The organism is Robertmurraya mangrovi, from assembly GCF_034427655.1.
Lineage (GTDB): Bacteria > Bacillota > Bacilli > Bacillales > Cytobacillaceae > Robertmurraya_A > Robertmurraya_A mangrovi.
In genome coordinates, this window is the sequence record NZ_JAXOFX010000011.1 from 1 (window position 1) to 57,671 (window position 57,671).

Genomic DNA, 57,671 nt, shown 5'->3' on the forward strand with positions numbered 1-57,671 from the left:
TATCCTTCATAATAACTAGCTCCTTCCGTAATGTAGCTCTGATTTGGTTTGTTTTATCAATAAACATTCTTACCAAATTAACCTACGAATTTACGAGTAAGGAGCTAGTTTCGTTCATGATAACTCGCCGTCTGTGGGGTCTCGACCTTTCCTCTATTTCCCGCTGGAGTCAAGTGCCTTCCGCTACAATCCACTCAGTAGTAAAAATGTTGGTATTATAGTAAGAATTTTTCAAAAAAAGAGCAAAAGAGGACTATTCCTACAGGAAAAGCCCTCTCTAATATATTATTAAAACTAGATTACAACCGGCTCTTTTTTAGATGGTTGAGTAGATTTCTCAACGATATCACGAGCGATCCAAACTCCGCATGCCCCGGCTTGGGCAAGGCCACGTGTGATTCCAGCTCCGTCTCCACCTACATATAACCCACTGATTTCCGTTTCGAAGCGGTCATTAATTTTTGGTCGAGCAGAATAGAACTTAGCTTCTACTCCATAGAAAAGTGTATGTTCTGAAGCTAAACCAGGAGAAACGTGGTTTAAGGCCTCTGTCATTTCAATTAAACTCTTCATTGTATTATATGGAAGAACTAATCCTAGATCACCAGGTACAGCTTCCTTTAAAGTAGGTTCTAAAAATCCTTCTTTAATTCTCTTCTCTGTTGATCTTCTTCCTTTTAATATATCACCGTAACTTTGAACAATGATTCCACCATTTGAAAGACTATTCGCTAGACGTGAAACCTCATGAGCATATTCATTTGGCTTATCAAATGGATCAGAAAATGTATGTGATACAAGTAAGGCAAAGTTCGTATTTGGGCTTCCTAGTTTTGGATCCTTATAGGCATGACCATTTGCCAGCATAATACCAGAGTGATTTTCAACAACCACATGCCCCGAAGGATTACTACAGAATGTACGTACTCTTGTTCCAACTGAAGTGTTAAAAACAAACTTACCTTCGTATAAATGTTCATTGATTTCTTCCATTACAATATTAGATGTTTCAACGCGTACACCAATATCTACTTGATTATTAATCATCTTCAATCGACGAGACTTTAACAATTTTGCCAACCATACTGAACCATCACGACCAGGTGCAATGACAACTTTGTCTGCCGTAATTGAATCACCAGATTTTAGTTTAATCCCTCTAACAACATGACCATCAGGAGTTTTCTCTGTAATTAGATCTTCCACTTCTGTTTTAAATACCATATCAATTTTGTCTTTAAGGTATTCAAAAATACTCATTAAAATTTCTAGATTTTGTTCTGTCCCTAAATGTCTTACTTGTGCACGTAACAGCTTTAGTCCCGCTGCATAACCTCTTCGCTCAATTTCTCTTACTTTATCAGTCAGCGGATCAGTAATGCTTTCCGTTGCTCCATGCTGTAAGTTAATTTCATCAACATACTTAATCAAATCAATCACTTGCGAATCTGGTAAGTAATCGGTCATCCAGCCTCCAAATTCGCTTGTAATGTTGAATTTACCATCTGAATAAGCACCTGCACCACCAAAACCATTCGTAATAGAACAAGCAGGTAAACAGCCAGCAAAATCCTTTCTTCCAGCTGCTGGTGGACACTTTTCAATTTTCTTCTGTAAGATTGGACAATTTCTTTTATATATATCATGGCCTTTATCAATTAATAAAATCTTTGCTTCAGGCATTTTAAGATTCAATTCATAACAAGTAAATATTCCGGCAGGACCCGCACCGACAACGATTACATCATAGTTCGTTTTCATGGTTTTATTCCCCCAACGCTGCATCATTTTATTTATATTTCGTTAATTTCTTAACCCTTGGATAATATATCAAACAAAAAGAACTGAGTCAACCAATTTTTACGAACTTTATTTATAAATGCATAAATTAATGTTCGTAAATAGAGTATTTTATGTAATATTAGAACAATTTAATTAATTTACTAATCTAAACACAAGAAAAAGAGACTGATTATTCAGCCTCTGCTTCTATAAACACTATTTCTTCTTTTAGCAGTGTTTTCCTCCACCATAGAAACTTGCACCAATAATGATTAGTAAGATGAATAGTACTACGATTAAAGCAAAGCCACCGCCGTATCCTCCACCGTATCCTACTCCTGCAACTACTGGAGCAGCTGCTTGAGGGTATGCATATCCTGGGTAACAAGGGTCACATCCATATCCACTATGTCCGTACATTGAGTATACCTCCTTGAATTTCAAAAACTAATAAATCTTACATTTACAAGGTATGTAGTAGGTACTTGACCCGCATGTGCATTCGCCCAATTTATTTAAAAAGTTAGATGTGAACTTTTTCCATTAATAAAAAAAGCCACAAATTGTTCACTGTGGCTTTCTCTTCTTACTTATCTTCTTCAATAAAAATCTTTAAATATTCACCATAACCTTCTTCTTGTAGTTTCTCTTTTGGGATAAATTTTAGCGCAGCAGAGTTAATACAATAGCGCAAACCGTCAGGACCAGGTCCGTCATCAAAAACATGACCTAAATGGGAGTCTGCTGTTTTACTTCTCACTTCTGTGCGAATCATAAAGTGGCTGAAATCCTTCTTTTCAACCATCTCTTCGTCTGTTAATGGTTTTGAAAAACTTGGCCAGCCACACCCAGCATCGAATTTATCCTTAGAACTGAACAAAGGCTTTCCTGAAACTATGTCTACATAGATTCCTTCATTAAACTCATCCCAATATTCGTTTCGGAATGGTGGTTCTGTCCCATTATTTTGAGTTACCTCATATTGTATAGGAGTTAATTTTTCGATAACTTCTTTTTTATCTTTTTGACTCATGATTTTTCACCCCAGTGCTGTTCAATGAATGTATCTCTGCCAGAGCCTCTACGATAGGAGTTATATCTTAGCGGATCTTTTTGATAAAAATCTTGATGATAGTCTTCTGCTGCATAAAATTCTTTGGCAGGGAGGATTTGCGTTACAATCGGTTTAGCAAATCGTCCACTTTCTTGAAGCTCTTTTTTTGATCCTTCTGCCAATACTCGTTGTTCCTCATTATGATAGAAAATCACCGTTTGATAAGATTGACCTCGATCATAAAATTGTCCGCCTGGATCGGTTGGGTCAATTTGTTGCCAAAAGGTTTCAAGTAGTTTTTTATAAGAAAAAATAGTTGGGTCAAAAATTATTTGTACCGCTTCATAATGCCCAGTTGTTTCTGAACACACCTCTTTATAAGTAGGGTTTACAACGTGTCCACCCGTATACCCTGATACGACCTTCATAATGCCTGGCTGAGTATCAAACGGCTTCACCATACACCAAAAACAGCCTCCAGCAAATGTAGCAAGTTCAACATTTTTATTTTCCATGAAACCACCTCAGTTCCAAATATGTAATGTCTTTAACACTTAGTAATAGATTAAAGAAAATGAACGGGATATGCAAACTTAGAGGTTCTTTACCAACAGAAAACCTCTTCATATGAAGAGGTTTTCTATTATTTCCTATGTTTAACATGCTTCGTGATATTTTTCCACTTTTTCTTTTCTTCTGCTTGCGCTCGTTTGTCCATTTTTCGATCTAAAAAGGCAAGCTCCTTTAATAACTTTTTATAGCTAATTAGCCTATCTTGGTCAAACTGACCTTCCTCAATTGCCGTTCTGACTGCACAACCAGGTTCATCATCATGTTTACAATCTCTAAATCTACAATCTTCTGCAAGAATCTCAATGTCTGAAAAGCTCTCAGCTAGTCCGGATTCGCTTTCCCATAATTGAATCTCTCTCATACCCGGAGTATCAATAAGGATAGCACCAGATGGAGTGAGAATTAATTCTCGATGTGTTGTGGTATGGCGACCTTTATCATCATCTTCACGAATACCTTGAACCTTTTGCTTTTCTTCTCCTACAAAGTAGTTAGTTAACGTTGACTTTCCTACCCCAGAAGAACCTAGAAGCGCTATTGTTTCTCCTGGTTTTAAGAAAGTTTGTAGTTGTTCAAGCCCAATTCCGTTCACAACACTAACTGAGATTACAGGCACCCCTAATGCTACAGATTCAACTTCGGCCATTTTCTCTGCAACATCATTAGATAAATCAGCCTTGGTTAATACAATGACTGGGTTTGCTCCACTTTCCCATGTAAGAAGGAGATATCTTTCCAGTCTTCGTAGATTCAAGTCATCATTTAGAGAGTTAACTAGGAAGACGGTATCTACATTCGTTGCTACAATTTGTTCATCTGTTGTTTGTCCAGCGACTTTTCTTGAAAATTTACTTTTACGAGGTAGTACGGCTAAAATGGTACCTTTTTGTTCATATACACGCGCTTTAATGACAACCCAGTCTCCAACTGCAGGGTAATCTTCCCTTGAAGAAGCCTCATAAGAGAATTTTCCTGAAACTTCACATAATAGTTCCCCTTCATCGGTCCACACTCTATATAAACGTTTATGCTCAAGAGCCACTCTTCCTACTAATACATCTTGACTCTCAAATTTTTCAAACTCATTTTTTACATATTCATTAAATCCCAATGACATAACATTCATCTTTGTTCCTCCAAATTGTTATAAGAATATCTTCTCCTGTTGTCATTCCAACAAAAGAAGTCAACAAAAAAACCATAGGCAATCACAGCCCATGGTTTACGTTAAAAGGAAACAAAGGTTACCTCATTAGTTACGTTACCTGAACATTAGATGGGCTGTGAAGTTAAACATATCGACATTTTTAGTTACAATTAATAAGTTTGTCATTTTACTTCACCCACCTTTCAAAAATTAGCTATCTCCTAAAAAAACGAAGATGCTTAACGAATTAATTTCATTATATTTGATAAAAACGTAATTGTAAACAGAAATGTTAATTAAAGGTGTAAAAAATATTATATTCCTTTTTCAATATCCGTCCTGTGCACCAACCTAGTTCCCTCCGCATATCTTATTGACGTGAACTTATTAAGATCGGAGTGAGAGGTATGTCTGAAAAGAGAAATCATCATGATTATTTTCAAAAAGCCATGATGTATGATTTGTTATCAAAATATTATAAATATATGGATCCGGTCATGCACGTAAACTATTATCAAAAGCATTTGAAATATTTGAATAAAGGTGTACAAAGCATGCGAAATGGCATGATGCAACAAATGAACCAACCTCAACCTAGTAGAGTAAGAGTCATTCATGCGTCACCTGATGCACCGAATGTGGATGTATATGTTAATGGGAATCGAATTTTAAGAGATGTTCCTTATAAACAAGTAAGCAACTATATGTCGTTACCAGAGGGTAGATACCAAATTGACATTTATCCTGCAGGAGAGATGGTTTCAACCGTCATTAGTAGAAAAGTGAATGTTGAATCAGGAAAAAACTACACACTAGTAGCTGCAGGGCCAGCCAACAACTTAAGATTACTAACATTCGAAGACCAACCAAGAGTTCCAATGGGGGAAACGAAAGTCCGCTTCATTCATCTATCGCCTGATGCACCAGCAGTAGATATAGCTGTAACGAAAGGAGATGTTATTTTCCCAAATGTGTCCTTCCGTCAGGCAACTAATTATTTGCCATTGTCTCCTATGACAGTTGATTTAGAAGCTAGAGTGGCAGGAACAAAGAATGTAGCACTACCTCTTCCAGGGGTTCAACTGTCACCAAATGAGGTCTATACTGTGCTTGCTGTTGGTTTAGTTTCCGGAGAACCAGGTCTAGAGGCTATTATTATAAAAGATTAAGGCAAAAAAGGTGGCTATTTGAGCATAGCCACCTTTTATCTTTGTGTTGGTACCATAAGTGTAAACTTGATTAAATCACTTTTTAAGTTAAACTCATCTACCTTCACTTTTATATCACTTTTTAATTTCATTTTCTGAAGGGATACATAAATCATCTCATCATTAGGCTGGATTATAACCCAACGAGGAAAATCATATTTGTCTCTAATAAATTTTAATACATAGGAAACGGGCAATTGAAGTTGACCGATTGAAATTGATTTTTGTTTCAAAAGTAAATCTCCATTCGGTAAAGCTTCTGGCTCAAAAGTTAGTTTCATTTCAATATCTTGCGTAAAAACTTTAATCGTCCCATACAATTCAACTTCATCTGTTAACAAAACGTTATATTTAAAAGGACTTTTCGGACCTTCCGTTTCTATATAGTGATTAATTAGCTTATTTAAATCCTTTTTATTCGATTGAATATTGAATTTTACTAATTGCTCATCATCATAATCTTGTAAGTCTAAATCCTCGTCAGCCGGGACATATAATAAAAACGCTAAAACAGCTAACACGGCTATATTAATACCTAACAATATAAAAAAGAGTCTTTTCCAATACATCTTCATACTAGTTACCTACTTTTTGGGCTGCGTATTTTCTCTCCGAAAGTGTACTCATAACCTTACTTTTTATAATGGAGTAAACCTCTCCAGCCATTAACTCATAACCTCTGTCATTAGGGTGGAAATAATCAGTATAAAGGAGATTTTCCTCCGAACCTTTAAAAATGTCAGCTATATCAACAAAATACGTGTGTGGATGCTCCGCTAAAACAGACTGGCTTGTTTGGTTCCAATCTTCCATCACCAGATTTAATTCTTCAACATTTGAGAACCACTTCATAAATGGGTTGTATAATCCAATTAATATAATAATACTTTCTTTATTTTCCTGTCTAATAACCTCTACAATTGACCTTAAGTTTTTCTCAAAGTGAAGTTTTTCTTTTTCAAAATGCCTCATTTCTAGGTTCGAAAAATTTTCCCTGACTACTTTCATCAGATCATTCCCACCAATGGTTAGCATGACCACATCTGCTTTTTGCACGGCTTCTTTAACCTCAGTTGTTTTCAATCTAGTAAGAAGTTGTGAGGATCTATTTCCACGAATACCAAAATTTTGTATTTCGGTACTTTTTATTCCCCTTTCCTCTCCTAATAGCTGTTCTAAGTAATGTAGGTAGCCTCCCTTGTTCAGACTATCCCCTACTCCCTGGGTTAAAGAATCACCCGCTGCTACAAAATGATAAGTTTCAGGAATAAAGTCTACTGGAACTTTTTCCTTCAAAAAAGTTTTCGTCTCCCGTAAGTCGTTAAGATTACCATTGTATGCAACTGGAGTAGAACTACATGAAGCTAGAACAAATGAACAAAGAAAAAGTGAGGTGAATATCTTTTTCAAATTAGTCACCTTCCTTTTAAAAATTATTAAAGATAAATACAATTCACTCTATTGTATTTTTAAGTATAGATATTATAACACGATATCTAGTATCCAAAACATTTCTACTTTATAGATCATACATCTCTCTACAAAAAAAGACCTATTCAGGTCTTTCTAATAAAACATACTATTGTAATGCTTCTATATCATTTAGGATTTCTTTAAAAGGAATTTCGTTTAATCCATTATAATATTTAACAATGGTTCCTTCTTTGTTAACTAAATAAAAATCAACTCCGTGAATGACTTGATCTTCATTTGCCGGCTTCTTAACCAGTGCTTTGAAGTTCTTTTGAGCAAAAGTTTCAATAAATGTTTGCTCATAGCCTGTTAAAAAGTGAAAGTTGCTGTAATCAACATTGAACTTATTACCAAATTCCTTTAAAGTTTCAGGTTTGTCTACTTCTGGGTCAATAGAAAAAGAAACAAATTCAACATTTTCATAGCCCTTTTCCTTAACCATTTGTTGTAACCTGACCATATTGGATGTCATCGGTAAGCAAACATCTTCACAATTCGTAAAAATGAAATCAGCAACCCAAATCTTCCCTTTTAAATCTTCTAAACCAAAGGATTGCCCCTCATGATTGATAAACGTAAAATCTTCTACCGGCCAGTCTTTTGCATTCTTTATTCCCTTTTGTCCACATGCAGCTAGTAACAATACAGTGGCTAACAAAATTATTTTAAATAATTTAAGATTCATCTTATGTCTCACCTTCAAATTTTCTTACTTTCTCAATTGATAATTCTAGCAAAAGTTAGTGAATTAAGAAAGAAGAAGGTATGGACAAATTGTGAACAACCTTAATCAATGACACCCGTTCTAACTATTTTATTATTAATTCTTATATCGAACTCCGCTGTTTTAAGCATTTCTCTCCATTCCTCTTGCTTAAAATTCTTTCCTCTCACTCTTGAATTGTAAAAATTTCCAAATCCAACCGGATCAATACCTAGGTTTTGAAAATGAGCAATTAAATTTGACATTTCCTTTTTGATTTCTTTTTCAGTTATTTTCTTTAATATTTTTACTACCTCAGGATTTCCTAAGTCAACATTTTCTGAAATCTCTAAAACTCTTGTCTCTAAGTTTACTTCCACTGAGAATTTTGGCTTTTCTTTATCAAGTAGCTTAATCTTTCTATTTGAATTAATATTGTCTACTGTTAAAATTAGTTTTTCTTTATCACTAACATCATCTTTAATAAATTTTTTTAATTCATCAATTGGTAATTCTAACTCTAGTGCACCTGCTTTATATTGGTCAATTAGTACTTTTAAAAAAAAGAGCTTATTAAGTTTAAGTTCTTCAATATACTGATCGTCCTTAAATAACCCTGCTCCTGATATGACGATATCCCCAGCATCTAATTTTAAAATAGGTATAACCGGGTCCTTTCCTTCATCATAGAAGCTATGGTTATACTCATATAATGTAGGGGAGATGACAAGCTCCTCTTCAACATTTTGCTTAATTAATTGATACAGGTACGTTCCTAAGTTCTGACTTGCTTCAATTTTATTTTTCTTTAATAGGTCTTCTGCTGTTCCCTTTGCTACACTTATATATAGCATATTTCCGATAGTAGCATCACGGTTTAAGGTATCCACTAGACGGCCAGTCCCATCTTTTGCAACTTCCTCACCAAAAACAACGACACGCAACTGACCAGATACTAATTTATTATTTGACTTTAGATTCTCGTTTTCTCTAATTCCCTTACTCGTCTTTCCTTCATCACTTATAATGTTTGAGATATTTTTCATTTGAGGGTCAAACGTCTGCAATACTGCAGTACCCTTTATAACATCCTTTTTATCAGAGTAATCAAAGCCGACAGCAGTAATAAGACCTAGTTGCTCCAATTGGTTTTTTTCAACACAACCAGTTACAGGGATTAAAAGAATAATTATAGTAAGAATGTTAACTACTCGTTTCATTCTTTTTACCCCCCTTGAAGAGTTTCTTTTTGACTAGTACAATCGCTGCCAATAAAACGGGATAGATAAATGCTGTCCCATAGCTAATTCTTCCAACCCAATCTGTAACCATATTCATTTGATATCGTGCTCTAATAAAAAAACACAGTCCCCAAATAATACTTGCAGCTATGAATATATATCGTCTTTGATTTTTTCCAAACACCCTTTTTATTCCCTTCGTTGCAGCCCATAAATAGATACAAATATTGGGTAAGACAATTAACATCCAAAAAGAGATAGCAATAAATTCAAACCGTTCAAGGTTAGGAAATTGGATTATCTTAAACATAGATAAAACAGGCCAAATGGTTCGGGTCAGACTCACCTCTGAAAAGAATCCTATTGAAACTAATGTAACAACTGTAAATAAAAGAGTGGTGTAGGCATTACCCATTTGCGCATAAAAGTTTGCCCTCTTTTTATTTTCAATATAGGGGAAAACAAATAACAAAAGCTCGAAGCCAATAATAGAAAGGGCGGTTTTTGAAATACCCTTTATGATGTCCAATGTCTTCGTTTCCCATATTGGAAGCAAATGAGTAACATCTAAATGTCCGAGTGGTGCGCTAAGCATAAAAGCTAACCAAATAGTTAAAATGACAGACATAAAGCATATTCCCACTACAACTCTAATTCCCCCTAGTACTCCATAGACACCAAGCAATAATAAAATAAGGGATAGGACCCATGTTTGTAGATCTGGGAAAACCCACGCTTGGACAATTTCCACATAATTCATCACGATGATAAAGCAAGCTGACAAAAGGTAAAGGACATAAATTAAACTTAGGAGAGCACCTATATATTTACCGAATATATCATAGTGAATTCCATATAAATCAGCACTTTCATACTGATTTAACATAAATAGAATGATATAGATTACCCCAGCAGTGAGGACACCTGCAAAGAACACAGAGATCCACGCATCATGTTTCGCCGTAAGAAATACAATCCTAGGAAGACCTGCAATTCCTACACCTGCTTGTGCAGCATGGATAATGAATGCTACGAGAAAAGTATTAAATAAATAGGCCTTTTTTGGATAAAGATTTACTTTCATATTTTACGCCCCTATTCATCCACATCCTTAATAGTCTTCGCCTTTTTCAAAGGATAGCGTCTTTTATCGGTTGGTTCATTCGTTTCTGGTCTGCCCCCTAGATATTGGAGTGGCAGTCTAAAGATACTGTATCTTAAATCATGGAATGAAAATGGATAGATGGGAGTTAAATATGGTCTTCCGAGTGTTGACAATTTGAGTAGATGAATCAGTAGGATACAAAATCCAATCATGATTCCTACACCACCCCAAATTCCAGCTAAAACTATAATAGGAAAGCGAACAATTCTAATAGCAGAACCCATGATATAACTAGGAGCTGTAAAGGAACCTAATGCACTAATAGCGATAATAATAATTAAGATGTTACTAGTAAAGCCAGCTTCAACCGAGGCCTGACCGATAACGATACCGCCAACAATACCCATCGTTTGACCTACTTTTGTTGGTAACCTTGCCCCTGCTTCTCTTAGCATCTCTATGATAAACTCCAACAACAAAGCTTCAAATATAGGTGGAAAAGGTACATTTGACCGTGACTGTCCGAGTGAAACTAAGAGTGGTGAAGGTATAACTTCATAATGATAAGTTAACACCGCCACATATGCAGGAGTTAGTAGAACCGAAAGAAAGATAGCCACCAGTCGTAGCATTCTAATAAAAGAACCCATGTTCCATCTCATATAGACATCTTCCGTTGATTCAAAGAAACTAAAGAACGTTGTCGGACCATAGATGGCAGCTGGACTTCGATCTAGTAGTACTCCTACTTTTCCTTTAATAAGAGCAAGGCAAAAACGGTCTGGCAACTCTGTTGTAATTAGTTGAGGAAATACAGTCCAACTGTTGTCCTCTATATATTGAGCTAATACAGAACTATCTTGGATATGATCAACATCTAAATCGTTTATTCTCTGACGCAAAGTATTTACATTCTCTTCCTCTGCAATGTCACTTATATACACTAATTTTCCATTTACTTTTGTCCTCCGACCAACTGTTATATCTTCCATAACCAAGTTAGCATCTACAATATTATTTCGTATTACATTCAAATTCGTACTTAACTGTTCGGTAAAAGAAATTTTCGGACCATAAACTAGAGATTCCGTTTCCGCTTGCCCTAGCGATCTTGCCTCCGCCTTTTTTACATCCCCTATTATTCCAAAAGGTTCTCCCTCTTTATAAAGATAGAGACTACCTTTTAATAGAACTTCCTTAATCTCCATTAATTGATTTGTTACGTTTACTTGTGTTAACGGTAATATATTTAAAATGTCCTCTGTAGTATTAATATTTCCCTTTGATTCTAATAAAGGTTTTAATACAAACTCATCAATAATCTCCGTTTTTACAAGGTTAGAAATGAAAATGATAATATATTTCTTATCGTCTCGATGAAAGACTCGAAATACTAGGTCAGGTGACTCGTTCAACTCTTTATTTAGTTGTTCTTTTAGTTCAGTAATATCTAAGCTATGTGCTTTTTTTTCCGTTTCACCATTTTTACGGCGTTTTCTAAACATTTGTCTCACCCACAAGTTTCGGTTTGACTTATTTTCTCCCATTATTTAAAAATTATGGGTAAAAATTATAGGCATTGTTAAGTTTGTATGTTCCCAGCTTTGTCTTTACCTGTGATGAATCAACATTTTGCCGACAAAAAAACATCCTAGCACTTTAGGATGTTTCTCCACTTGAATTTTTCATTGTCTCAAAGAAATTTTTAATAAACTGTTGGTAATCGAAGTTTCTTGCTACATTATGCCTTTGGTAGTCTTCTTTTTCAACGGTTCTACGAAAATCTCCGATACTTTGACCAAATGAAGGTCCTGTATTAACCACTACTTTTACTGGTACTTCCTCGTATTGTATGATGGACTTACTTGAAACAGCCCAGAGAGTAAGTAAATCATGCAATGGGCTACCGCTAATTTGCGGATCTCTCTTTTTATAAAACTCATAATAGTAATCAACCATGGGCTTTACCAATAAACCAATTTTACTTTGAGTCTTCTGGTAATGCTGGTCTAATTGATTTACCATTTCAGGAGTAATGATTGCCCCGCTAGTAACATCCAAAGGAATAATAAAAACAGGCTTTGGTGACTTATTAATTATGATGTTAGCTGCATATGGGTCACCATAAAAATTAGCTTCAGCAATAGGAGTTATATTGCCAGGGCTTTGAAAGGCTCCACCCATAATGTAAAATTCTTTTACACTTTTCATTAATTCAGGATACAAGATAAAGGCCGTTGCTAACGAACTTAATCTTCCAACATTGACGATAATAACTTGATTTTTATACTTTTCAATTAAAGTATTTATCTCATAAAAGTTTTCAAAACTTGGTAATGGTATGTCTTCAGGTATAATGGGCCCAAGTCCTTCTAATCCATGAACCTCTGGAAAGTACTCTGGGCTTTCACCCGTTAATGGCAAGTCCGCTCCACCAAAAACAGGTATATCCGTAATACCCGTTAACTGCTGTAGATAAGCTGCATTTCTAACCGCATCTTCTTTTGAAACATTACCATAGTCTGCAACAACACCAATGATTTCAATTTCCTCGTCAAACAAAGCGTAAATGATTGCTACCATATCATCGATACCAAAATCACTAAATAGTAACACGTATTTTTTCATATCCTCACCTCTTAATTCTTTTTTGGAGGTACGTGTGTACATTTCTAGTTACATCTTGTTACAATTAGGCTCGGCTTATCCATTGTTTATGTATAAAGGGATTTTAATGGTAAATTCCGTGCCTTTCCCTTTTTCACTAGTTACAGAAATATTCCCTTTCATTCTTTCAATGATTTGGTAACAAACCATCAAACCAATACCAGTTCCTTTTTCTTTTAAAGAATAGAAGGCAGTACCTAACCGTTCTAGTTCTTCTTGAGTCATCCCAACCCCTGTATCTTCAATCTGCAGCACTCCAAAACCGTTTTCCTTATATACCCTTATACTTAAAGTCCCTTTTTCTTTGATAGCTTCAATACCGTTCTTTAGGATATTAATTAACACTTGTTTTAATTCTCCTAAATTACCTTTAATGAATACTTCCTCGGAAATATCCGTTTTTAACTCAATACTTTTAGACATCATGGCATAAGAGTTCATCAAATCCGTTACCTTATTAACTAAGAGACCGGCATCCACTTTTTCCGTTTGTTCTAAATCGGGCTTAGCTAACGATAAATAATCATTAATAATGTTCTCAGCCCGATTCATCTCTTCAATCATAAGTTTTACATACATATGCTCTTCTTTTGATAATTCATCTTTAGACAAGAAAATTTGCAAAAATCCTTTTACAACAGTCATTGGATTTCTAATTTCATGAGCAACAGAAGCAGCAAGCTGACCGATGGCATTCATCTTTTCGGCTCTCTGGAGTTCTCTCTGCAACTTTGACTTTTGAATGATATTCTCCATTTCACCGAAAGCTAATTCAAATTGGCCAATTTGTTCATGTTGCTGGATTTCTGCACCTAATTGTTTTGATGTAATGGAGAGCTGTTCAAATAAAGTAGATAATTGGTCTGTCATAAAATTAAATCTATCAAACAATAAACTTAAATCTGTTTCTTCATCTACATGAAGTTTTACATCAAAATTGCCTTTACTAACCTCATTTATACCCTTAATAATTTCATTCATAGGTTCTAAAACTTTATATAAACCTCTTTTTAAAATATAAAACACAATGATGCTTATTATGACAAAGATCAGAAATAAATACGTTGCTAATTCCTTTTGGAAGGAATCAATAAGGGTTGCGTTAGCATCTATGGCTAATAATGCAACAACCTTACCTTCGTCATCCATGATTGGTGAAAATGCAGTAACCCATAAACCGTACTGATCTCTATATAAACCACTGAAAGTAACTGTTTTTGTTTTGACAGCTTCTTTAAAAGCAGTAATATATTCTTTTTCTGCTTGATAATTAGAAAATGAGTACAAGCCTAACTCACCATATCCATGTGACCCCACTAGAATATAAATACCCTCATTTTTTTGAATTTCAGGTAGGACAATACCACTATCTAAATGTACAGAGTGCTTTTCTTTTATTAAAGAAACAAATCTTTCAAGTCGTTTGTGTGCATCACTATGCTCTGTTCTGTTTTCAATGACATTTATTACATCATTCGTCCTAATCGTTGAACTCCACAATGTAGCTAGGCCAACTATACGGTCTTCGATTTGCGCTTCCATTTGTTTAGTTTGTAGAAAAAAACTTATACTTGCAATCGAAATCACAACAATAAAGGTAATACAAAAAGAAAATAACAACACCTTTTTAATAATGGGTAATCTTTTTAAATGTCCTATCATCATTTTTCTCCGATTTCATATTTTTAGGCTGACATTTTCAATTGGTCTGTTGTTTAGTGATCAAAATTGCTATCATTTTAAACTTTTATATATTAATGTAAGATTTTGACTATAAACACTTACCCATTCGACAAATTCTTATTAATCTCCTACTGGCATTTCAAAAAAATACAAAATATTACTTCTAGTTATCTTTTAAGATAGTAGAAGTCAGCATCACACAAAAAATTACTCATTTATGTTATGATATTTTGGTATGTAAATAGATTAAAAGTCAGGTGATACGATAATGAAACTAAAAGTTTTAGGCTATTTTTTATTTTTAACGGCTCTATTGTTAATGATAACTGGCTGTTCTTCTTCAACTAAGGAAGAAGCAACAGAAAACGATACCACTGAACAATCAGCCCACGATGGACATGCTCATTCTAGTGGGGACTTACGAGAGCTAACTAATTCTGTAGATACACTACCTCAGTTTTTAACCGATAAGCCTGAACAAATGCAAATCATCTATGCTGCTGCTGCTAAACACCAAGAATTATTAGAGTATATGCCTTGTTATTGTGGCTGCGGTGATTCAGTTGGTCATAGAGATAACTATGATTGTTTTGTATTTGAGAATAAAGAAAATGGAGAAATCATGTGGGACGACCACGGAACTCGATGTGGTGTTTGTTTGGAAACGGCTGCTGAAAGTATTCTTCAATATAAAGATGGTAAAAGTATTGGGGAGATAAGAGAATATATTGATAACAAATATAAAGAAGGTTTTGCGGAACCAACTAAGACGAAGATACCAGATGGGATTTAAAGTAGTAAAAGCTCCAGGGATTTTGTTCCTGGAGCTTTTTTTGAGCTGATTTCTATATTTTTTTGAGAGATGAACCTATTTTTGCTTTCGGGTGAACTTTTTCGACTACAAAGTAGCCCTGAAATTTGCATCTTTATGAAGATATCATCGGTTTTGTGGGAGATATCATCGAATTTTTTAATATATCATCGATTTTAGACTAGATATCATCGATTTCTATTAAAATATCGTTTTTTCGACAAATCACTCGAAATAATACATAAATCCAATCGCCCCTGGGCCAGTGTGTGTGCTTATAATTGGAGTCGTGTACTCAACGTCAATTTTATCATAGCCTGTTAGTTCTTTAACCGCATCTTTCAGCTTACCAGTAAGTTCAGCAGACTCAGCATGAACTAAACCTACACCTTTAATAGTTTTACCCTTAACGTCTTCAGCAAACTGTTTAGCTAAATACTTGGCTACTTGTGTGTAACTTCTAGCTTTTGAAACGGGAGTGTATACGCCTCCCTCAAGAGATGCAATGGGCTTAATATTTAATAAGGAACCAATCATGGCTTTGCCCTTACCAATTCGTCCACCCTTTACTAGGTTCTCCAAAGTGTCAACTACTACAAATAATCTCGTCTGTTCCCTAACAACATCTAAGCGGGAAGTAATCTCTTCCATGCTTTTTCCCTCACGTGCCATCTCCGCTGCTTCAATGACTTGAAAGGCTAATCCTTTTGAAATAAAACGGGAATCAACAACCCTTACCTTTGCAGAAGACATACTAGCGGCTGTCTCCGCAGATTGTACCGTTCCACTCATGCCACCAGTCATATGTATCGATAAAACTTCATAACCTTCTTCTCCTAATCGGTTATAAAGCTCCACAAAAGTACCTACTGCTGGCTGTGAACTTTTTGGAAGTTCTTTTGAATCTTTCATTTTATGTATGAACTCTTTAGGAGTAATATCCACTCGATCAAGAAAAGTCTCACCGTCAATTTGAATGGACAACGGTACCACTTCAATGTCGTATTGTTCAATTAATACCGCTGATAAATCTACCGTTGAATCCGTTACTATTTTAATCTTGCTCATTTTATTCACTTCCTATATAACTTGGATACTTAAGATTATACATGTTCTTGACAAAATATTAAATTAAATGGTCCTATCCTACTAATAGAGAGAAAAGAAAAAAGTGCCGACTGTTAGCCGACACTCAAAATATTAGGCGTTATTCTTGAGTTCTGGTGACTTGAATATCTCTTCATATACAGGCCACTTTAATACTCGTTTTAAATGTTCTTTGAATGAGTAACACTTCTTTACTTTTCGATCCCCATAAAGAGAGGTAATAAATGTTTGCAAACGGACTTGGATTAAAAAATAATAAGGGCTATCTTCCTCCAATACTGGAATATCCATGACTTTTACCTTCTGTCCAACAACATTTTTGAACTCTAGGCTTTTGAATAGCAAAGTATCAATCCTCTTTTTCACCCGTTTGATTATATTATACATTAATTGTTGGTCGAAGTGTGTCTGTTTATGCCTTCTTTATAAAAAAATATTCATTAAAAGCCTGTTAAAACAACCTAATTACCCACACTAGATGAATGAAGCAAACACAAGAGTACAAGATTGTGGAGAATATGGTTAAGGTTCTTAAAGTAAGGCTATTAAACCCTTTCTTAACTCCTGTTAGAGAAAACAAAACTATTGATAACCCTACTTTTGTTCCTAAAAAAATGAATGGATTCCGTTCATATAAAATACTCATCACAGGATTTAGCTCTGATATCTCATTTATAGATAAGCCATAAAACGTTGCAAAAGCATCAAATAAGTTTAATATCCCTAGATACAGAAAAAATGACCTCAATTGATCACCACACTCATTTTTTTACTATTTTTAACTTAACTACAAGATTCATACTTAAAAGTTGCTATATATATAGATATAGCTATTGTTCTTTAATAAGAACAATGCATTGGAAAATTACCATTAAATATGTGCAACAAAGTACTTACTTTTAATTTAGACAAACAAAAAACCCTCCCGTTCGAATCGTAAGAACGGAAGGGCTATCTAATTTCTTAACTTGCCTCAGTTGAATGATTGTCGTACTCTTCTTCAAGTTCTTTGTCTTTTCTAAGTTTACGCTTATAAACAACTTTTGATAAATTAATACTAATCTCATATAAAAATAATAAAGGTATCGTTACTAGTACATCTGATAAGAAATCAGGTGGAGAAATAATAACGGAAATGACAACAATAATAAAATAAGCGTACTTACGAATTTTTTGTAACACGTAAGGATTGATAATCCCAAGTGATGTTAAGAACATAATGACAACCGGTAATTCAAATAAGACTCCAAATGGTAATGTCATGTTCATTAGAAATCTAAAATACTTTTCAGCTGTAAAATTAGTAACAAGCATTTCTCCACTTAATTCAATTAAGAAGTTTAGAACAGTTGGAAAAATTACAAAGTAACCAAAACATAAACCCACCAGAAATAATGCAAATAAGGCCGGGACATAAGCTAATGTTATTCTTTTTTCTATTGGTTTTAATCCAGGTTTAACAAACAACCAAATTTGTAGTGCCAATACGGGAATCGTACCAGCTATAGCAATTACCGTCGCGAGCATAAAGTAAACCCAAATAATATCACTTGGCCCTAAGACAATAAGCTTTACTTCTAGGTCTCGAACTAACCAACTATATATATCCTTAACGTATACAAATCCTAAAACAAAGAAAACTAAGAAAGCCAATATTGAAATGATCAATCTTTTTCTAAGTTCTTCTAAATGATCTATTACATTCAATTCTCTATCTTCCATATTTTACCCCTGCCAATTTGAAGGTTTTTTCAAGAAAAAAAGTGCAAGATGAATATCTCACACTTATTTAGCCGCTTTTTTCTTTTCTTCTTCAAAATCATCCATAACATCATTTGTTAATTCTCGAGTAGACTTCTTAAATTCACGAAGTGTTTGCCCGAATGCACGACCGATTTCCGGAAGCTTCTTAGGTCCAAATATAATTAATGCTAGAACAAGAATTAATATTAATCCAGGTACTCCAATGTTTGATAACATATAAGACATCTCCTATATTTACAGTTTAGGTATTAAATTTATTTCAAACAATCATTTTTCTAGACTACAGTAACATACTAACATGATTATAGTATTTTTCATTCCCTTTTTGTGAAAAATTAATTAAAGTTCATAAGAAATTCACAAATCATTAAAAAAAGCCCCTTCTTAATAGAAAAGGCTAATTAAAATTTCACCAATATCTAACAAATCAAATCAATAAGTTAAATAAATTACTGTCTTTATTTACTTCTGTAAAGGCAAAACCTTTCTTATTCATCCGTTTTAGCAAGCCATCATAATCTTCTCTTTTTTGCAGTTCAATTCCAACAAGTGCTGGTCCATTATCTTTATTATTTTTCTTCGTGTACTCAAATCTAGTAATATCGTCTGTTGGTGCGAGCACTTCGTCTAGAAACTCTCTCAATGCCCCCGCTCTTTGAGGAAAGTTTACAATAAAATAATAGAGGAGTCCTTCATACAGTAGAGACCGTTCCTTGATTTCCTGCATTCTACCAATATCATTATTTCCACCACTAATGACACACACGACATTCTTGCCTTTTATTTCTTCTTTATATAAATCTAAAGCAGCAATAGGCATAGCACCAGCTGGCTCCGCTACAATTGCGTGTTCATTATATAATTCCAGTATACTAGTGCAGACTTTACCCTCAGGAACGAGTAGAATATCATCAAGGCCATTACGACATATTTCAAATGTCTTTTTTCCTACACATTTTACTGCAGCTCCATCAATGAATTTATCAATTTCATTTAAGGCAGTTACACCGTTATTCTCAATCGATTCGTTCATAGAAGGTGCACCGGCAGGTTCTACCCCAATAAGTTTTGTGTATGGTGAAATACTTTTTATGTATGTGATTAGACCAGCCATTAAACCGCCCCCTCCAATGGAGGCAAACAGGTAATCCACTTCTTCCTCACAATCATTCAAAATCTCTACCGCTACTGTACCTTGACCTGCAATTACAGATTCATCGTCGAATGGATGAATGAAACAGCGCTGTTCCTGATCTGCACAGGCCATTGCTTGATAATACGCATCATCAAAAGTATCTCCAACAAGGATAATATCGACATATCCACGACCAAATAATTCCACTTGTGATACCTTTTGTCTTGGAGTTGTTGTAGGCATGTAAATTTTTCCATTTACTCCGAGATGCCGACATGCAAATGCGACTCCTTGTGCATGATTCCCTGCACTTGCGCATACCACACCATTTTTCAAAAGATCTGTATCAAGTGATTTCATTTTATAAAAGGCACCCCGAAGCTTAAAGGAGCGAATATGTTGCAAATCCTCCCTTTTTAAATAAACGTTGCATTCATATTTTTCCGATAATCGCTCATTTTTCTGCAAGGGTGTATGGGCAACAATGTCTTTAAGTTGTTGATAGGCAATTAAAATATCCTCTAACTGTACCCACTTCTTCTTCAATACCTTCTGTTCCATATGTCACCCTCATTTCTTTATTATGTAATTTAGAAGGATAGATTCCAAACGCATGCAATTAATTTATTGCAGGATAATTAGACCCCTCTAAATAATTACGAATAATATATTTGGATTATTTTTGACTACTAAAAGTCTGAGTTGATTGGAGCGGAGGGCACTTGACTCCTGCGGGAACAGAGGGACACGGGAGACCCCACAGGCGGTAACGCCGAGGAGGCTCCCTTCCCTCCCCGCGGAAAGCAAGTGCCCGGAGCGGAAATCAACGGGCTTAGTTATTAAGTAAAATTACAATAAGTCTTATTAATTTGTTCATTATATCACGTAATAAATTACATTCAAGTCTATTTTTTAAAAATTTACACTTTTCAAACTTCTTTCAAGGTTATAAATAATATAAATGACATATAATAATCTCAAACAAATCTATTTATAGATGGAGGGATAAAGGATATGGAATTTTCACTTTGTAGTCTAGATTGTGCAATCCCAGTTGAGGTAACTTTAGATGAAGACAACGGACGCTATATGATTCGGAAAAGTGACACGAGCGGTGAAGTTTTCAATACTGCTCAGGAGCTAATTGAGTGGGTAAAAGCTAATTTACAAAAAGAAGAATTTTGTGACCAAGAACAGTTTTTACAAATGCTCAATAGTTTAACAGAATATGTTAATAATCCCCAAGTTTAAGTTTGTCTTTATCTCTTTATTACTTTAATATAGTAATAAGGAGGAATAAACTATGACTTTTTCAATTAGAGAAGAGATTGCCAATTCTATTACTCATGGTATTGGATTCCTTTTAAGTATACCGGCGTTAGTCTTACTGATTGTTTTTTCTTCAGCAACTGGAGATCCTTGGCGAGTGGTAAGCTTTACTATATTTGGTGTAACCATGCTTCTTCTTTACCTATTTTCAACTTTACTTCATAGTATTCAACATAAAAAGGCCAAAGACTTTTTTGAAATAATGGACCATTCGGCCATCTATTTGTTAATAGCAGGTACCTATACACCGTTTGTTCTAGTTTCTATAAGGGGTGCCCTTGGATGGACTCTTTTCGGAGTTGTATGGGGGCTTGCTGTAATTGGAGTATTATTCAAAGTTTTCTATGTAAAAAAATTCATCGTACTATCCACTGTACTCTATGTTATCATGGGCTGGCTTATTGTCATTGGGATTAAACCTCTATATATGGTCATTGGTAATGGTGGATTTGCTTTACTACTAGCTGGTGGCATTTTATATACGATTGGTTCCTTTTTTTATGTTTTTCAAAAGGTCCCTTATTTTCATGCTATTTGGCATGTCTTTGTACTAGCGGGTAGCTCCTTTATGTATTTATGTATCATTTTATACGTATAAATGAAGGAGGGTGACTGAGTCATCCTCCTTTTTAACTATGAAACTTTTTGTTTTTCTTGTATAGTGTTTACTATTAATGTTCTTACCTCTACTGCTATTTCTTTTAAATCTTTATCTTTATACATATTAGGCTCAATCGGAGGTAAGATGGTAACTTTAATATCAGCAGGTTTAATCATTCTTCCGTTCTTTTCAAAAACATCTGACGTTCCCTCAATACAAATAGGTACAATAGGTACTCCTGCATCTTTAGCTAGTCTAAAGCTTCCCGATTTGAATTCTCCTATCGGTCCACCCTTACTTCTAGTTCCTTCGGGAAAAATCACCATTGAATGTCCTTTTTTTAGAATGTCTACTCCTTCTCTAATCGAACGTATCGCTTGGCGACGATCTTTTCTATCTAAGAAAACACAGTTTAGTACCGTCATCCATGAGGAGATTATCGGTACTTTTTTTACTTCTATCTTAGAGATAAAACCAAAAGGCTTATCGATGTAACCAAGTAATGTTGGAATATCAAAATCCCCTTCATGATTACTAATAAACACAACGGGACCATTAGGAATAAGTTCTTGTCCTTCCACTCGAATATTAGAACCAGTTATTTTCATAATGGTTTTCGACCAATATTTTGGAACTTTATGAATAATTTTATCTTTTTCTTCAACGGGTAGATTAGCATTTAACTTCTTCATTTTTGCAAGAGTAGGTAAGCTATAGACTAGATAACCACTCATATAAAGGAAGCAAGCAATTAAACGAAACATATATGACCTCCAAATTTGTTTGACGCTTATCATTATATAATAATAATATTCTATCCATCTATAGATTCAGTATAAAAAAGATTGATTGTCCATGATATTAGAAAGTCATTCTACTATTTCAAAATAAATGGGCAAATATAATTGACATTTTTTTCTTACAATCATAAACTGTATATGAGCATATGTTCATATACAGTTTATTTTGTAGTTTAATAAATAATACATTCTAGGGATAGAAATGGAGCTGGCAAAGATGGAACAACGAGAGCATTCTTTTTTAACAACAGAAACGGTGGATGAGGTTTCGAGAGTGTTTAAAGCACTGGCAGACCCTACAAGAATTAAAATTTTATATTTATTGTCTCAAGAAGAGTGCTCGGTTAATCATATCGCAGAAGTACTTGAGCTAACTCAATCAGCAGTTTCTCATCAATTAAGCTTTTTACGCAACTTGAAGCTTGTAAAATATAGAAGAGATGGGAACTCGTTTTTTTACACCTATGATGATGAACATGTAATCACCATATTGAATCAAGTGATTTCACACGTGAGCTGTAAGTAAATAAAATTATATTAAAGGAGGGAGATCCATGGGTCATCATCACCACCATGGCCATGATCACCACGGACATCACCATCACTTTGAAGAAACAAGAGAAGGAAATAAAAAAGGTTTGCTCATTGCACTCCTTATTACTACAGGAATTATGGTACTTGAATTTTTCGGAGGGTTGTTTACAAACAGCTTAGCATTATTATCAGATGCTGGACACATGTTGAGTGATGCTAGCTCATTGCTTTTAAGTTTCATCGCTATGTGGTTTGCAACGAAGCCTGCTTCACCAACAAAAACTTATGGATTTTACCGATTTGAAATTTTAGCAGCCTTATTTAACGGGGTTACTTTGTTCATTATAGCAGGCTTTATTATTTGGGAAGCCTATGAAAGATTTATGGTACCTCAGTCCGTTTCAAGTGGAACGATGATCGTCATTGCATCTATCGGTCTATTCGCTAACTTATTAAGTGCCTGGGCATTGTTAAAGAAAGGTGACGTAAAAAATAACGTTAACTTACGAAGTGCTTATTTACATGTACTTGGAGATGCACTTGGTTCAGTGGGTGCGATTGTAGCAGGTATCATTATGCTGGTTTTTGGCTGGTACTTGGCTGATCCAATCATTTCAGTTCTCGTATCACTGTTGATTTTAAAAAGTGCATGGGGAGTTATAAAACATTCTGTTCATATCTTAATGGAAGGAACACCATCGCGTATTAAGCAAGGAGAAGTAAAGAAGGCACTAGAAGAGATAGATGGTGTTTTGAATGTACATGACTTGCATATTTGGACGATTACCTCTGGCTTAGACTCATTAAGTTGTCATATTCTCATTGAAGATCATCATGACAGTCAAAAATTATTGCAACTTGCTATCAATAAGATAAAAGAAGAATTTCACATCGAACACGTTACCATACAAATTGAAACATCTTCTATCTCTCACCATGAACTATGTGATGCTTAGCTTATAAAAAGGGACAATGCCAATTTAATGGTATTGTCCTTTTTGATTAATTAGTTCTTTCATAAATGTGATAGTAATAAGTATAAGGATTCTTTTCATCTGTAATCCCTTTTTCAACAAACACTTCTTTCCATTCATTATAATCAATTTCAGGAAAGAATGTATCGCCTTCAAACTCATGGTGGATTTTCGTTATATACAACTTTTCAGTCTGTGGTAAGAACAGTTTGTAGATTTGCTCCCCGCCGAAGATAAATATCTCCTCTTCACCTTCACATAGTTTAAAGACTTCTTCTTTACTATGGGCAATCTCACAACCCTCGGCTTGAAATGCTCTCTCTCGTGTTAAAACGATATTCCTTCTACCAGGAAGAGGCCTTCCAATTGATTCATAGTTCTTTCTTCCCATAATAATCGAATGACCCATGGTTGTCTTTTTCACATATTGCAATTCGCTAGGAAGCCTCCATGGAAGATTATTATCTTTACCAATTACTCTGTTTACATCCATTGCAACAATAATGGAAACAATCATTCCTTCAACACCTTCATTCCATTTAACTGTTAAATGCTAAACCGCTACAGGAGCTTTAATCGTTGGATGTGGTTCATATCCCTCAATCTTGATATCTTCCATTTCAATTTCAAATACAGACTTTTTGTCAGGATTTAAAATTAGTTTTGGAAGCTCCTTAACTTCTCTCTCAAGCTGAATATTAATTTGCTCAACATGATTTACATAAATATGTGCATCACCAAGTGTATGAATGAACTCTCCAACTTCTAATCCACACTCATGAGCGATTAAGTGGGTTAGTAATGAATAGCTGGCAATATTAAATGGAATGCCTAGGAATATATCCGCACTTCTTTGATATAATTGACAAGACAGTTTACCTTCAGATACATAGAATTGGAATAACGTATGACATGGAGGCAAAGCCATCATAGGTACATCTTCTGGATTCCATGCTGACACGATTAATCTTCTAGAATATGGATTTTTCTTTATCGTTTCAATGACATCTTTTAATTGATCAATCGTTTCGCCACTTGAAGTTCTCCAGTCTCTCCATTGCTTTCCGTATACATTTCCAAGTTCGCCGTATACTTTTGAAAAATCATCATCAGATAGTATCTTTTCTTTAAAGGCTTCCATTTGTTTTTCATATTCTTGGCCGAATTGTTGATCTGTTTGTGCTCTTAAACCAAAATCAGTCATATCAGGTCCATAATATTCTGAGCTTTCAACCCACTTTTTAAAAGCCCACTCATTCCAAATATTGTTATTGTTTTGAAGTAAGTATTTAATATTTGTATCACCTTTAATAAACCAAAGCAATTCACTTGCGATAAGACGAAATGGAATACGTTTTGTCGTTAATAAAGGGAATCCCTCACTTAAATCAAATCTCATTTGATAGCCAAATGTAGAAATTGTACCCGTCCCTGTACGGTCATCCTTTTTTACTCCATTTTCAATGACGTGCTTACACAAATCTAAATATGTATGTTCGCTTTTACTCACAATAAATTACTCCTTTCCTTATTCTCTATGTTAAAAATTATTATGTCCTTTTAAAATAAAAAAGGTTGTTCTATTTAACAACCTTTCAAACATTTATAATATTATTCTATCAAAAAATAGAGACTAATAAAGGTTTTTTATAAAATCATACGTTTTAGGAGCTTTTAATCGTAATTGCTCCTTATGTTCTCCACCTAAATAAAACATGGCGAAAGTTTCGGCAAAATATTCTTCGGAAAAGGTTAAAAAGTAATCCTGATTTGGAAATACGTTTCCTTTTTCATCATTCCAAATTTTCAGATATCTTTGGTTATAGCGAAGGTCATCAAATACTTGCCGATCGATAGAATGTGCTAGCTCATGAAGTTCGAGGTTAACCGACCCGTGTCCCTTCCCTTTTTCACTATGCCCAATTTTGACGAGTACCGTTTTTGATCCACCAATTCCTGGTATGTCATCCCACATAATCTGGTTAATATACCCTCTTGGTACTAAACCACGCAAATGCTCCGTAGTTGGATTATCCGTTAATCTCCCATTAAATAATTTGACATCAATACCCTCTTGATTAATTTTTTTTAATAGAGATTGAGGTAATTGGTTAATTCTCGTAATAATAGCAGCTGCTTCTATTTCGTTAAAAGGATCTAAAGGGAGTACAATAATATTTCCTAGTAATCTTTTAGAATCAAGCTCTAGTGTTTGAATGAGTACGGAGTTTTTCGGGTAATACTTTAATGGTAGCCCTCCTGTATAGGCTTGTGAGTTCCCCATTAGCATTAAGGATATCGTACATATCACCAGTAATAATCCCAGTTTTCTCAAATTACTCCCCCCTACACCAGCATGATGTCTAACTAATCCAAAATTTTCGCAATTTTAGTAACGGAATAGGCTTTCCTATGTAATAGTCATTTTAATTCTATTTATATTAAAATTATATCATAGGAAAATAGGGGATTTAGCTGAAAAATAAAGGAAGTTTAGAGAGGGCAAAAAATGAAGAAGCTGCCCTTTTCAGGCAGCTCCTATAACTAATTTTTAAACTTGAAGACCAAAGTTCTTACAAAGAGCAGCTAATCCACCAGAGAATCCGCTTCCTATAGCATTGAACTTCCAGTCGGCACCATGTCTATATAATTCACAAATCACAACCGCTGTTTCTACGGAGAAATCCTCTCCTAAATCATATCTTAAAACTTCTTGGTTTGTATCTTCATTAACGACACGTACAAAGGCATTTGATACTTGACCAAAATTTTGGTTACGTACATTTGCATCATGGATCGTTACTGCAATGGCAATACGATGAACGTGTGAAGGTACTTTACTAAAGTTGATTTTAATTTGCTCATCGTCTCCGTCACCTTCACCTGTACGATTGTCACCCGTATGTTCTACTCCACCTGAGGGATGCTTAACGTTATTGTAAAATACAAAGTCGATATCATTAATGACTTTCCCATCTGCGTCTGTTAAAAATGCAGAGGCATCTAAATCAAAGTCCTGTCCTCCATCATAGCGGTTAGTATCCCAACCTAATCCAACAATTGCCTTTGTTAAACCAGGATTTGTTTTTGTTAAGTCAATACGTTGTCCTTTTGATAGATTAATACTCAATTTAGGTCACCTCTTAAAATATTTTTATTTTTTGCGTGATTTTTGCTACATCTACTGAATTCCAGCTTCTGGTTCTAAATTAAAAGACCTGGCCTTCACTTATGCATACGTACGAACTAAATCCCCTAAGCTTACAGCGTTTGTACCAGAACCAACAGCAGCAAACTTCCAATCAGAACCATGTCTGTAAAGTTCACCTACGATTAAACTTGTTTTTCCAGTGTAATCATCTGATAAATTATAATGGATCAACTCTTGATTATTTGTCGGGTTCACAATTCGGATAAAGGCATTTCGAATCATACCAAAATGTTGTTTTCTTTTTGCACAATCATAAATGTTTACAACGAAAACAAGCTTTTGAATATGAGAAGGAACTCTGCTTAAGTCCACATTCACTTGCTCATCATCCCCGTCTCCTGCACCCGTTAAATTATCTCCTGAATGCTGAACACTTCCGTCACTACTTTTTAAGTTACCAAAGTAAATAACATCACTATTATTTCTTAACTTATCTCCTTCAGACAGCATAATAACAGAGGCATCACAGTCAACGTTTGCACCGCCGCCACCGCCGAATAGGGAGCCAAGTAAACCGCCGCCACCCTTACTTTCAACAGGATCCCATCCTAGACCTACTAAAATTCTAGTTAAACCTGGATTTCCTTTTGTTAAATCAACACGTTGACCTTTTTGTAAATTGATAGCCAATTTCCTTCACCTCATCATATTATTTATGTACTATTATGCTAAGCTCATATTGCTCTTGAGCTAATCTATTAAAAAATGATTCAGCTTTTTTAACCTTGCTGTTTCATCTTTTTAAAGTTTTCTTGTAGTTGTTCAAGTTTCTTTGTACCTTCTTCTCTTAGTCGTTTATTTTCATCTTCAATGGCTTTTGTTTCTTGCATCCCTTTCATAATGATGTTCCACGATTCTTCAATCGTTTCAATCTTGATGCTAGGGCCGCCAGCTAGTCTAGCAATGTCAGCACTTTGCTGTGAAATATTCTGTGCATTCCTCACAAGCATTTCATTTGTACGGCGATCCAGCTCGCTCATTGAATCAGCTACAAGTTTTTGCCTTTTCGCAGCTACTGCTTGGATTAAACCATTTTTAAAGATAGGAATAGTAGTTACAAAAGCTGAGTTAATTTTTCCAATTAGCTTTGTATTCCCTCTTTGTAATAAACGAATTTGAGGAGCCGTTTGTAACGCCACCATTTTAGCCATTTCTAAATCATAGACACGTTGCTCTAATAGCTCAATTGCATTCCTTAAACTATCTAATTGCATGGATGCCAGCTGATCCCCAGATGTAGCTCGAGCTTCAAGCTGTGGGAGTTGTTGATTTTTTAATTCTTCAACCTTCATCTCACCAGCCACTACGTATTTTTCTAATGTTAAATAATACTGGTAGTTCTGTTCATACATTTGCTCTAACATATTGGTTGAATCAACCATCTCACTTTGATATTTAGAGATTTCTACATAAACTTTATCGATTTCTCCACCCATCGTTTGGTATTTTCCAAAAAGCTTTTCAATTAGCTTTTCACCACGCTTAAAGAGCTTTCCAAAAATACCTCCTGAATTCGTTTCAAAATCTTTCTTATCAAACTTATCCATGATTTTTCCAAGCTGCTTTAACAGTTCCCCTGAATCTTCTATCTTTGTTGTACGCATGTTACTTAATATTTGATCAGAGAAACGTGAAATTTGAACAGCTGGCTCTTTACCAAACTCTAATACTTGAATTTGATCTCTTTCATCTATCGTACGAACTAATTGTTGTACTTCAGGTTCTTGTCTAAGGGTTAATTTAATTTGTGAAACACTGTTCTCGGATAATTTCTCAGCCGGTAAAGTTTCAGCAAAGTTCCCATTTGGATTCATTTGATTCATCAATCTAATCTCTCCTTAAGTTTTTTAAAATCCCCTGAAATAGGACTTTCTGTACTATCGATGGTTCTTTTATTTCCTGTTCAAAAACTACCTCTTCAAGCCAATGAGTATCATACAGTGTACTTTCAATATAATTCTCAATGTCGTTGTGACCTGGAGGATTATATAGGATGATGTCAATCCCGAATTGATTTAATAGGAGTAATAGTGCTGCATCTGACCTTGTCATAACCCCATTTAGCTCATTGTTATATAGGAGAAGCTTAGGTACTGCCTGAGAGTAATCAAACTGCTGAAGTAGTTTTAACACGTTAGGCGGAATCTGCATTCCTTGTGTAAATAAGTAGATTTTTACTTCCTCCATTGACTCTCCATGGACAGGTTTTAAGGCTGGTTTAGCACATATATTTCTAATAGCTGTGCCGATCCCTTTTTGTAGTCCCGTTGGAAGATGCTGATATTTCCAATAATTCGTGTTCAACATTTTCTCTGGGTTAAGGATACCGTCTTTCCCTAGTGCATTTCTATAATGGAAGCGGAAATCGTTATTAACATCCCTTGTAAAAGGAAATTCTTTAATTAGAAGACTATTTTCGAGTTTGTTTACAGATTGAAAACGTTCCCAATATTCTTTCCGATTTCTACTGACCCCTTGAATCTTCGCAAAGACCGATGGGATTTTAACTACTCCGTTCGAAACTTCAAAGTTGGGACGAATGACGGCTATTTCCTTCATAATTAAAAATAGTTCATCATATGTCGTTTTTAAAGTGAGAGAGGAAGGCGTATAATCCCTTAATTGCCATGGTTTATAAAAGTGTGAACCTTCATGATTTAATATCGTCTCTATCTCTCGAGATGCTTTATAAGCAACCGTCGATTTTCTAGTAAGTTTTTCCTTTGGGAAAGGTTCTGGGTTTTTCCGTTCAGGATATTGATGAACATAAGTAAGCTCACCCTTTTCATCCATTATCGATAAGACATCTTCCCCACTTGGATTAAACACAATTAAATCGCAACCAAGCCTCGCTATGTAATAACTTAAATAAGAATGACTCTTTTTAAAATTTCCATACCATAGAAACTTCGGCATGTTTTTTTCCGGATTTGCTATAGCAAGTTCCTTTTCGATGTGGTTAAAAGACCATTTCACCACATCCACGAGGACTCGCCTTATATCATTATTTTTTAGACCATCCTTTTCCTTTTCGGCAAATAACTTAAGCAAATCAATCATTGCTTCACGTATTTTTCGATGAATAGAGGGATTGTCTGATTTCATTAATAGTTGTTCACCATCTAAGAAGGCGACAAAACGATTAATAGATAAGTTTTGTTCCCGGTTGATATTTAGTACCTTTTGTATTTTTTGGAACTGTTGATTGTCGATTGATTTATCCATTGATTCATCACTAAGCAGGTGTAAGCCTGTCTCATCAGATTGAACGTAGTCAAATAAGTGATTGTAGTATTCATCTTCATCTAAAGGAATACCAAGGAATCTTGCTATCACTTGGCTATAGTGGATTGTACTTTGTTCAATGAGAAAATTTGGCCGTTCATTAATCGGCTGTTTTAGTTGTTTAAACCAATTATCATAGGTTAAAGGTAAGATTTGTGAATGAATTAAATTGTATGATGGATACATGTTTATTTCCTCCATCTCGGTATGTGCAAGTTAATTAGATGGGTTACTCTCGAGGATTATCTCTTCTAACCATCATATCATACGTATAGATTCATTTCTAAAAAGCTACACTTAAAATACGATGGTATCTAAAAAAAGTTTCAATATTTTTGAATTATTTATTGGATAACTCAATTATAAGCTTACTTTTTTAAGGTAAGAAGCAGCTTTTAGTTTTTTACCATGAAACAATCTGTGTGCCAAAACAGCGATATAAGTAGTCGAGTTGCCTGTTTTCACCTTTTATCTTGTCCTTGCATATATTTGAGTACTCTACTTAAGAAGGTGAAATGAAATGCGATTCCTTTACAAAAGGTATAATCGGCATCAACTGCGGAGTGAGCTATCTGACGTTCAAGATGTGATCTATTCATCTATATTTTTGATCTTGGATTTAATCTTTTGGTCAGGCATTCTTTCACTAATGGTATACCCACTACACCAATCAATCACTTCCGCTCTGTTAATCTTTATTGGCTTTAATTTAATTTGTTTATTAATGTTTTATGGACTTCAAAAATGGATGAAGGAGCAGCCAAATTAAAGGGTCTCGATTCGGCTTAAAATATGACTTAGTAACTCTTCCCCACTTTTCGCTCCTTCATTGATTGTAACATTATAATTTTCAGCCATAATTTTGCTCACTAATTCACCGTGTGACGGAACAAAACGATGCTGACAATGCTCGAGAAAATCTTCATCTAGCAGGGAGTCTCCCGCCCCAATTAGCGTTGTTTTTCCTTCACGCGCCTGTATGTACTTAACCGCATTCCCCTTTGAAACAGGTTTCGGTATAAAATATAGCTTTTTTCCATGAGTGAGAATTCTCCATCCCATATTTCTCAATAAATCCTTCAACCCATCAAATTCACCCAATGTTAATCGTTCTTTCAGAATGTAATAGATAAATGCATGATCAACGTTTCTAATTTCTCCACTAAAATGAGTTGCTAATAATTTGATTAATTCCTCTTTAGGAACGGCTTCTTCCTTTATATCTTTTGTTATTTTCTCGTTCCAGTCCTTTAGTATATGATCTTTATAGAAAATGGTAGCACCGTTTGTTGTCACGATGTATGGAGCTTTAATAGCAGTTTGAAACATATCAATACGTTTAAATTGTTCTATAGATCTAGTCGTAACAGGGACGAATAATATTTTTGAAGCAATCTCTTTTAATAGTAGATGCGACTTCTTTGTCATAAATGAAACATCTTTCCCCGATTTCTGTTCGACCGAGGTTAACTCGTCTTGACACGGAAATTCCTTAAGTACCCTTGTAGAAAAAATTAATGTCCTATCTAAATCGGATGCAAACATCATTTTTCTCACCTATATTCCTATATTAAAAGTTTTAGTTAAGCGGCTTAATTAATCCACAGCATGTATAATCCATGTCTGGATAATGCACAATTTCTACCTTTCTTTCCTCTGCAAGCAGTAAGATATGTTTTATATATGGACTATTAAAATCCTTAATTAAAATCTTCCAAGGCACTCTACGCAATAAAACTCTTGTTGTTTCCCCCACGCCGGGTTTAATAAAGTTAATGTTGGATATTTCAAATACACCCATCATTTCTTTTACCGTTTCAAGGCCTTTGAAAGTAGCAGAATTAGAATCCTCCAAAAGAATTTGAGCTCGTAAACTAGCATTAGCTTTAATTCCTTCAAACTCTTCAGTGATTACATCCACGTACTGATTTGAAACATCAGCTTCTTTTAGTTCCTGATAAAATTTTGCTCCATGAAAGTCAGCTGGGCCAATATATGCTGAATTTAAAACGGTACGACTAACAAGTCCAGTAACCGTTGAATTTAAGCATGCATTAGGAATAAGGAAATCGTCCCTTGTTCCATATAAAGTACTACAGTGTCCAGGATCTGCTAGAAGAGCCAAAGTATCGTTTAACTCTATTCCCGTCTCCGAAAAGAATTTTTCACAGGAATGAGTTAACTCTTTAGAAATTGCCCCTTTACCAGACCATCCATCAACGAATTGTATGGTTTTATTCGGGTGTTCATGGATAATATATTTTACCGCATTTGAATCAAAGCCTTTTCCTCTAATGATGGAAATGCTGTAATGAGGAATTGTTACATTATACTTAAATATAAGGTAGCGACGAATTAAAATTCCAATCGGAGTTCCCGCTCTCGCCAAAGAGACGAGCACAGTATTTTTGCCATTTTTGTGATAAATCTGTTCGGCTAGTACACCAATATATAAAGCTACCTTTTTTTTATAATCCTGTAAGGCATCATAATATAAATGCATATAAGCACTTGGGGGCTGGTATTCTAGAGGAAGTGATTCACTATAATGTTCCCCTCTTTGGACTCTCGCTTCTCTCTCCTCAGTCGCTCCTTCGAGATTAAAGTTACTCAAGTCTTTCAACAGGAAAATCACGTCTTCTTCTCTATAAGTACTATTGATATAAGCCACATCTTCTTTGGTGTTTTTCAACTTACCTTCACCCACTTTATGAAATTACCGATTTTATTTATCCCAGCTTCTTACTAAAAAAGACGATGTTTATTTTTTCTATTTTAGTAAGATTTAGCTCCTTTAGAAACTCATCTAGTTTATCTTTCGGAATCTCCCGTTCAAAAAATAAGAAAAGTTCATCAAATTCTTCTGGGCCAATGTTATAAACAAAGTTTTGTATACTAAGGTCTTCAGGATTAAAAAACGATAATTTATGTTTTGCTCCATAAGTAGCCTCATTATTAGGGTAAATAGGGCTTCTCGTTGTTGAATGATAGAAAACATTTTCACCCATATAGGCAGCCAGTTTCATTGGCAAATACATAAATTCACCGTTACCTAAGCATAATGTTTTAGTCCCCGTTCTAATTAATCGTAACTCCATCCCCATTTGTTCTAAATAAGAATTAATTTCTTGATTATCATATGAATTAATACCGAATCTCCCTGTTCCTTTTAGATAAGGTACATCAGAAAGTTCCCCATTCATATTAATGGACGCTTTTTGGATGAGAGTATTTCCATCAAAATAGTGGTACGATACATCGGGTAGATATAACTCATTTTCCTTTACAACTTGATCTCGCTCCACTAAACCACTTAGTTCCCCTTTAACATCAACCGTACCTTTTATTAAACTTACAGTTCGTATGGTAATACCTAGTTCCTTCTCTAATTGTAAGAATTTATCTACATTCAAATCAGATCGCCAATCCAAAATAGAGACAACTGTATATGTGTTACGAGGAAATTTTTCATGAATAGAACGAATAATATTTAAAGCGGTTTTACCTGTGGTAATCTCATCATCTACCAAAATAATTTCACGCTCGTGATTGATTATAGACTCATCTATATAACAGCGGTGGGAAGTGGCGTGTGAATGTTCTTCTTCAAATGAAATAACAGGTTGACTATTTACCAATTGTTCTCTTGTCGTATGAAAAAAGTGTGCGGTTTCAAAGGAATTGAAAAAGGCATGCCCCAGTGCGGTAGCCGTTTCGGCAAAACCAATAATTAATGGATTGTAAGAATTAGATATAAACGCTTCATCACATAGTACTGGTTCTTCACTTAATAACTGAGAAAGCAAGTCCCCATTAAACTCAAATGCTTTATTTTCAACAATCTCCAGATAACGTCCTGCTAATAAAGAGCCAATTAACAAGCCCTTTTTAGGATTGATTGGAATATGCTTTCCTAACACCTTGCTTACGAATAAAAATGACCGGTTCTTATTGATTCGAGCTGCCATTAAAAAAAGCTCGTCTAGAGGAATGGAATAAGGATTTTCTTGAATCGTTAATTCCACTTTTAAATCATTAATAATGGGTAAAGTAACTTTCTTGTTTAAGAAGGTCAATGTATGTGTATTCATCACGAAGCACCCCATAAACTTTAGATTTTAATAAAATTTTATTTGCCCAGTAATAGTGGGGTTTGAACTCGTTCATTTTATTTGAAAATGAACTCTTAATTACCCCCAGGTTGCCATTATGCTGGTCAACAATATTTAAAGCGTCTATATATTCTTCATATGTGACAACATTTAAAGCTTGTACAGGATTAATGTGAGTAGGATGAATGATGGTTTTACCAACTAAGCCATTGCTAATATCCATCAAAATTTCCTTTATAAAACCATCTAATTGATGCCCAATTAACTCTTTCCTCCAATCCACCCCAACTTGGCCATACTTTTCTCGAAAAGGAGTTTCACGGATTTGTGGCTTTAATACTCTTTCTTTTGAAGAAAAATATTCCCACACCGGACCAGAAACGACGTATGGACAATCAAAGCGAACAAACATATTAATAATGTCTGAGATACAATCTCTAATAACGGCTATATCATAAACTGTTGTATCTGACTTTCTACGGATACCAAATAAACCGGAAAAGTCTGTAGCTCCAATACGTACATTTAAAATATGATCTTTAAATTGATCTAATAAATTTTTTATTTCGTATAATTCTTGTACCCTTGTTTCTTTATATATAATTGATTTAGTCTCTAATATGGGCATTGCATATAGGTTATTCCCTCTACCATTCAACTCAACAATTTGCTCTAGAATAGGTCTTCCAGTATGTACGCTGAATTTTGGAATCACGATTCCGGTTATTACAGAAAGTGTTTCCTCAAGAATGAAAGCTAAGCGCTCAAACTGCTCTTTGCTGCGGATGCGAATAAAAATTAAAGGAAGTTCTTCTAGTTGAATAAATCCTTTTTGCAGTCCATCGTATAGATCCCTAAGCTCTTTAATTAACATTCCTTCTGCTAATTCTACTTGATCATCACCAATTGCATCTTCTAAACAAATAACTAAAGATGTTAAGCCAGCATGTTTGTTGGAAATAATATCTTGGTGGATATTTGGTTTTGTCGCAGGCATATATAAAGTGGCACCTAGACAGTAGGATAATAAATCGGGAGAAGAATTCTTATTAAAAGTGCTTGGCTGTAAATAAAATAACTGTTCAGCCTCATGACTGTGAAGATTTGAAAATAATCTCATTTCCTATTCGCCTCAGCTTTTATTAAATGTAACCATTTAGGTAGTCTATTATTCTATTAAAACACAAAATCCCAGTAATTGTAATTATGTATTATTGGTAGAAAAGAGCCTAAAAAATAAAGGGAGCAAACTTTTCGTCTGATCCCTTTTGGTTTTTATAGTTTATTGTACTTCAGCAGATGCTTTCTTTTTGTTTCTATAGTGAACAACAAATGTTCCAGCGAATGCAATTAATAAAGTCATAAAGAAATAGATATGGTCAATATGAATATGTGCAACACCTAGTAACATTTTTGCAGAAATGATTAAGATTAAGATGTAGGCAGTTGTTTCAAGTTCTGGCACTCGGTCAATCAGTTTCAAGAACACACCAGCAACTCCACGCATCATAAGAACTCCTAGCATTCCACCAAGCAATAGAATCCAGATTTCTTGGCTCACTCCAAATGCAGCTAATACACTGTCAATAGAGAAAGCAATATCCATTAATTCAACAGCTGCAACTGTTCCCCAGAAATTACCGAATAATCGAATTAAAAGTCCATTTTTATTCATACCTTGGATTTCTTCTTCATCTGATTCTTCTGCAGATGCACTTGCTCTCTTATCCATAAAGTACTTGATAGCTAACCAAGCTAAGTAACCTGCTCCAAGGATTTTAACCCACCAGAATTCAATTAAGTAAACCCCTACTCCAATTGCAATAAATCGGAATACGTAAGCTCCAAGTAGACCGTAAAATAGCGCTCTTTTTCTTTGCTTTTCTGGTAAATGTTTAACCATTACAGCTAATACCAATGCGTTATCTGCTGAAAGTAGCCCTTCTATAATAACTAATGTACCAATTAATCCCCAACTAACTGGGTTTGATAAAACTTCAACCCACATTTCCCAATCAAAAAACATGGCGTAAGTATCTAATATACCTTGCAGTATGGCCATTCCTGAAGCTCCTCCTGGATGTGTGCTTATGATTTATGATAATTATCTAAACACACTATATATATTCTTTTTTAAGGCTATTACACTTTCTGTAAAATAGCCTTTTCAAAGACTCGACTATAGCCGAGTCTTTGAAAATCATAACTCCTATTATCCTACTTGTAAACCAAAATCTGTTGCTAATGCAGCTAAACCACCTTGGTAACCACTGCCAATAGCACTAAACTTCCATTCACCATTGTGACGATATAATTCTCCAACCACTAAAGCTGTTTCAATTGAAAAATCTTCACCTAAATCATAACGGATTAATTCTTCATTTGAATCTCCATTAAACACTCTTACATAAGCGTTGGAAACCTGACCGAAGTTTTGGTTACGTGCCTCACCATCATGAATTGTAATAGTAAAGGTAATTCGTTGAACGTTTGACGGTACTTGATTTAAAGCAATTTTAACTTGCTCGTCATCCCCATCTCCATCACCTGTACGATTATCTCCAGTATGTACAACAGATCCATTTCCACCCGTTGGATTATTATAGAAAACAAAGTCACTTTCGTTTGCAACTTTTCCATTATCTCCAAGAAGGAAAATAGAAGAATCTAAATCAAAATCATTTCCACCATCATATTTGTTTGTGTCCCAACCTAGACCAACAACGATATTCGTTAATCCAGGGTTTGTCTTTGTTAAGTCCACTTTTTGTCCTTTTGATAAACTAACTGCCATATTTAAAACCCTCCAATATTTTGATAGTCTTTATTACGATTAATAGTATGGAAAAGTTCCATACTATTATTTATTTTTTCATAAACAAGAACTTTTTTCAAACGAAACCATTAGCTCATCCATTTAGGAGGTGTATTTTTATCCCAATAAATAGATCCTAAATCATGATGGCTTTGAAATTGATCATGATAGGTATGATAGTGAAAATTAAACCAAAATCCAGCTTGTGGTGGATGATCCTTACGCACGTGAAAGCGGATGATATCTTGCTTATTAGTACGATTGAATATGTTAAAAATTTTCTCCGAATCACCTCCGCTTGGCATTTCAGTTACTGTTAAATCCTTAATGGACTCGTCAGGATAACGGCTAGCAAATTCTTCAATGGCTGTTTCAATGTTTGGTAAAATAACTTCTTTAAATTCATCTTCAATGACTGGTTTAATTCTGTTTCCGAATTTAATGTATGACTGTTCTTCAGCAACTTTCACTAATTCTCTAATTAATGTTTCTTTATCATTAACAAATTGTTGCTGCTGTTCATCCTGTAAAAAACCTGTTTCCGCCTCAATAATATCTCGTTTTGAAGACTTTCCTGTGTTTACATCCGTTGCTAGAAAAGCTTGGGACGGGGTAATCATTCCGAAAGTTAATATCGTAACTAAAACGACAAACGATTTACGCAACCATTTAGGCATTTTCGTTTCTATCCTTTCTTATTGGAACTAAAAAATATTACTATTTCTCATATTCTGTAACGCGATTTTAAGTTTCTCTTCAGGTTGTACTAAGGCAATTCTCACATAGCCTTCACCCCAGGAACCGAATGCATTTCCAGGTGTGACAACAACGTTTGCACGATGAATGAGATCGAGGGCAAATTCCTTTGATGTATAACCGTTTGGAACTTCAGCCCATATAAACATAGAAGCCTTTGGTGTACTAACTTCCCAGCCTAAATCTTTAAACCCAGAAACTAATAAATCTCTTCTAATCATATAGGTTTAACGCAGCTGATCTAAAAATGTTGAGTGATCTTGTAAAGCTCGAGAAGCAGCTGCTTGTATATGGAATGAAACACCATAATCAAGATTAGATTTGAAATCACTAAGGATTTTAATTACCTCTTTATTCCCACAAGCATAAGCGACCCTTAACCCAGCCATGTTAAAGCTTTTCGATAAGGAATTCATTTCAATACCAACCTCAAAAGCCCCCTCTACTGATAGGAAACTGATTGGTCTTTCTTCATAATAAAGCTCTGAGTAGGCAAAATCATGTAGAACGATAATGTTGTGTTTTTTTGCAAATGAAATCACTTCTTGGAAAAACTCCCTTGATGCCATAGCGGGTACTGGATTACCAGGGAAGTTTAATATTAATAATCTTGCTTTCTGACATATTTCTTCAGGTATCAATTCCAACTCTGGCAAGAAATGATTCTCTTTCTTTAATGGCAAGGGGTACATATTTGCTCCTGCCATTGCTACGCCTGCTGCATACGCTGTGTAACCTGGATCTGGGACTAGAATATAATCACCTGGATTACATAACGCCATAGGAAGATGAACAAGTCCATCTTGAGATCCCATTAACAACATAATTTCATCCTTACTATGTAAATGAACCTCGTATTTATCCTTGTAAAATTGTCGAACAGACTCATGAAATTCTTCTGTCCCTTTTAATGAGTATCCATATGAGTTAGGATTTTGTGACATATTTGAAAGTGTATCCATCACAAAAGGCGGTGGTGGAAGATCAGGACTTCCTATACTCAAATCTATAATATCAGCACCTTCAGAAACTTTTGAATTTTTAATTTGCGCAAGTTCAGAGAATATACTCTCTTGAAATGCTTCCATTCTTTTTGACTTGCTGAATAACATTTTAGAATTCCTCCAAAAACCTTCCAGTCTTATAAAATATTATACTCTCTTTTACGAAAAAAAGAAAAATCCGTTTCATAATTTTATAATTTTTATAGTAGAAATATAGAAATACTTTTTATTTGTGATTATTATGTGAATATTTTGGGAATGATAATAAAAAATGAATGGTTTAGGAAGGTGTGGATAAGATGGATTGGTCACTAGTAATTGTAATTGCAAGCTTTTTAATGATGGGATATTTTGTTTATTTAGCAGTTGCTGATTAAGAGGATTAGGAGAGACAACTTTCTCTCCTATTTTTTATTTTTCAATTGTGCCAAAATGAAATTTAGCTGACTTTCTCTTTATTGCTTGAAAACCATGCTCCTCAAACCTAGGACTCCGAAAATGGTCTTTTAACACTACTCGATATTTTGCTACTCTTAAAGCCTCTTTTATTGTTTCTTTAGTCAGACTCTCATATAGAGCAAACTTAGTTAAAGCTCTTATTCCGTCCGATTCTAATATACTTTCTTCAAACATGGGATCAAAATACACACAATCAAAACTTTCATCTTTAAGATCTTTAAGAACCTTTAATGACGTTTGGCTCAAAACTTCAATTCTACTCATTGCCTCATTGATTTCATTTACGCCTGAATCCCACTGACTTAGACCTGTTTTTACTATGTAAGCCAAAAATTTATTCCCTTCAGTTCCAAGAACTTTCCCTTTATTACCAACGGCAAAACTAGCAACAATACTATCTGAGGCTAAACCAAGTGTACAATCCAGAAGACTCATTCCTTTTTCAAGCTTTGCTGCCTCTAAAAAAGGATCATGTTCGTTTTTCTGAAGCCTTTTAATTCGAAACATCGCCGAATTAGGATGAAAGAAGAACGGCTCTATTTCATGGTTCGGAAACAGTTCTAATCTTTCTTTTCCTACAACAATGAAATCATCGTTATATATCGTTTGGAAATTCTGAACGGATAACTTTTTTCTTGGTTTGTAGCTCGAGTTTAGTTCGATGGCTATATTTTCTGCCTTTTGAATCATTTCATCATTTGTTCTACCAGCTGTTGTAATTATCATCTAATCACCTGTTCTTATTCTATCCATATACAAAAAGAAAAGGACGTCATTAAGACATCCAGTTCTTTAACAATTCTCTTCGAAAGCAGAATTAAGGTTCTCCATAATTGCTTCCATAGAGTTCCCTTCAATATCATGACGGTGAATAAAGTGCACAACCTCTTTACCTTTTAAAAGTGCCATTGAAGGTGAAGACGGTGGAATGTCACCAAAGTACTCACGCATTTTTGCTGTTGCTTCTTTATCTTGACCTGCAAAAACGGTTACAAGCTCAGTTGGCTTTTTATCGGAATTTAACACAGCTTGAGTTGCTGCAGGACGAGCTAGACCAGCTGCACAACCACATACTGAATTGATAACAACAAGAGTCGTGTCTTGTGTATTCTCCATATATTGCTCTACATCCTCAGATGTTGTTAATTCTTTAAACCCTGCTCGAGCTAATTCCTCACGCATCGGTTTAACCATTTGTTTCATATATTCTTCATATGCCATTGACATGTGTATACCCCTCCCATAACTATGTTTGCACTGTTAGCATACTATAATTATCGGGAAATATGCAATTTATGAGTTAACATATTGTGTCTATTTATTTAATATTTACTTTCTTTAATCTTCAAAGTAATCCGTTACAGCCCCTTTAGATGAACATGAAACAAGGCGTGTGTACTTCGCTAATGTTCCTCTTGCTAACATAGGTGGTGCTGTCCATTCTAGTTTACGGGCTTTTAATTCTTGTTCTGATAAATCTACCGATAATACTTGCTCTTCACTATCAATCGTTACCAAATCGCCATTTCTTATTAAGGCAATAGGGCCACCCACTTGAGCTTCTGGAGCGATATGTCCAACGACAAGACCATGTGTACCGCCAGAAAAACGACCATCCGTTAGTAGAGCAACACTTTCACCTAATCCTTTTCCTACTAAAATGGCTGAAATAGATAACATCTCTGGCATACCAGGACCACCTTTTGGTCCCTCATATCTTATTACTAACACATCGCCTTCTTTTATTTCTCCATTCGTAACGGCTAGAGTAGCTGATGCCTCATCATCAAAAACTTTTACCGGACCAGTCATTCTTTTTACTTTAAGACCAGATACTTTTGCAACCGCTCCATTTGGTGCTAAGTTTCCTTTTAAAACAACTAATGGACCTTGCTCTTTTAATGGCTGATTTAGAGGATAAATTACCTTCTGTCCTTCCTTCAAATCTGGACTTTCAGCTAGATTTTCAGCTAATGTTTTACCTGTAACGGTTAGACAATCACCATGCAGCAACCCTTCTGCTAGAAGCATTTTCATAACAGCAGAAACTCCACCAGCCTCATGTAAATCTTGCATTACGTATTTTCCACTTGGTTTTAAATCAGCAAGATGTGGAACTTGTTTTTGAAGTCGGTTGAAATCTTCTAAAGATAAATCTACTTCAGCCGCATGAGCAATCGCCATTAAGTGTAATATAGCATTTGTTGAACCACCTAGAGCCATCACTACTGTAATCGCATTTTCAAAGGCCTTTTTCGTTAAAATATCTCTTGGACGGATATCTTGTTCTAGTAATCGATAAACGGCCTTTCCAGCATCTAAACAGTCGTTTCGTTTTTCATCCGTTTCAGCTGGGTTCGAAGCACTTCCAGGTAAACTCATTCCCATTGCTTCAATTGCACTGGCCATGGTGTTTGCAGTATACATTCCTCCGCATGAACCAGACCCTGGACAAGCGTTGCATTCAATATGATGAAGCTCTTCTTTATTAATCGTACCATTATTGTATTGCCCAACACCCTCAAAAGCAGATACGATATCAATGTCTTTTCCTTTTAATTTACCTGGTTTAATGGTTCCACCGTAAACAAAGACGGCTGGAAGATTCATTCGAGCAATAGCCATTAGACAACCAGGCATGTTTTTATCACACCCGCCAATTGCTACAAAGCCATCTAAACTTTCGCCACCAACTACCGTTTCGATTGAATCGGCAATTAAATCACGACTTGGAAGAGAATATCTCATCCCTTCCGTCCCCATAGATATTCCGTCTGAGACAGTAATGGTATTAAAAATTAGAGGGGCACCACCAGCTTCCCTTGCACCTTCCTTCGCCTTAACGGCCAATTCATTAATATGTATATTACATGGGGTTACTTCACTCCAAGTACTTGCAATCCCAATCATCGGCTTCTTAAAATCCTCATCCTTAAAGCCAACTGCACGTAGCATCGCCCTATTAGGTGCTCTTAGTACATCTTCACTAATGACATGACTTCGAATACGCAAATCCTTGGTCAAAAAAATCTCCCCCTAAATTGTTTCTTTTCAATATAGACTGATTAAAAAGATATTGCAATAATTTTCACAAAATTTTTACTATTAATTTTCAGAATAATTTCTTTTTCACTTTAAAACTTGAAAGCGGAAGCGCTTTCATAAAATTCCACAAAAAAGAGATGCACTCAATCAAGTGCATCTCTAGTTAATATTTATTTATTTATTTCTAGCTTCTGTCATTTGTTTCCACACGGAGCCTTTTGCTTCTTCTCCATGTTCAATTCTCTCGATAGCTAGTTTAATTTGCATGCTTACTTCAAATTCCGGGTCATCCTCAGCTGTTTTTAAAGCTGGGAGTGCTCGTTCATCTCCAACTTCGTACAGATACATAGCTGCTCTCCAACGGACTAATTTACTATCGTCTTTTAGAGCTAATATCATTTCGTCCATAGCCTCTGTAAAGCCTAAATCAGAAAGACAATCTCCAGCTGTTCGTCTAACAGTAACCGTTTTATCTTTTAAAGCCTGATATAGAGCTGGTAAAACGTTCACATATTCAATCATTCCTAAATAAACCGTTGCTAATCTTCGGATGGATGCTTTTTCATCTTGTAACGCCTTTTCTAATAATGGAAGGTCATCAATTGTTGGATCGTCCATTTGCTCAAGAAGTTGATAACGCTTTCTCCAATCAGGATCATTCAAATCTTCTGGTTGTACTTTGATTTTCTTTTTAGCTTGTTTTTGCTCTGTTTGTTCACTGTTATTTGCTTGGTTTACTAAGTCAGTTAGTCTTTCATCCGGGTATGCAGCAATTAATTCTTCTACCACATCATTACCTACTTGATTAAAGTCACCGTAACGCACCCCAAACTCTTTCCATTTTCTAACCATTACTACATTGTCATCAGGCTGCTGGGCCTTTGATACCGCTTGAGTAAAAAGTTCAGGTAAACCGAATCGTTTTTCTTCCGTGCCATCCGTTAATTTTACTTGCATCGGAATTCCCTTGTACATTTGTACAAGCACTTTGACTTCCCCAAAATGTTCATTTATTTTATTCTCTTGTGACTCTTCAGTGTTTGCTTCTTCACCAAAAGCTTTTCGTACCTGTGGCAATAAATCTTTCCAATCGTACTTGGCATTTCTCTCGACGGCTAGAAAGTCAGCGACATGATAAACCCCTTTGATTCCTTCAATTAGTAAAATATCTTGAATAACTTTCGGAGCCCCTTCACTCGTGTCTTTTTTATAATTATTGCTTTTTCCCATTGCCAATTCTTCATTCAAATTAATTTTCATTGTATTTGGACTTGGTGTCGGTTCAATAGATAAGATTTTCATGCTCGTTCACCCTTTTTATTTAACAATTTGTTCATTTATATTAACATAATTGTGATCATGAATCATAAGATGTGCTTAATTGACTGGAAATTGATTGGAATCATTGAAAGTTTTGATTTTATCCGTGATTATTTTGATATATCCGCGATTTTCAATTTATATCCGCGCTTATTTCCATTTATCCGCGATTTTCGAATTTTATCCGTGCTTATTTTCATATATCCGCGATTATCAATTTATATCCGCGCTTATTTCCATATATCCGCGAACCCCAATCTTAACCGTACTTGCTTCAATATTTTTCCTAACAATAAAAAAGCTTGACCGTGTTAGCCAAGCTCCTCTCTTATCCATTATCTGCAATTTCCGATAAATAACTCCATCGTTCAATTAAATATTCTAGTCGCTCATTCAGTTCAGTTTCTTCTTTCATTAAAGCATGTGCTTTTTCAAAGTCACTTCCGGTCTTTGTCATTTCTACTGAAATTTCTTCTAACCTTGCTTCTACACTAGCAATGTTATCATCTATTTGTTCCCATTCCATCTTTTCCTTGTATGACATTCGGACCTTTTTCGGTTTTTCTATCTCTTTTTTCACTACAGGTTCTTCAACAACCTTTGTAGTTACAGGCTTTTCGGTTTGCTTTTCTAAAAACTCCGTGTAGTTTCCGTAGAAAGAGTCTATTTTCCCTTCCCCTTTTAAAACAAGGAGTTGTTCTGCCACTTTATCTAAGAAGTAGCGATCATGGGAAACAGTTATTACTACACCAGGGAATTCTTCTAAATAATCCTCAAGTACTGTTAGTGTTTGCGTATCCAAATCATTTGTTGGCTCATCTAGTAAAAGGACATTCGGTTCCGTTAGTAAGATTTTCAACAAATATAGTCGGCGTTTTTCCCCACCAGATAATTTGCGGATAGGGGTACCATGTGTAAATGTAGGGAAAAGGAATCGTTCAAGCATTTGAGCCGCTGAAATGGTCTTTCCATCTGAAGTATGAACGACCTGGGCCGTTTCCTTCAAATACTCAATCATTCGCTTATTTTCATCCATATCTTCGTTTTCTTGTGTATAATAAGCAACCTTAACCGTTTGACCAATTACAATTTCTCCGCTATCAAGCGGGATTTTTCCAGCCAGTATATTAAGTAATGTAGATTTACCTGTTCCATTTTTACCAACAATCCCCAAACGGTCACCTGGCTTAACAAGTAAATTAAAATCATCCAGTATAACATGATTGCCGTACTGTTTACTTCCGTCTTTAACTTCAAACACTTGCTTTCCGAGACGACTTCCACTCAATGCCATGTCAAGCTTTTCAGTTGATTTTACTGAACTCACTTGGTCATCCAATTGATCAAATCTTTGAATTCGTGCCTTCTGTTTCGTGGTTCTCGCCTTCGCGCCACGTCTAATCCACTCTAATTCTCTACGGTATAAATTTCTCTTCTTTTCAAGCGTCGCTGCTTCATTCTCTTCACGAATCGCCTTTGCCTCTAGGAATGCTCCGTAATTCCCTTTATACGCATAAAGATTTCCGCCATCTAGTTCAAACATTCGATTAGTTACTCGATCCAAGAAGTAACGGTCATGGGTTACAAGTAAAAGGGCCCCATTAAACCGACTTAAATAATCTTCTAACCACTTTACCGACTCATAATCAAGGTGGTTCGTCGGCTCATCTAAAATGAGTAAATCAGGAGATTGAATTAGCACTTGTGCAAGTGCAACACGTTTCCTTTGTCCACCTGAGAGCTCGCCGACTTTTTTACTAAAGTCTTCAATACCAAGCTTCATTAAGACTGTTTTTGCATTTGTACTTGCATCCCATCCATCTAGAGCATCCATTTTTTTCTGTAATTCAAAAAGGTTCTCTTGTACCTTTGAATCATTTGGATTTTCGTTTAATTGTAGTAAGGTAAATTCATAGTCTCTTAAAACCTCTAGGACAGGGGCATCTCCCTCAAACACTTGCTCTAAAACGGTTAAATCTCCATTTAAGTCAGGAGATTGAGCAGAGTAAGCTACTTTATAATCCTTTGGTTTTTTTAATTCACCGGAATCAGGTAAATCAATTCCTGCAACAATTTTTAATAAGGAGGATTTTCCCGTTCCATTTACTCCGATGAGCCCTACTCTTTCTTTCTCCGCAATTGTAAAAGAGATATCATTAAAAAGTTGTTTCTCTCCATACGTCTTTGTTACATTTTCAATTGAAATCAATTTCATTTTTACCATTCCAGTCATTGTGAAATTCTGTTAAAAATTGCTCCATGAAAGCATGACGTTTCTCTGCCATTTTTTTTGCCGTTTCTGTGTTAAGTCTATTCTTTAGTTTTAAAAGTTTCTCATAAAAATGATGAACAGATGATGATTTTCCTTTACGATATTCCTCAACCGTCATCTGCTCACGAACCGTTAGCTCTGGGTCATAAATAGATTGACCTTTTTTTCCTCCAAAGGCAAATGCCCTAGCTATTCCGATTGCGCCAATCGCATCTAATCTGTCAGCATCCTGTACAATTGCTGCTTCAATTGATGGTAAGGCAGACCCATTCCCACCTTTAAATGAGATTGAAAAAATAATGTCTAGTATATGTTTTTTTGTCTGAGTATCTAGGTTTATTGAATCTAAAAAAGAATGTAGTTTCTTTTCTCCAGCCTCTTTTGATTCATTTAATTTTTCATCGGGGATGTCGTGTAATAGTGCCGCCATCTCGATAATGAAACGGTCTCCTACTTTCTCTTGCTCCCATATGTGTAAGGCACTTCTATGGACACGTTCAATATGATACCAATCATGTCCAGTAGCATCTTCTCCAAGTGTCTCTTTTGCAAACTTCTTCGCTTCTTCAATCATTTTTTTCTGCAACCTGCCCACCTTCTTTCTTACCGAGTATTATTTTAACATGAAGAGGGGGATTCGTGCTGAAAAGAAAAAAGTGCCTATAATCAGCACTTTTTCATCGATCTATTCCCGTAAACCAGCTAACCCCAAGTGTGGCTTCTCCGGCATGAACCCCTACCGTTGCTCCAATTGGATACACACCAAACTTTACGTTAGGATAAATAGGTTGAAGCTCTTCCTGCCATTTTTTCGCGTCATTGTCATGTAAACCGTATAAAAAGTAAACCTCTGAGAATGGTTGCTTTTCATAAGATTCTTTTAAGTATTTTTCAATCTTATCTTTTGCTTTTCTTTCGCTTCTAGCTTTTTCTTTACTTTCTAACGCCCCATCGTTAAACGAAATGATTGGTTTTACATTTAACATGCTACCAAGGAAGAACTGTAGTCCAGACATTCTTCCACTGCGGTGAAGTTGCTCTAAGCTTCCAATTAATACCAACGTTTCATTTGTAGCGGCTATTTCATTAAGCTTTTGTTCAATCTCTTCCACTTCTAGGCCTTGCTCGTTTAACTCCATTCCTTTTTTGATCAATCTTGATAAAGGATAGGATAAGATTTTTGAATCTATCGTATATACTGGAATGTTTACCATTTGTGCGGCTTGTTGACTTGAAGAGCATGTACCGCTCAACTTGGCTGATACTAATATAGAAAAGATGTAATCGTATTCTTGCTCTAACTTTTCATATAAATCTTTAAATGCACCGATAGAAGGTTGAGATGTCTTGGCTGGTACTTTTAATGTAGGAAGTTTTCTATACAACTCTTCTGCTGTTATATCTACATCCTCTACATATTCCTTATCGTCGATCATAATGGTCATCGGCACTCTGTACAAATTTGTATACGCTTCCATTTCAGCATCTAAAAATGCTGTACTATCTGTTACCCATGCTATTTTCTTCAAAAGAATTCCCCCTTTGTTAGATTAAACATTATTCAAGGAATGGTTTTATTTTAGGAAAAAGTTTTACTGCCGTGTTAAAAAATACATCTTCGTGATGCTTTTCGGGTATTAAGTTTTTAATAAAAGTTATATACGGTTGGATTGGTATAAGCGGCCAATCGGTTCCGAATAAAAGCTTGTCATATGAATCGGTAAATTCTAAAGCATGACGGAGATGATCTAAAAATCTTCCTTCACTTTTCTTTATTAAGTCTTCTTCTGTTCCAACAATTAACCCTGATAAATCTGCATACACATTTGAATTCTTATAAACAATTTCTGCGCCTGTAAGCGTCCAAGGGTCTCCAAAATGAGCCATCATAAAATTAATATTTCGATGTTTCACTGCTACCTCATCAATTGTTAATGGATGAGAGTATTTTAATAGACCTCTTTCAGAATATGTATCTCCCGTATGAAAGACCACTGGAAGTTTGTATTTTTCAGCCATTTTATAGACAGGTTCATAAACTTCATCATATGCATAAAACGGATAATAGCCTAAATAGATTTTTATACCAACCACATGTGGCTTTTGAATCTCAACTTCTAATCTATTTAAGGCTTCTCCGTCCAGATTATACGGGTTTATACCAGCACAAAGAACGATATTATCCGGGAATGATCCATCTAAGTCTAACCCCATAGGTGTTTTAGCATCATAATCAGGAAAACCCATCCCAGCTGTTTCTGTTAAACCCATAGCGATTCCTAAGACAACGTTTGCATCCTTATATTCTTCTAAAATTCCTTCTCTAGAATAGTTAACAAACGATAATGTTTTTGCTGTTTCATGAAAGGATTTAATATTTGAAAAATGTAAATGAGCGTCAATAATTTTCATAGGCACTCCTACTTTTAAATTTTCCTATCAATACACAGTTTCGACCCTTTAGCATTGGTAAGAAATATTTTTGTTATGATAATATTTATTTTCACCATAAGATGATTAAAGTCCTTCCAGAAATAAAAAATTTTGTATAAAAATGAAACCTCACCATTGTTGGTGAGGCCCATACATTTCTATAATACCTTCTCTATATCACTAGCAATGTCTTTTGGGTTTGTATTTGGTGCATAACGGTCGATAACATTTCCTGATTTATCTACAAGGAATTTTGTGAAGTTCCATTTAACCGCCTTCATTCCAAGCACACCAGGAGCATTTTCTGTTAAGTATTTAAATAGAGGATGTGCATCCTGCCCGTTTACTTCAACTTTTGCAAACATCGGGAATGAAACACCATAGTTTAATTCACAGAATGATTGTATTTCTTCTTCATTTCCAGGCTCCTGACCCATAAATTGGTTACACGGGAACCCTAATACTTCAAATCCCTTGTCTTTATATTCTTCGTAAAGGCTTTGAAGTTCTTTAAATTGTGGCGTAAAACCACATTTACTTGCTGTGTTTACAATTAACAGTGCTTTTCCTTCAAATTGTTCAAGAGAAATTGTTTCCCCGTCTATTTTTTTTGCTTCAAATGGATATATACTCATAAAAGCACCTCCTATCGATAACTATAACGTCTCAAATTAGGAATATCCATTTTCAACTTTCTTTTGTAAGAAGTTTTTGCAGTTGATTTAAAGTCTCTACCATATAGTGAATCATCTCTACAAGGTCATCTATTTGTTCTTCTAAAATCAGACGATTAAAATCAATAGTAACAACGGTGTCCACGTTTTGTCCTTTGAGTAAGGGATTAAAAGAAACCTTTTGATTATAGTTACGTTCTTTGCCCCAAATATTAAACATGATTTGTTCAATATGGTTATGTATTCCCTCCATATTTATATGGTTTAAATGAAAATTAACCTCCACATAACAACCAGATTTTTCTTCCGACCTAGCTATAGGTAATAATTCAGCCGCTAAGTTTTCTAGAGCAGCTTGCAAGAGAATCGTGCACTTAACTGGGTGACTTTTTTTGTTTTGAAGATAAAAAGTTAATTCAAATAATCTAGATAATTTTGCTAGGTTGACTAAATCATTTCTATCCGTAACCGTAATCTCTCCACCTAAGTCTCTATCATATAATTCGCCCTCAATCACTACTTTCATATTCTCAAAGGCAGTTGGATCAAACATCATTTTTCACCCTTCATCTAAATTTAAGTTTCTCTACTTAAAAAAGCGGTAAAGCTCATACTTTACCGCTAGAGACGCCCTATTAATTCTAGAACAAGCCAACCGCATTTCCGTTTTCATCGACATCCATCTTTAAAGCTGCTGGAGCTTTTGGTAGACCTGGCATCGTCATTACATCTCCTGTTAGTGCAACGATAAAGCCTGCCCCAATGGACGGTTTTAACTCTCGAACGGTTACAACGAAGTCAGTTGGTCTGCCTAATTTTGAAGGGTCATCTGACAATGAGTACTGACTCTTCGCCATACACACAGGAAGATTACCCCAACCAAACCCTTCAAAATCTTTTAATTGCTTTCTAGCTTTTGAAGAAAATTCAACATCTTTTCCGCCGTACACTTTCTGTACGATTGTGCGGATCTTTACTTCAATTGAATCAGATACATCGTAAAGTGGAGCATAAGTTAACTCGTTACTTTCAATTTGTTTTAGTACTTTTTCAGCAAGGTCAATTCCACCCTTGCCTCCTTTTTCCCAAACTTCAGAAAGTGCGACAGGTATATTCTCTTTTTCACAAAGTTCAAATAAAGCCTGGACTTCCAAATCTGTATCAGAAATAAATTTATTAATAGCTACAACAAAAGGTAACCCAAAACTTTGAATGGTTTCAACATGTTTCTTTAAGTTCGCAAAGCCTACTTTTAAGGCTTCCACATTTTCGTTTACTAATTCTGTTTTCGGTACTCCACCATGCATTTTTAAGGCGCGAATCGTCGCCACAATCACTACTGCCTCCGGTTTAAACCCTGCGCTTCTTGATTTAATATGTAAAAACTTTTCTGCCCCTAAGTCCGCTCCAAACCCAGCTTCCGTAATAACGTAATCAGCAAGTTTACTAGCTGCAGTTGTAGCAATAACGCTATTACAGCCATGTGCGATATTTGCAAATGGTCCACCGTGGATTAAAGCTGGTGTATGTTCTAGTGTTTGTACCAAATTAGGTTTTACTGCCTCTTTTAGTAAAAGGGTTAGTGCTCCCTCAACACCTAAATCTCCCACTGTTACTGGTTGTTTATCTACATTATAGGCAACGACCATTCTAGATAATCGAAGTTTTAAATTTTGCAAATCCGTTGCTAAACATAGGACAGCCATGATTTCCGAAGCAACGGTAATATCAAACCCGTCTTCACGAGGAACTCCCTGGATAGGGCCTCCTAATCCGACAATTACCTTTCTCAATGCACGATCATTTAAATCTAACGCACGTTTCCATACAATTCGTCTTTGGTCAATGTTTAATGCATTTCCCTGCTGTAGATGATTGTCTATTAACGCTGCTAAAGCATTATTTGCCGTAGTAATGGCATGAAGGTCCCCTGTAAAATGAAGGTTGATATCTTCCATTGGTAGAACCTGTGAGTAACCTCCGCCTGTAGCACCACCCTTAATTCCCATAGTTGGACCTAGTGAAGGCTCGCGCATAGCTACCATTACTTTTTTACCTAACTGTTGAAAGGCATCAGCTAGTCCAACTGTTACAGTAGACTTCCCTTCCCCAGCAGGTGTTGGATTAATGGCTGTTACTAAAATAACTTTCCCACTTTTGTTCTCTTGAAGCTTTTTTATTGCACTAGATGAAAGCTTTGCTTTATATTTACCATAAAGTTCAAAATCATCATCTGTTAGGCCGAGTTTGTCTGCTATTTCGACTATAGGTTTCATTGTCGCTTGCTGTGCAATTTCGATATCTGATTTTACGCTAGATTTTACATTCATTGCCCTAAACCCCCATGCAATTATTTACTATTTAATAGCTGTTTTTTCATATATTTCTTGTCATACGAAAAAATGCTCTTACCTATTTATTGTACCATTTGGAAATCTTTATAGTATCAATATTTTTTGTTGAATGATTTTTTATCTGGCTTGTACATACAAAAACCATAAATAAGCAAGGCCTTTATTTATATAACCCAATCTTTCACCTATTAAAGCATTGCTACAATAAAATTGAGTCTATATAATAGAAATTACTGAAAAATTTAAAAGGGGATGATACTTTGCCAATAAAGATCCCAAGGAAACTTCCCGCACGTGAAATTTTAGAGTCGGAAAATATATTTGTCATGGATGAGGACCGTGCTAATCATCAAGATATTCGACCTCTTAATATCTTAATCTTAAATTTAATGCCCCAAAAAGAAAAAACGGAAACTCAGCTTTTGAGGTTACTTGGAAATACGCCTTTACAAGTTAATGTTACTTTTTTACGGACAGCTACTCATCAATCTAAAAATACAAGTCCTCATCACTTAGAGCAGTTTTATACTACATTCTCAAATATTAACAATAAAAAATTCGACGGGATGATTATAACTGGTGCACCCATTGAGCTACTGCCTTTTGAAGGAGTGGACTACTGGGCTGAACTAAAGGACATTATGAATTGGACAGTAACAAACGTAACCTCTACATTACATATTTGTTGGGGAGCCCAAGCAGCCCTCTATCACCATTTCGGAATTGGAAAGTTTGAGCTGCCACGGAAATGTTCTGGTGTATATTCACATAAAGTTGTCGATTGGTCTGAGAAACTATTGCGCGGATTTGATGACTTATTTGTAGCTCCACACTCCCGAAATACGGATGTGTCTATGGAAGAGATAAATCGTTGTTCATCTCTTAAGCTTTTATCCTATTCCGAAGAGGCTGGACCATTTATCATTAGCTCTAGTGGCGGAAAACAAATCATGATTACCGGCCATTTAGAATATGAAGCTGGAACTCTAGCGGAAGAATATAATCGAGACCTTCAAAAAGGACTGAACATTCATAAACCAGAATATTATTTTCCTAATGACGATCCTAGTCAGGAGCCAAAAAACCGTTGGCGTTCACATGCCCACATCCTGTTCTCAAACTGGCTAAACTATTATGTATATCAAGAAACTCCATATGAATGGGAATAATTTCGACCTAGGCATGTTGCCAGGTCTTTTTTATTAGGGTTAAATTAATTTTTTCGTAGGACACTTCATACAGATTTATATTCAGGAATATATTAACATGTTAGTATAATACTACTAGACTCTATTTCAGAAAGAGGTGTTTGGATGAAAAAATTATTAACAGCTATCACGATCTTGCTTTTGCTTTTCGCTAGTATTAGCATTCAAACTACTGATGCAAAATCAGAAACAACCCCGACTTTGTTATTACATGGATTTATGGGTTCTAAGTCTACCTTTTTACACACAGCTGAAGTTTTTCAAGAGAATAAACGAGGAAATTTTGAGAGGGTCTATAGTGTAAGCCCAAAAGGTAAAATTAAAGTAGAAAAGGTCAACAAGCCATCTAAAGGGAAAAGTCCTATTATTATTGTAGAATTCGAGAATAATACAGCATCTTTAGCTGACCAGACAAAGTGGTTGGCTTCTGTTATAAAATCAGTTAAAAGTACATATAAAGTGAAGCATGTAAATATAGTAGGACACAGCATGGGTGGAGTCACTGCAATAAATTATATCCTAACAAACAAGTTAAAAGGTCAGGATATTAAAAAGCTAGTTACAGTTGATTCTCCTATACTTGGTGCTAACACTGAATTTTTCAATCAAATACAAACTGGTTTAGCTCAAATGGTTGCATACGGAGTCATTGAACCAAACATTTATGAAGATTTACAAAAAGCTATAGAAACCCCTGCTTATCATGATTTGACTAGCAAACTCTTAGAATCGTTAGCAAACAATAAAAAGTATAAAGGTAAGTTTCCGAAACATATTAAAGCGTTATCTATCTCAGTCAAACAAAGTGAAGTTGTAAGCACAAGTAGTGCTTACGGCTTAAAACTATATACAAACTCTAAAACTAAGAAAAATGTTACCTACAAAGAAATGGAGTACTCCGGAGAAAGTATAATGGATCTTCTGAAAGATCCACTTAATGCACTGAAATTTGCAAAAGGTCTGAAGGATTTAGAAGAGATTACATCTTTTACAAGACATTCTGGTGTTTTAACCTTAACGGAGACGGATGAAGAGCTTATGTCTTTCCTGTTTAAATAAATTTTATAATAAAACAAAAACCTATTGAACCCTTTTAAGGTTTAATAGGTTTATTTGTTCTTAACTTTGTTGAGTATAATATACTTCCTCAAACGGTTGAACCACAACGAATCCGTTTCCAGAGAATTTCATTTGAATGCTTTCTCCGCTTCCACGTCCAATAAAGGTTTTAAAGGACACGTCCGTAACAAATTCAGGTTCTAATGTACCAGACCATGCCACTGTGGCATTTGGATCGGTATAGACTGGATTATCAGGAGTAACAAGTAAGGTTAGAGGTTCATAATGTGAGGTAATTGCAATCATTCCTCTTCCCTCAAGCTTAACGTTAAACAAACCTCCCGACATCATTCCAGCTATTCTTCTCATTAACTTAATATCCCAGTTTATGGACGGTTCGAAAGCTAGTAAGTCATTCCCGTTTACAAAGATGGATTCTCCTTGAAGATTAAGAATGGAAATCTTCTTCCCTTGATCAGCTAAGTATAGTTTCCCAGAACCATTTGCCTTCATTAGTGAAGTACCTTCTCCTGTAAGAGCTTTTTTAAACAGCTTTCCTAATCCGTGTTCTAAAATCCCTTCACGCTCAAACTTTATTTTTCCTCGGTACGATACCATAGAACCAGCTTTTGCCCATATCTGACCATCTAGATTTATTTCTAACATACGAGGAGTTTCTAATTCAAAAAGCCCTTCCCCTTTATCCTGTTGTTTCGTAGCATTAACAAACTCTTCAATAGAATATCGACTCATACTCATCACCCTTTTAAAAAATTATATTTTATTTTCATTTCTTAATATAAACACTGTCATAAATGTGAGCGCTTGTTTCATTTGGTTAGATAATGATTCTTTCGGAAGTTGCTTTGTTTCCCTTTTGTATACACCAAGTTCATCTTCTTTTTTCCAGCCGTTTTCTAAAGCCAACTGCTCAAATTCCCAAGGCATCATTGTATTACAGACCACTTTTTCCCCGTAGAGACGACGATAGCTATTTACCCTAGGAGTAGCCGTTGGGCCAAGTATTCCCACGCAAGCAATTCCATTCTCTTTCACCATTCTTTTCATTTCTGATAGAACTTCAAAAGGGCTCTCAGTCCATTCTAAGGAATTGATTGCAACAATAGCATCAAACTGCTGATCTAAAAATGGTAAATGGGCAATGTCGCCTTTATAAAAGTTTGCTGAAGTACCCTTATTAAGCTCTTTTGCTTTAGAAATCATATCATCTGATACATCTACACCGGTTACACTAAAACCGGCTTGCGCGAATTTAAGCGAACCATAACCGTCACCACAACCTAGATCGCAAATAGTAGCCCCTTCTTGAACATACTTTTGGAAAAAAGGAACAATGTCCTTTCTACTACCTGTTTCCCACATTTCTCTACTCCTTGAATTCCAAAAACCTGATCTTTCATTCCATAGCTTTTCAGCTTCTTCAGCCCATTTAAATTTACTCATTCATTTATTCCTCACTTGTTATATACTGTTTTTTCCTAGAAAAGTTTCGTATTTCGTCTATTTCGCTAAAAAAAGTAAAAACCCTTTGATTACATTGCAAAAAATAGTACCACAATAAACAATATATTATTTTTGTTTCTCTTTAAGACACCAAGGTCGGAGGTATTTAGATGAATACTGAACAAATAGTGGCGGTACAACGGAATCATTTAGGAGACATTATTAATTTTAAAACTTCTGGGGGGCGAATTATTTCTTATCGAAAAGCCATTCAGGAGGTAGAACAAGGAGTATTAGAAGGACTTAATATATCCCCTTCCATCGAAATGGAGATTCCTTCTTTAATTCCATTAGCAAGAGAGAACTTTGATGAATTTCCTTCTATATATTAAAGGCCTGACTCAATGTCAGGCCTCATTTTATAAAATCAAGGTAGTTGGTTTAATTTGATAAATCATTGTCTTCATTTTTTAGTTGTATTTGACGTAGTTCCTCAACTCGTTTTGAATCTTCTTCAAAATATTGAACTAAATCTCCAATACGGTCAATTGCATTCCAACTTAAGTGATGTTCAATTCCTTCTACATCTGTATATATATTTTCCTCTTTTACGCCAATCATTCGAAGTAGTTGTTCTAATAGTTCATGACGATAAACGAGTCGCTTACCTATTTTTTTCCCTTTTGTTGTTAAAACTAATCCTCGGTACTTCTCATATACAAGATATTCATCTTTATCAAGCTTTTGGACCATTTTAGTAACAGAGGAGGGATGAACAGAAAGCGCCTCTGCAATATCTGAAACTCGTGCATATCCCTTTTCTTCTATTAGCATATATATTTGTTCTATGTAATCTTCCATACTAGGTGTTGGCATCTAGTGTGACCCTCCATGCATCATTCATTCTACTTCGTCAGACTTTAAAGTTTATATGATGATTTTATTAGGTGCAAGTAATAAACAAACTAGGCATCTTTGATTAAACAAAAAAAATGTAAGCTCTTTCAATTTTTTTCGTGAAAAGAGCATATTCAAATTTTACTATAGTTGGAAAAGGTAGACAAGAAATTGGGGCAATTTTGAAAAGATAAGGCTTGTTAACTAAAAATGTAAGGACTCAACCGGTGGCTAAGTCCTTTAAACTAACTGCTAACTTAAGTTGTCTGTAATTTAACACGAGTGGCTTCCCAAATCAGAAAAGCATCAAAAGAACGGTCTTCCTTTTGAAATCCTTTTATCAAGTCAGTTCGGCCCTCATCCAACAATTTTTTCACATTGTTTTGGCTAATGGTTTTTCCCATTATCTTTTTCGAAATGGTAAAATCACAGTTATTTTTACGGTAATTCGAGCATCCATAAAAGCTTCCTTTATCTACTACAGAACCATCGCATTTTTTACATTTTCCTAACTTAACCACACGAGCCTTCCTTTGTTTACCAGGAATAAAGTTATCTTGATCTTCTTGTGTAAAAGACCAACCCTCTGCATCTTTTACTGTAGCTGAAATAATGTGTGAAATCATTTTATTTGTTTGTTCCATAAATTGTTTTGGAGAGGCTTCTCCTTTTGAGATATCCTTCAATCTTTGTTCCCATTTGGCTGTCATTTCTGGGGAAGCCAATATTTCTTCACCAATAGCACCAATTAAGATTTTTGCCTTTGTAGTTGCATAGACCATATTTTTCGTAATATCTATATATTTCCGGTCCTTTAACATCGTAATAATTCCGGCTCGAGTCGCTTCTGTACCTAATCCTTCTGTACTCATTAGCACTTTTTCAAGTTCTTTATCTTCTATATACTTACCTGCTGTTTTCATAAGGGTAATCAACTGCCCTTCTGTATATCTTTTGGGCGGTTGAGTTTTACTTTCTTTCACTTCAACTTTAGAAACTTTCCCTTCTTCCCCTATCTCTAGATTAGGAAGTAGGGGATCCTTATCCTTCTCTTGCTGGGGAATCACCTTTCTCCATCCTTCTTCGAGTTGAACCTTTCCTTTAGAAATAAATTCGGCTCTTCCATCGACTAGCGTATGAACAGTTGTATATTCTGTAACTGCTTTTTCATAATGAGCAGCGATTAAGCTTCTGACAATAAGGTCATATAGCTTCTGTTCATCTCCACTTAGCTTATCAATATTTGGGACTTGTTCAGTCGGAATAATCGCATAGTGATCTGTTACTTTTTTATCATCAACATATCGTTTATTACTAGTAATTGATGGAATGGGAAGTGGAAATAGTTCTTGATAATCGTTAAAGTTTTCGATTTTTTTTAATATCTCAGGAAAAGTGTCTGCTTCCCCCTTTGTTACATGCCTCGAATCAGAACGTGGATAGGAGACATTCCCTTTTTGATAAAGTTTTTGGAGTACATCTAACGTTTTTTTCGGTGGGAATTTAAATCGTCTATTTGCTTCTGCCTGAAGTGTAGACAAATTATAGAGTAACGGGGGAAGGTATTCCTTTTTATCAGCTTGAATATCTTTAATTACTGCAGGTTTATCCT

The 57,671-nt window shown here is 35.3% G+C and carries 58 protein-coding genes and 2 pseudogenes (1 of these 60 running past the window's edge); 10 read left to right on the forward strand and 50 right to left on the reverse strand.

The genetic code is table 11. The annotated features are described in order from the left end of the window. Positions 1-294 precede the first annotated feature (294 nt). The 5 genes and pseudogenes from SM124_RS15415 to rsgA form a co-directional block, all read right to left on the reverse strand. Positions 295-1,761 (reverse strand): NAD(P)/FAD-dependent oxidoreductase, encoded by a 1,467-nt coding sequence (locus tag SM124_RS15415; RefSeq protein ID WP_322447413.1) that lies wholly within the window; start codon positions 1,759-1,761, stop codon positions 295-297. Positions 1,762-2,010: 249 nt separating this feature from the next. Next, positions 2,011-2,103, reverse strand: a pseudogene (locus tag SM124_RS15420) (YjcZ family sporulation protein); the annotation flags it as partial. Between the two features lie 265 nt (positions 2,104-2,368). Continuing rightward, a complete protein-coding gene (gene msrB / locus SM124_RS15425; RefSeq protein WP_322447414.1) occupies positions 2,369-2,815 on the reverse strand; it encodes a peptide-methionine (R)-S-oxide reductase MsrB in 447 nt (148 codons plus the stop codon). Further along, positions 2,812-3,351: a peptide-methionine (S)-S-oxide reductase MsrA gene (msrA, locus tag SM124_RS15430; RefSeq protein ID WP_322447415.1), complete on the reverse strand. Its 540-nt coding sequence runs from the start codon at positions 3,349-3,351 to the stop codon at positions 2,812-2,814. The genes msrB and msrA overlap by 4 nt, the downstream gene beginning before the upstream one ends. Positions 3,352-3,479: 128 nt before the next feature. Next, on the reverse strand, positions 3,480-4,535 hold the full coding sequence (gene rsgA, locus SM124_RS15435; RefSeq protein WP_322447416.1) for a ribosome small subunit-dependent GTPase A: 1,056 nt from the start codon (positions 4,533-4,535) through the stop codon (positions 3,480-3,482). A gap of 428 nt (positions 4,536-4,963) precedes the next feature. Here rsgA and SM124_RS15440 point away from each other — a divergent pair, with 428 nt between their 5' ends. Then, on the forward strand, positions 4,964-5,725 hold the full coding sequence (locus tag SM124_RS15440) for a DUF4397 domain-containing protein (RefSeq protein WP_322447417.1): 762 nt from the start codon (positions 4,964-4,966) through the stop codon (positions 5,723-5,725). Positions 5,726-5,760: 35 nt separating this feature from the next. Here the strand turns inward: SM124_RS15440 and SM124_RS15445 are convergent, their stop codons facing one another. From SM124_RS15445 to SM124_RS15480, 8 genes are all read right to left on the reverse strand, one after another. Continuing rightward, positions 5,761-6,339, reverse strand: coding sequence for a YpmS family protein (locus tag SM124_RS15445; protein WP_322447418.1), 579 nt, complete (start codon positions 6,337-6,339; stop codon positions 5,761-5,763). Position 6,340: 1 nt separating this feature from the next. After that, positions 6,341-7,060 carry an SGNH/GDSL hydrolase family protein gene (locus SM124_RS15450; protein WP_322447419.1) on the reverse strand — a complete coding sequence of 240 codons (720 nt, stop codon included), beginning with the start codon at positions 7,058-7,060 and terminating at the stop codon, positions 6,341-6,343. 283 nt (positions 7,061-7,343) lie between these two features. Beyond that, a complete protein-coding gene (locus tag SM124_RS15455; RefSeq protein ID WP_322447420.1) occupies positions 7,344-7,922 on the reverse strand; it encodes an SCO family protein in 579 nt (192 codons plus the stop codon). A 101-nt stretch (positions 7,923-8,023) separates the two neighbouring features. Then, a complete protein-coding gene (locus tag SM124_RS15460; protein WP_322447421.1) occupies positions 8,024-9,160 on the reverse strand; it encodes a Ger(x)C family spore germination protein in 1,137 nt (378 codons plus the stop codon). Continuing rightward, the gene (locus tag SM124_RS15465) at positions 9,144-10,265 is read right to left on the reverse strand and encodes a GerAB/ArcD/ProY family transporter (RefSeq protein ID WP_322447422.1); all 1,122 of its coding nucleotides are present in this window, start codon (positions 10,263-10,265) and stop codon (positions 9,144-9,146) included. The genes SM124_RS15460 and SM124_RS15465 overlap by 17 nt, the downstream gene beginning before the upstream one ends. Positions 10,266-10,276: 11 nt before the next feature. Further along, positions 10,277-11,791 (reverse strand): spore germination protein, encoded by a 1,515-nt coding sequence (locus tag SM124_RS15470; RefSeq protein ID WP_322447423.1) that lies wholly within the window; start codon positions 11,789-11,791, stop codon positions 10,277-10,279. A gap of 154 nt (positions 11,792-11,945) precedes the next feature. After that, positions 11,946-12,914: a nucleoside hydrolase gene (locus SM124_RS15475; protein WP_322447424.1), complete on the reverse strand. Its 969-nt coding sequence runs from the start codon at positions 12,912-12,914 to the stop codon at positions 11,946-11,948. A 75-nt stretch (positions 12,915-12,989) separates the two neighbouring features. Beyond that, a complete protein-coding gene (locus SM124_RS15480; RefSeq protein WP_322447425.1) occupies positions 12,990-14,618 on the reverse strand; it encodes an ATP-binding protein in 1,629 nt (542 codons plus the stop codon). A gap of 286 nt (positions 14,619-14,904) precedes the next feature. On the opposite strand from SM124_RS15480, the gene SM124_RS15485 reads away from it, so the two are divergent. Then, a complete protein-coding gene (locus SM124_RS15485) occupies positions 14,905-15,429 on the forward strand; it encodes a PCYCGC motif-containing (lipo)protein (RefSeq protein WP_322447426.1) in 525 nt (174 codons plus the stop codon). A 243-nt stretch (positions 15,430-15,672) separates the two neighbouring features. Here SM124_RS15485 and fakB (SM124_RS15490) read toward each other — a convergent pair whose 3' ends face one another. The 6 genes from fakB (SM124_RS15490) to ilvA all read right to left on the reverse strand — a co-directional run bounded on the left by fakB (SM124_RS15490) (position 15,673) and on the right by ilvA (position 20,014). Further along, a complete protein-coding gene (fakB, locus tag SM124_RS15490) occupies positions 15,673-16,515 on the reverse strand; it encodes a DegV family protein (protein WP_322447427.1) in 843 nt (280 codons plus the stop codon). 132 nt (positions 16,516-16,647) lie between these two features. Further along, positions 16,648-16,899, reverse strand: coding sequence for a DUF2535 family protein (locus SM124_RS15495; RefSeq protein WP_322447428.1), 252 nt, complete (start codon positions 16,897-16,899; stop codon positions 16,648-16,650). A 106-nt stretch (positions 16,900-17,005) separates the two neighbouring features. Next, positions 17,006-17,302, reverse strand: coding sequence for a DUF5658 family protein (locus tag SM124_RS24115; protein WP_407691416.1), 297 nt, complete (start codon positions 17,300-17,302; stop codon positions 17,006-17,008). Between the two features lie 215 nt (positions 17,303-17,517). Continuing rightward, positions 17,518-18,276, reverse strand: a complete 759-nt coding sequence (gene tatC / locus SM124_RS15505) for a twin-arginine translocase subunit TatC (protein WP_322447430.1) — start codon at positions 18,274-18,276, stop codon at positions 17,518-17,520. Between the two features lie 63 nt (positions 18,277-18,339). Further along, positions 18,340-18,534, reverse strand: a complete 195-nt coding sequence (locus tag SM124_RS15510) for a twin-arginine translocase TatA/TatE family subunit (RefSeq protein ID WP_322447431.1) — start codon at positions 18,532-18,534, stop codon at positions 18,340-18,342. A 211-nt stretch (positions 18,535-18,745) separates the two neighbouring features. Then, positions 18,746-20,014, reverse strand: a complete 1,269-nt coding sequence (gene ilvA, locus SM124_RS15515) for a threonine ammonia-lyase IlvA (protein ID WP_322447432.1) — start codon at positions 20,012-20,014, stop codon at positions 18,746-18,748. A gap of 453 nt (positions 20,015-20,467) precedes the next feature. Between ilvA and SM124_RS15520 the strand changes: the two genes are divergently transcribed. Both SM124_RS15520 and trhA read left to right on the forward strand, forming a co-directional pair. Beyond that, positions 20,468-20,704 (forward strand): hypothetical protein, encoded by a 237-nt coding sequence (locus SM124_RS15520; protein ID WP_322447433.1) that lies wholly within the window; start codon positions 20,468-20,470, stop codon positions 20,702-20,704. Between the two features lie 52 nt (positions 20,705-20,756). Beyond that, positions 20,757-21,380, forward strand: a complete 624-nt coding sequence (trhA, locus tag SM124_RS15525; protein ID WP_322447434.1) for a PAQR family membrane homeostasis protein TrhA — start codon at positions 20,757-20,759, stop codon at positions 21,378-21,380. A 35-nt stretch (positions 21,381-21,415) separates the two neighbouring features. On the opposite strand, the gene SM124_RS15530 is transcribed toward trhA, so the two are convergent. Then, positions 21,416-22,147 (reverse strand): lysophospholipid acyltransferase family protein, encoded by a 732-nt coding sequence (locus SM124_RS15530; protein WP_322447435.1) that lies wholly within the window; start codon positions 22,145-22,147, stop codon positions 21,416-21,418. Between the two features lie 253 nt (positions 22,148-22,400). Between SM124_RS15530 and SM124_RS15535 the strand changes: the two genes are divergently transcribed. Together SM124_RS15535 and SM124_RS15540 are read left to right on the forward strand one after the other, a co-directional pair. Beyond that, positions 22,401-22,709, forward strand: a complete 309-nt coding sequence (locus SM124_RS15535) for an ArsR/SmtB family transcription factor (RefSeq protein ID WP_322447436.1) — start codon at positions 22,401-22,403, stop codon at positions 22,707-22,709. 28 nt (positions 22,710-22,737) lie between these two features. Further along, positions 22,738-23,673, forward strand: coding sequence for a cation diffusion facilitator family transporter (locus SM124_RS15540; RefSeq protein ID WP_322447437.1), 936 nt, complete (start codon positions 22,738-22,740; stop codon positions 23,671-23,673). Positions 23,674-23,719: 46 nt separating this feature from the next. Here the strand turns inward: SM124_RS15540 and SM124_RS15545 are convergent, their stop codons facing one another. The 7 genes from SM124_RS15545 to SM124_RS15575 all read right to left on the reverse strand — a co-directional run bounded on the left by SM124_RS15545 (position 23,720) and on the right by SM124_RS15575 (position 30,373). Continuing rightward, the gene (locus SM124_RS15545) at positions 23,720-24,208 is read right to left on the reverse strand and encodes a dihydrofolate reductase (protein ID WP_322447438.1); all 489 of its coding nucleotides are present in this window, start codon (positions 24,206-24,208) and stop codon (positions 23,720-23,722) included. A 36-nt stretch (positions 24,209-24,244) separates the two neighbouring features. Beyond that, a complete protein-coding gene (locus SM124_RS15550; protein WP_322447439.1) occupies positions 24,245-25,201 on the reverse strand; it encodes a thymidylate synthase in 957 nt (318 codons plus the stop codon). Between the two features lie 123 nt (positions 25,202-25,324). Beyond that, positions 25,325-26,026, reverse strand: coding sequence for an anthrax toxin lethal factor-related metalloendopeptidase (locus SM124_RS15555; RefSeq protein ID WP_322447440.1), 702 nt, complete (start codon positions 26,024-26,026; stop codon positions 25,325-25,327). 216 nt (positions 26,027-26,242) lie between these two features. After that, on the reverse strand, positions 26,243-26,821 hold the full coding sequence (locus SM124_RS15560; protein WP_322447441.1) for a TerD family protein: 579 nt from the start codon (positions 26,819-26,821) through the stop codon (positions 26,243-26,245). 99 nt (positions 26,822-26,920) lie between these two features. Next, positions 26,921-27,532: a TerD family protein gene (locus SM124_RS15565; protein ID WP_322447442.1), complete on the reverse strand. Its 612-nt coding sequence runs from the start codon at positions 27,530-27,532 to the stop codon at positions 26,921-26,923. Between the two features lie 89 nt (positions 27,533-27,621). Beyond that, complete coding sequence (locus SM124_RS15570) at positions 27,622-28,725, reverse strand: toxic anion resistance protein (RefSeq protein ID WP_322447549.1); 1,104 nt, start codon at positions 28,723-28,725, stop codon at positions 27,622-27,624. 4 nt (positions 28,726-28,729) lie between these two features. Next, positions 28,730-30,373, reverse strand: a complete 1,644-nt coding sequence (locus SM124_RS15575; protein ID WP_322447443.1) for a YceG family protein — start codon at positions 30,371-30,373, stop codon at positions 28,730-28,732. A 334-nt stretch (positions 30,374-30,707) separates the two neighbouring features. On the opposite strand from SM124_RS15575, the gene SM124_RS15580 reads away from it, so the two are divergent. Then, positions 30,708-30,956, forward strand: coding sequence for a hypothetical protein (locus tag SM124_RS15580; protein WP_322447444.1), 249 nt, complete (start codon positions 30,708-30,710; stop codon positions 30,954-30,956). Here the strand turns inward: SM124_RS15580 and SM124_RS15585 are convergent. From SM124_RS15585 to SM124_RS15675, 19 genes and pseudogenes are all read right to left on the reverse strand, one after another. Then, entirely contained in the window at positions 30,953-31,735 is a 783-nt protein-coding gene (locus SM124_RS15585; protein WP_322447445.1) for an HAD family hydrolase, read from the reverse strand. The genes SM124_RS15580 and SM124_RS15585 overlap by 4 nt on opposite strands. Before the next feature lie 31 nt (positions 31,736-31,766). Continuing rightward, the gene (locus SM124_RS15590; protein ID WP_322447446.1) at positions 31,767-32,879 is read right to left on the reverse strand and encodes a cysteine protease StiP family protein; all 1,113 of its coding nucleotides are present in this window, start codon (positions 32,877-32,879) and stop codon (positions 31,767-31,769) included. Between the two features lie 37 nt (positions 32,880-32,916). Next, positions 32,917-34,278 (reverse strand): phosphoribosyltransferase family protein, encoded by a 1,362-nt coding sequence (locus SM124_RS15595; RefSeq protein ID WP_322447447.1) that lies wholly within the window; start codon positions 34,276-34,278, stop codon positions 32,917-32,919. Next, a complete protein-coding gene (locus tag SM124_RS15600; RefSeq protein WP_322447448.1) occupies positions 34,223-35,419 on the reverse strand; it encodes an HpcH/HpaI aldolase/citrate lyase family protein in 1,197 nt (398 codons plus the stop codon). Before SM124_RS15600 ends, SM124_RS15595 begins: the two co-directional genes overlap by 56 nt. Before the next feature lie 162 nt (positions 35,420-35,581). Beyond that, complete coding sequence (locus SM124_RS15605; RefSeq protein WP_322447449.1) at positions 35,582-36,361, reverse strand: TerC family protein; 780 nt, start codon at positions 36,359-36,361, stop codon at positions 35,582-35,584. A 150-nt stretch (positions 36,362-36,511) separates the two neighbouring features. After that, positions 36,512-37,093: a TerD family protein gene (locus tag SM124_RS15610; protein ID WP_322447450.1), complete on the reverse strand. Its 582-nt coding sequence runs from the start codon at positions 37,091-37,093 to the stop codon at positions 36,512-36,514. A gap of 110 nt (positions 37,094-37,203) precedes the next feature. After that, positions 37,204-37,791, reverse strand: a complete 588-nt coding sequence (locus tag SM124_RS15615; RefSeq protein WP_322447451.1) for a YpjP family protein — start codon at positions 37,789-37,791, stop codon at positions 37,204-37,206. A gap of 27 nt (positions 37,792-37,818) precedes the next feature. Next, positions 37,819-38,982 (reverse strand): annotated as a pseudogene (locus SM124_RS15620) (LL-diaminopimelate aminotransferase). Positions 38,983-39,285: 303 nt separating this feature from the next. Next, positions 39,286-40,059, reverse strand: coding sequence for a class I SAM-dependent methyltransferase (locus SM124_RS15625; protein ID WP_322447452.1), 774 nt, complete (start codon positions 40,057-40,059; stop codon positions 39,286-39,288). Between the two features lie 66 nt (positions 40,060-40,125). Beyond that, on the reverse strand, positions 40,126-40,560 hold the full coding sequence (locus SM124_RS15630) for a BrxA/BrxB family bacilliredoxin (protein WP_322447453.1): 435 nt from the start codon (positions 40,558-40,560) through the stop codon (positions 40,126-40,128). 111 nt (positions 40,561-40,671) lie between these two features. Further along, positions 40,672-42,357 carry a dihydroxy-acid dehydratase gene (gene ilvD, locus SM124_RS15635; protein WP_322447454.1) on the reverse strand — a complete coding sequence of 562 codons (1,686 nt, stop codon included), beginning with the start codon at positions 42,355-42,357 and terminating at the stop codon, positions 40,672-40,674. Between the two features lie 195 nt (positions 42,358-42,552). Beyond that, positions 42,553-43,680: a conserved virulence factor C family protein gene (locus SM124_RS15640; protein WP_322447455.1), complete on the reverse strand. Its 1,128-nt coding sequence runs from the start codon at positions 43,678-43,680 to the stop codon at positions 42,553-42,555. 346 nt (positions 43,681-44,026) lie between these two features. Then, positions 44,027-45,913, reverse strand: coding sequence for an ABC-F family ATP-binding cassette domain-containing protein (locus tag SM124_RS15645; RefSeq protein WP_322447456.1), 1,887 nt, complete (start codon positions 45,911-45,913; stop codon positions 44,027-44,029). Continuing rightward, positions 45,894-46,556 (reverse strand): HD domain-containing protein, encoded by a 663-nt coding sequence (locus SM124_RS15650; protein ID WP_322447457.1) that lies wholly within the window; start codon positions 46,554-46,556, stop codon positions 45,894-45,896. Before SM124_RS15650 ends, SM124_RS15645 begins: the two co-directional genes overlap by 20 nt. Positions 46,557-46,647: 91 nt before the next feature. Next, complete coding sequence (gene fakB, locus SM124_RS15655) at positions 46,648-47,499, reverse strand: DegV family protein (RefSeq protein ID WP_322447458.1); 852 nt, start codon at positions 47,497-47,499, stop codon at positions 46,648-46,650. A 28-nt stretch (positions 47,500-47,527) separates the two neighbouring features. Next, positions 47,528-48,382, reverse strand: a complete 855-nt coding sequence (locus SM124_RS15660) for an amidohydrolase family protein (protein WP_322447459.1) — start codon at positions 48,380-48,382, stop codon at positions 47,528-47,530. Between the two features lie 179 nt (positions 48,383-48,561). Beyond that, on the reverse strand, positions 48,562-49,038 hold the full coding sequence (locus SM124_RS15665; protein WP_322447460.1) for a glutathione peroxidase: 477 nt from the start codon (positions 49,036-49,038) through the stop codon (positions 48,562-48,564). 52 nt (positions 49,039-49,090) lie between these two features. Beyond that, the gene (locus SM124_RS15670; protein WP_322447461.1) at positions 49,091-49,633 is read right to left on the reverse strand and encodes a hypothetical protein; all 543 of its coding nucleotides are present in this window, start codon (positions 49,631-49,633) and stop codon (positions 49,091-49,093) included. An 85-nt stretch (positions 49,634-49,718) separates the two neighbouring features. Beyond that, the gene (locus SM124_RS15675) at positions 49,719-51,407 is read right to left on the reverse strand and encodes a formate--tetrahydrofolate ligase (RefSeq protein WP_322447462.1); all 1,689 of its coding nucleotides are present in this window, start codon (positions 51,405-51,407) and stop codon (positions 49,719-49,721) included. A 284-nt stretch (positions 51,408-51,691) separates the two neighbouring features. Between SM124_RS15675 and metA the strand changes: the two genes are divergently transcribed. After that, a complete protein-coding gene (gene metA / locus SM124_RS15680) occupies positions 51,692-52,600 on the forward strand; it encodes a homoserine O-acetyltransferase MetA (protein ID WP_322447463.1) in 909 nt (302 codons plus the stop codon). A gap of 144 nt (positions 52,601-52,744) precedes the next feature. Then, entirely contained in the window at positions 52,745-53,698 is a 954-nt protein-coding gene (locus tag SM124_RS15685; RefSeq protein WP_322447464.1) for an alpha/beta fold hydrolase, read from the forward strand. 60 nt (positions 53,699-53,758) lie between these two features. On the opposite strand, the gene SM124_RS15690 is transcribed toward SM124_RS15685, so the two are convergent. Further along, positions 53,759-54,451, reverse strand: a complete 693-nt coding sequence (locus SM124_RS15690) for an AIM24 family protein (protein ID WP_322447465.1) — start codon at positions 54,449-54,451, stop codon at positions 53,759-53,761. 21 nt (positions 54,452-54,472) lie between these two features. Next, positions 54,473-55,162 carry a class I SAM-dependent methyltransferase gene (locus SM124_RS15695; RefSeq protein WP_322447466.1) on the reverse strand — a complete coding sequence of 230 codons (690 nt, stop codon included), beginning with the start codon at positions 55,160-55,162 and terminating at the stop codon, positions 54,473-54,475. A 170-nt stretch (positions 55,163-55,332) separates the two neighbouring features. Here SM124_RS15695 and SM124_RS15700 point away from each other — a divergent pair, with 170 nt between their 5' ends. Further along, complete coding sequence (locus tag SM124_RS15700; protein WP_322447467.1) at positions 55,333-55,554, forward strand: DUF3892 domain-containing protein; 222 nt, start codon at positions 55,333-55,335, stop codon at positions 55,552-55,554. Positions 55,555-55,603: 49 nt separating this feature from the next. Here SM124_RS15700 and mntR read toward each other — a convergent pair whose 3' ends face one another. Together mntR and SM124_RS15710 are read right to left on the reverse strand one after the other, a co-directional pair. Then, the gene (gene mntR, locus SM124_RS15705; RefSeq protein WP_322447468.1) at positions 55,604-56,038 is read right to left on the reverse strand and encodes a transcriptional regulator MntR; all 435 of its coding nucleotides are present in this window, start codon (positions 56,036-56,038) and stop codon (positions 55,604-55,606) included. A 278-nt stretch (positions 56,039-56,316) separates the two neighbouring features. Next, positions 56,317-57,671 carry the 3' portion of a DNA topoisomerase III gene (locus tag SM124_RS15710; protein WP_322447469.1) on the reverse strand. 787 nt of this gene lie beyond the right edge of the window, so 1,355 of the gene's 2,142 nt are visible here — the last part of the coding sequence; its start codon lies off the right edge, out of view; it ends in the stop codon at positions 56,317-56,319.

Bases quoted from the DNA above. Each gene is read 5' to 3' on its own strand.
- SM124_RS15415 (WP_322447413.1), bottom strand. From the start codon at position 1,761: ATGAAAACGAACTATGATGTAATCGTTGTCGGTGCGGGTCCTGCCGGA.
- msrB (WP_322447414.1), bottom strand. From the start codon at position 2,815: ATGAGTCAAAAAGATAAAAAAGAAGTTATCGAAAAATTAACTCCTATA.
- msrA (WP_322447415.1), bottom strand. From the start codon at position 3,351: ATGGAAAATAAAAATGTTGAACTTGCTACATTTGCTGGAGGCTGTTTT.
- rsgA (WP_322447416.1), bottom strand. From the start codon at position 4,535: ATGAATGTTATGTCATTGGGATTTAATGAATATGTAAAAAATGAGTTT.
- SM124_RS15440 (WP_322447417.1), top strand. From the start codon at position 4,964: ATGTCTGAAAAGAGAAATCATCATGATTATTTTCAAAAAGCCATGATG.
- SM124_RS15445 (WP_322447418.1), bottom strand. From the start codon at position 6,339: ATGAAGATGTATTGGAAAAGACTCTTTTTTATATTGTTAGGTATTAAT.
- SM124_RS15455 (WP_322447420.1), bottom strand. From the start codon at position 7,922: ATGAATCTTAAATTATTTAAAATAATTTTGTTAGCCACTGTATTGTTA.
- SM124_RS15460 (WP_322447421.1), bottom strand. From the start codon at position 9,160: ATGAAACGAGTAGTTAACATTCTTACTATAATTATTCTTTTAATCCCT.
- SM124_RS15465 (WP_322447422.1), bottom strand. From the start codon at position 10,265: ATGAAAGTAAATCTTTATCCAAAAAAGGCCTATTTATTTAATACTTTT.
- SM124_RS15470 (WP_322447423.1), bottom strand. From the start codon at position 11,791: ATGTTTAGAAAACGCCGTAAAAATGGTGAAACGGAAAAAAAAGCACAT.
- SM124_RS15475 (WP_322447424.1), bottom strand. From the start codon at position 12,914: ATGAAAAAATACGTGTTACTATTTAGTGATTTTGGTATCGATGATATG.
- SM124_RS15480 (WP_322447425.1), bottom strand. From the start codon at position 14,618: ATGATGATAGGACATTTAAAAAGATTACCCATTATTAAAAAGGTGTTG.
- SM124_RS15485 (WP_322447426.1), top strand. From the start codon at position 14,905: ATGAAACTAAAAGTTTTAGGCTATTTTTTATTTTTAACGGCTCTATTG.
- fakB (WP_322447427.1), bottom strand. From the start codon at position 16,515: ATGAGCAAGATTAAAATAGTAACGGATTCAACGGTAGATTTATCAGCG.
- tatC (WP_322447430.1), bottom strand. From the start codon at position 18,276: ATGGAAGATAGAGAATTGAATGTAATAGATCATTTAGAAGAACTTAGA.
- SM124_RS15510 (WP_322447431.1), bottom strand. From the start codon at position 18,534: ATGTTATCAAACATTGGAGTACCTGGATTAATATTAATTCTTGTTCTA.
- ilvA (WP_322447432.1), bottom strand. From the start codon at position 20,014: ATGGAACAGAAGGTATTGAAGAAGAAGTGGGTACAGTTAGAGGATATT.
- SM124_RS15520 (WP_322447433.1), top strand. From the start codon at position 20,468: ATGGAATTTTCACTTTGTAGTCTAGATTGTGCAATCCCAGTTGAGGTA.
- trhA (WP_322447434.1), top strand. From the start codon at position 20,757: ATGACTTTTTCAATTAGAGAAGAGATTGCCAATTCTATTACTCATGGT.
- SM124_RS15530 (WP_322447435.1), bottom strand. From the start codon at position 22,147: ATGTTTCGTTTAATTGCTTGCTTCCTTTATATGAGTGGTTATCTAGTC.
- SM124_RS15535 (WP_322447436.1), top strand. From the start codon at position 22,401: ATGGAACAACGAGAGCATTCTTTTTTAACAACAGAAACGGTGGATGAG.
- SM124_RS15540 (WP_322447437.1), top strand. From the start codon at position 22,738: ATGGGTCATCATCACCACCATGGCCATGATCACCACGGACATCACCAT.
- SM124_RS15545 (WP_322447438.1), bottom strand. From the start codon at position 24,208: ATGATTGTTTCCATTATTGTTGCAATGGATGTAAACAGAGTAATTGGT.
- SM124_RS15570 (WP_322447549.1), bottom strand. From the start codon at position 28,725: ATGAATCAAATGAATCCAAATGGGAACTTTGCTGAAACTTTACCGGCT.
- SM124_RS15575 (WP_322447443.1), bottom strand. From the start codon at position 30,373: ATGTATCCATCATACAATTTAATTCATTCACAAATCTTACCTTTAACC.
- SM124_RS15580 (WP_322447444.1), top strand. From the start codon at position 30,708: ATGCGATTCCTTTACAAAAGGTATAATCGGCATCAACTGCGGAGTGAG.
- SM124_RS15585 (WP_322447445.1), bottom strand. From the start codon at position 31,735: ATGATGTTTGCATCCGATTTAGATAGGACATTAATTTTTTCTACAAGG.
- SM124_RS15595 (WP_322447447.1), bottom strand. From the start codon at position 34,278: ATGAATACACATACATTGACCTTCTTAAACAAGAAAGTTACTTTACCC.
- SM124_RS15600 (WP_322447448.1), bottom strand. From the start codon at position 35,419: ATGAGATTATTTTCAAATCTTCACAGTCATGAGGCTGAACAGTTATTT.
- SM124_RS15605 (WP_322447449.1), bottom strand. From the start codon at position 36,361: ATGGCCATACTGCAAGGTATATTAGATACTTACGCCATGTTTTTTGAT.
- SM124_RS15610 (WP_322447450.1), bottom strand. From the start codon at position 37,093: ATGGCAGTTAGTTTATCAAAAGGACAAAAAGTGGACTTAACAAAGACA.
- SM124_RS15615 (WP_322447451.1), bottom strand. From the start codon at position 37,791: ATGCCTAAATGGTTGCGTAAATCGTTTGTCGTTTTAGTTACGATATTA.
- SM124_RS15625 (WP_322447452.1), bottom strand. From the start codon at position 40,059: ATGATAATTACAACAGCTGGTAGAACAAATGATGAAATGATTCAAAAG.
- SM124_RS15630 (WP_322447453.1), bottom strand. From the start codon at position 40,560: ATGTCAATGGCATATGAAGAATATATGAAACAAATGGTTAAACCGATG.
- SM124_RS15640 (WP_322447455.1), bottom strand. From the start codon at position 43,680: ATGAAAATCTTATCTATTGAACCGACACCAAGTCCAAATACAATGAAA.
- SM124_RS15645 (WP_322447456.1), bottom strand. From the start codon at position 45,913: ATGAAATTGATTTCAATTGAAAATGTAACAAAGACGTATGGAGAGAAA.
- SM124_RS15660 (WP_322447459.1), bottom strand. From the start codon at position 48,382: ATGAAAATTATTGACGCTCATTTACATTTTTCAAATATTAAATCCTTT.
- SM124_RS15665 (WP_322447460.1), bottom strand. From the start codon at position 49,038: ATGAGTATATATCCATTTGAAGCAAAAAAAATAGACGGGGAAACAATT.
- SM124_RS15670 (WP_322447461.1), bottom strand. From the start codon at position 49,633: ATGATGTTTGATCCAACTGCCTTTGAGAATATGAAAGTAGTGATTGAG.
- SM124_RS15675 (WP_322447462.1), bottom strand. From the start codon at position 51,407: ATGAATGTAAAATCTAGCGTAAAATCAGATATCGAAATTGCACAGCAA.
- SM124_RS15685 (WP_322447464.1), top strand. From the start codon at position 52,745: ATGAAAAAATTATTAACAGCTATCACGATCTTGCTTTTGCTTTTCGCT.
- SM124_RS15690 (WP_322447465.1), bottom strand. From the start codon at position 54,451: ATGAGTCGATATTCTATTGAAGAGTTTGTTAATGCTACGAAACAACAG.
- SM124_RS15695 (WP_322447466.1), bottom strand. From the start codon at position 55,162: ATGAGTAAATTTAAATGGGCTGAAGAAGCTGAAAAGCTATGGAATGAA.
- SM124_RS15700 (WP_322447467.1), top strand. From the start codon at position 55,333: ATGAATACTGAACAAATAGTGGCGGTACAACGGAATCATTTAGGAGAC.
- mntR (WP_322447468.1), bottom strand. From the start codon at position 56,038: ATGCCAACACCTAGTATGGAAGATTACATAGAACAAATATATATGCTA.